The sequence below is a fragment of the Mesorhizobium sp. M1399 genome, assembly GCF_040317735.1.
Classification (GTDB): Bacteria; Pseudomonadota; Alphaproteobacteria; order Rhizobiales; family Rhizobiaceae; genus Mesorhizobium.
Genome location: NZ_JAMYKZ010000012.1, coordinates 1 through 55741, shown reverse-complemented (window position 1 = coordinate 55741; position 55741 = coordinate 1). Strand labels below are relative to the sequence as shown.

55 protein-coding genes, 3 tRNA genes and 1 pseudogene (1 of these 59 cut by a window edge) are annotated in these 55741 nt (G+C 62.3%); 26 read left to right on the top strand and 33 right to left on the bottom strand.

The genetic code is table 11. The annotated features are described in order from the left end of the window. Both gatB and NKH05_RS21550 read left to right on the top strand, forming a co-directional pair. On the top strand, positions 1 to 1231 hold the 3' portion of the coding sequence (gene gatB / locus NKH05_RS21555) for an Asp-tRNA(Asn)/Glu-tRNA(Gln) amidotransferase subunit GatB (protein ID WP_352496721.1). It extends 269 nt beyond the left edge of the window; 1231 of the gene's 1500 nt are visible here — the last part of the coding sequence; its start codon lies beyond the left edge, outside the window; the stop codon is at positions 1229 to 1231. Between the two features lies 1 nt (position 1232). Further along, entirely contained in the window at positions 1233 to 1721 is a 489-nt protein-coding gene (locus NKH05_RS21550) for a GNAT family N-acetyltransferase (protein WP_353026019.1), read from the top strand. Between the two features lie 16 nt (positions 1722 to 1737). Here NKH05_RS21550 and NKH05_RS21545 read toward each other — a convergent pair whose 3' ends face one another. From NKH05_RS21545 to NKH05_RS21525, 5 genes are all read right to left on the bottom strand, one after another. After that, positions 1738 to 2079 (bottom strand): hypothetical protein, encoded by a 342-nt coding sequence (locus NKH05_RS21545; protein WP_352496719.1) that lies wholly within the window; start codon positions 2077 to 2079, stop codon positions 1738 to 1740. Positions 2080 to 2230: 151 nt separating this feature from the next. After that, positions 2231 to 3442 (bottom strand): hypothetical protein, encoded by a 1212-nt coding sequence (locus tag NKH05_RS21540; protein WP_352515791.1) that lies wholly within the window; start codon positions 3440 to 3442, stop codon positions 2231 to 2233. 147 nt (positions 3443 to 3589) lie between these two features. Beyond that, complete coding sequence (locus NKH05_RS21535; protein ID WP_352515792.1) at positions 3590 to 3943, bottom strand: hypothetical protein; 354 nt, start codon at positions 3941 to 3943, stop codon at positions 3590 to 3592. 40 nt (positions 3944 to 3983) lie between these two features. Beyond that, complete coding sequence (locus NKH05_RS21530; RefSeq protein WP_353026018.1) at positions 3984 to 5384, bottom strand: ArnT family glycosyltransferase; 1401 nt, start codon at positions 5382 to 5384, stop codon at positions 3984 to 3986. A 207-nt stretch (positions 5385 to 5591) separates the two neighbouring features. Continuing rightward, on the bottom strand, positions 5592 to 6752 hold the full coding sequence (locus tag NKH05_RS21525) for a helix-turn-helix transcriptional regulator (RefSeq protein ID WP_352844924.1): 1161 nt from the start codon (positions 6750 to 6752) through the stop codon (positions 5592 to 5594). Positions 6753 to 6998: 246 nt separating this feature from the next. Here NKH05_RS21525 and NKH05_RS21520 point away from each other — a divergent pair, with 246 nt between their 5' ends. The 3 genes from NKH05_RS21520 (at position 6999) to NKH05_RS21510 (ending at position 8491) form a co-directional block, all read left to right on the top strand. Beyond that, positions 6999 to 7397 (top strand): NADH:ubiquinone oxidoreductase subunit NDUFA12, encoded by a 399-nt coding sequence (locus NKH05_RS21520; RefSeq protein ID WP_352484551.1) that lies wholly within the window; start codon positions 6999 to 7001, stop codon positions 7395 to 7397. Positions 7398 to 7553: 156 nt separating this feature from the next. After that, positions 7554 to 8036 (top strand): DUF2155 domain-containing protein, encoded by a 483-nt coding sequence (locus NKH05_RS21515; RefSeq protein WP_023717473.1) that lies wholly within the window; start codon positions 7554 to 7556, stop codon positions 8034 to 8036. Positions 8037 to 8122: 86 nt separating this feature from the next. Further along, positions 8123 to 8491 carry a hypothetical protein gene (locus NKH05_RS21510; protein ID WP_023717474.1) on the top strand — a complete coding sequence of 123 codons (369 nt, stop codon included), beginning with the start codon at positions 8123 to 8125 and terminating at the stop codon, positions 8489 to 8491. A 112-nt stretch (positions 8492 to 8603) separates the two neighbouring features. Here NKH05_RS21510 and aat read toward each other — a convergent pair whose 3' ends face one another. The 6 genes from aat to NKH05_RS21480 form a co-directional block, all read right to left on the bottom strand. After that, positions 8604 to 9221: a leucyl/phenylalanyl-tRNA--protein transferase gene (aat, locus tag NKH05_RS21505; protein ID WP_023717475.1), complete on the bottom strand. Its 618-nt coding sequence runs from the start codon at positions 9219 to 9221 to the stop codon at positions 8604 to 8606. A gap of 15 nt (positions 9222 to 9236) precedes the next feature. Continuing rightward, positions 9237 to 10580, bottom strand: a complete 1344-nt coding sequence (gene accC, locus NKH05_RS21500) for an acetyl-CoA carboxylase biotin carboxylase subunit (protein WP_352484553.1) — start codon at positions 10578 to 10580, stop codon at positions 9237 to 9239. Between the two features lie 19 nt (positions 10581 to 10599). Beyond that, complete coding sequence (gene accB, locus NKH05_RS21495; RefSeq protein ID WP_352894820.1) at positions 10600 to 11058, bottom strand: acetyl-CoA carboxylase biotin carboxyl carrier protein; 459 nt, start codon at positions 11056 to 11058, stop codon at positions 10600 to 10602. A gap of 26 nt (positions 11059 to 11084) precedes the next feature. Further along, positions 11085 to 11519 carry a type II 3-dehydroquinate dehydratase gene (aroQ, locus tag NKH05_RS21490; RefSeq protein WP_353026017.1) on the bottom strand — a complete coding sequence of 145 codons (435 nt, stop codon included), beginning with the start codon at positions 11517 to 11519 and terminating at the stop codon, positions 11085 to 11087. Positions 11520 to 11684: 165 nt separating this feature from the next. Then, complete coding sequence (locus NKH05_RS21485) at positions 11685 to 12488, bottom strand: DsbA family protein (protein ID WP_023717479.1); 804 nt, start codon at positions 12486 to 12488, stop codon at positions 11685 to 11687. Between the two features lie 70 nt (positions 12489 to 12558). Beyond that, positions 12559 to 13953, bottom strand: a complete 1395-nt coding sequence (locus NKH05_RS21480; RefSeq protein WP_352496196.1) for a M48 family metalloprotease — start codon at positions 13951 to 13953, stop codon at positions 12559 to 12561. Positions 13954 to 14099: 146 nt separating this feature from the next. On the opposite strand from NKH05_RS21480, the gene NKH05_RS21475 reads away from it, so the two are divergent. Then, the gene (locus tag NKH05_RS21475) at positions 14100 to 15248 is read left to right on the top strand and encodes a pyridoxal phosphate-dependent aminotransferase (RefSeq protein WP_352587620.1); all 1149 of its coding nucleotides are present in this window, start codon (positions 14100 to 14102) and stop codon (positions 15246 to 15248) included. Positions 15249 to 15259: 11 nt separating this feature from the next. Then, complete coding sequence (locus NKH05_RS21470) at positions 15260 to 16243, top strand: glutaminase (protein WP_352484558.1); 984 nt, start codon at positions 15260 to 15262, stop codon at positions 16241 to 16243. A gap of 97 nt (positions 16244 to 16340) precedes the next feature. Here NKH05_RS21470 and NKH05_RS21465 read toward each other — a convergent pair whose 3' ends face one another. Continuing rightward, positions 16341 to 19331 (bottom strand): Rne/Rng family ribonuclease, encoded by a 2991-nt coding sequence (locus NKH05_RS21465; protein ID WP_352496194.1) that lies wholly within the window; start codon positions 19329 to 19331, stop codon positions 16341 to 16343. Positions 19332 to 19998: 667 nt separating this feature from the next. Here NKH05_RS21465 and NKH05_RS21460 point away from each other — a divergent pair. The 6 genes from NKH05_RS21460 (at position 19999) to NKH05_RS21435 (ending at position 27465) form a co-directional block, all read left to right on the top strand. Then, positions 19999 to 21261, top strand: coding sequence for an N-acetylmuramoyl-L-alanine amidase (locus NKH05_RS21460; RefSeq protein ID WP_353026015.1), 1263 nt, complete (start codon positions 19999 to 20001; stop codon positions 21259 to 21261). A gap of 214 nt (positions 21262 to 21475) precedes the next feature. Further along, positions 21476 to 23932 carry a penicillin-binding protein 1A gene (locus NKH05_RS21455; RefSeq protein WP_023717485.1) on the top strand — a complete coding sequence of 819 codons (2457 nt, stop codon included), beginning with the start codon at positions 21476 to 21478 and terminating at the stop codon, positions 23930 to 23932. A 150-nt stretch (positions 23933 to 24082) separates the two neighbouring features. Then, positions 24083 to 25214, top strand: a protein-coding gene (gene prfB / locus NKH05_RS21450) for a peptide chain release factor 2 (protein ID WP_352496193.1) whose coding sequence is annotated in 2 segments (ribosomal slippage) — positions 24083 to 24148 and positions 24150 to 25214 — 1131 coding nt in all. Because the reading frame shifts where the segments join, the coding sequence is not laid out codon by codon here. Between the two features lie 473 nt (positions 25215 to 25687). After that, entirely contained in the window at positions 25688 to 26074 is a 387-nt protein-coding gene (locus tag NKH05_RS21445; protein WP_023717488.1) for a hypothetical protein, read from the top strand. Positions 26075 to 26274: 200 nt separating this feature from the next. Continuing rightward, positions 26275 to 26643, top strand: coding sequence for a GFA family protein (locus NKH05_RS21440; protein WP_352791694.1), 369 nt, complete (start codon positions 26275 to 26277; stop codon positions 26641 to 26643). A 174-nt stretch (positions 26644 to 26817) separates the two neighbouring features. Further along, positions 26818 to 27465, top strand: coding sequence for a YiaD family glycine zipper/OmpA-like lipoprotein (locus tag NKH05_RS21435; RefSeq protein WP_023717490.1), 648 nt, complete (start codon positions 26818 to 26820; stop codon positions 27463 to 27465). A gap of 90 nt (positions 27466 to 27555) precedes the next feature. On the opposite strand, the gene NKH05_RS21430 is transcribed toward NKH05_RS21435, so the two are convergent. Continuing rightward, positions 27556 to 27828 (bottom strand): DUF2798 domain-containing protein, encoded by a 273-nt coding sequence (locus NKH05_RS21430; protein WP_023717491.1) that lies wholly within the window; start codon positions 27826 to 27828, stop codon positions 27556 to 27558. A gap of 48 nt (positions 27829 to 27876) precedes the next feature. Continuing rightward, on the bottom strand, positions 27877 to 28761 hold the full coding sequence (locus tag NKH05_RS21425) for an NmrA family NAD(P)-binding protein (protein ID WP_353026014.1): 885 nt from the start codon (positions 28759 to 28761) through the stop codon (positions 27877 to 27879). 120 nt (positions 28762 to 28881) lie between these two features. On the opposite strand from NKH05_RS21425, the gene NKH05_RS21420 reads away from it, so the two are divergent. Further along, complete coding sequence (locus NKH05_RS21420; RefSeq protein ID WP_352717370.1) at positions 28882 to 29775, top strand: LysR family transcriptional regulator; 894 nt, start codon at positions 28882 to 28884, stop codon at positions 29773 to 29775. Between the two features lie 444 nt (positions 29776 to 30219). Next, positions 30220 to 32231 (top strand): annotated as a pseudogene (locus tag NKH05_RS21415) (BTAD domain-containing putative transcriptional regulator). Positions 32232 to 32311: 80 nt separating this feature from the next. On the opposite strand, the gene NKH05_RS21410 reads toward NKH05_RS21415, so the two are convergent. The 7 genes from NKH05_RS21410 to NKH05_RS21380 form a co-directional block, all read right to left on the bottom strand. Beyond that, positions 32312 to 33907 carry a DEAD/DEAH box helicase gene (locus NKH05_RS21410; RefSeq protein WP_031193535.1) on the bottom strand — a complete coding sequence of 532 codons (1596 nt, stop codon included), beginning with the start codon at positions 33905 to 33907 and terminating at the stop codon, positions 32312 to 32314. A gap of 190 nt (positions 33908 to 34097) precedes the next feature. Further along, a complete protein-coding gene (locus tag NKH05_RS21405) occupies positions 34098 to 34871 on the bottom strand; it encodes an NAD kinase (protein ID WP_352492517.1) in 774 nt (257 codons plus the stop codon). Positions 34872 to 35320: 449 nt separating this feature from the next. Beyond that, the gene (locus NKH05_RS21400) at positions 35321 to 36079 is read right to left on the bottom strand and encodes an MBL fold metallo-hydrolase (protein WP_352844912.1); all 759 of its coding nucleotides are present in this window, start codon (positions 36077 to 36079) and stop codon (positions 35321 to 35323) included. A 2-nt stretch (positions 36080 to 36081) separates the two neighbouring features. Next, positions 36082 to 37146, bottom strand: coding sequence for an ABC transporter ATP-binding protein (locus NKH05_RS21395; RefSeq protein ID WP_352496186.1), 1065 nt, complete (start codon positions 37144 to 37146; stop codon positions 36082 to 36084). Beyond that, positions 37143 to 37925, bottom strand: a complete 783-nt coding sequence (locus NKH05_RS21390; RefSeq protein WP_023717499.1) for an ABC transporter permease — start codon at positions 37923 to 37925, stop codon at positions 37143 to 37145. Before NKH05_RS21390 ends, NKH05_RS21395 begins: the two co-directional genes overlap by 4 nt. Before the next feature lie 2 nt (positions 37926 to 37927). Beyond that, positions 37928 to 38770, bottom strand: a complete 843-nt coding sequence (locus NKH05_RS21385; RefSeq protein WP_023717500.1) for an ABC transporter permease — start codon at positions 38768 to 38770, stop codon at positions 37928 to 37930. Positions 38771 to 38783: 13 nt separating this feature from the next. Then, positions 38784 to 39890 carry a polyamine ABC transporter substrate-binding protein gene (locus tag NKH05_RS21380; protein ID WP_353026013.1) on the bottom strand — a complete coding sequence of 369 codons (1107 nt, stop codon included), beginning with the start codon at positions 39888 to 39890 and terminating at the stop codon, positions 38784 to 38786. A 91-nt stretch (positions 39891 to 39981) separates the two neighbouring features. Here NKH05_RS21380 and NKH05_RS21375 point away from each other — a divergent pair, with 91 nt between their 5' ends. After that, entirely contained in the window at positions 39982 to 40596 is a 615-nt protein-coding gene (locus tag NKH05_RS21375; protein ID WP_352587612.1) for a TetR/AcrR family transcriptional regulator, read from the top strand. A 6-nt stretch (positions 40597 to 40602) separates the two neighbouring features. On the opposite strand, the gene NKH05_RS21370 is transcribed toward NKH05_RS21375, so the two are convergent. The 4 genes from NKH05_RS21370 to NKH05_RS21355 all read right to left on the bottom strand — a co-directional run bounded on the left by NKH05_RS21370 (position 40603) and on the right by NKH05_RS21355 (position 42289). Beyond that, the gene (locus tag NKH05_RS21370) at positions 40603 to 41241 is read right to left on the bottom strand and encodes a cupin domain-containing protein (RefSeq protein WP_353026012.1); all 639 of its coding nucleotides are present in this window, start codon (positions 41239 to 41241) and stop codon (positions 40603 to 40605) included. A 107-nt stretch (positions 41242 to 41348) separates the two neighbouring features. After that, entirely contained in the window at positions 41349 to 41546 is a 198-nt protein-coding gene (locus tag NKH05_RS21365; RefSeq protein ID WP_084641813.1) for a hypothetical protein, read from the bottom strand. A 275-nt stretch (positions 41547 to 41821) separates the two neighbouring features. After that, entirely contained in the window at positions 41822 to 42061 is a 240-nt protein-coding gene (locus NKH05_RS21360) for a hypothetical protein (RefSeq protein ID WP_031193539.1), read from the bottom strand. A gap of 152 nt (positions 42062 to 42213) precedes the next feature. Continuing rightward, a tRNA-Thr gene (locus NKH05_RS21355) sits at positions 42214 to 42289 on the bottom strand. Between the two features lie 156 nt (positions 42290 to 42445). On the opposite strand from NKH05_RS21355, the gene NKH05_RS21350 reads away from it, so the two are divergent. The 3 genes from NKH05_RS21350 (at position 42446) to NKH05_RS21340 (ending at position 43947) form a co-directional block, all read left to right on the top strand. Beyond that, complete coding sequence (locus tag NKH05_RS21350) at positions 42446 to 42613, top strand: hypothetical protein (protein WP_023717505.1); 168 nt, start codon at positions 42446 to 42448, stop codon at positions 42611 to 42613. A gap of 43 nt (positions 42614 to 42656) precedes the next feature. Continuing rightward, complete coding sequence (locus tag NKH05_RS21345; protein WP_353026011.1) at positions 42657 to 43094, top strand: BA14K family protein; 438 nt, start codon at positions 42657 to 42659, stop codon at positions 43092 to 43094. 496 nt (positions 43095 to 43590) lie between these two features. Further along, a complete protein-coding gene (locus NKH05_RS21340; RefSeq protein WP_352484569.1) occupies positions 43591 to 43947 on the top strand; it encodes a hypothetical protein in 357 nt (118 codons plus the stop codon). Positions 43948 to 43987: 40 nt separating this feature from the next. Here NKH05_RS21340 and bhcR read toward each other — a convergent pair whose 3' ends face one another. Next, positions 43988 to 44845 carry an HTH-type transcriptional regulator BhcR gene (gene bhcR / locus NKH05_RS21335; protein ID WP_352496179.1) on the bottom strand — a complete coding sequence of 286 codons (858 nt, stop codon included), beginning with the start codon at positions 44843 to 44845 and terminating at the stop codon, positions 43988 to 43990. A gap of 202 nt (positions 44846 to 45047) precedes the next feature. Here bhcR and gcl point away from each other — a divergent pair, with 202 nt between their 5' ends. The 3 genes from gcl (at position 45048) to NKH05_RS21320 (ending at position 48761) form a co-directional block, all read left to right on the top strand. Then, on the top strand, positions 45048 to 46829 hold the full coding sequence (gcl, locus tag NKH05_RS21330; RefSeq protein ID WP_352496178.1) for a glyoxylate carboligase: 1782 nt from the start codon (positions 45048 to 45050) through the stop codon (positions 46827 to 46829). 23 nt (positions 46830 to 46852) lie between these two features. Further along, positions 46853 to 47650 (top strand): hydroxypyruvate isomerase, encoded by a 798-nt coding sequence (hyi, locus tag NKH05_RS21325; protein ID WP_352496177.1) that lies wholly within the window; start codon positions 46853 to 46855, stop codon positions 47648 to 47650. A 226-nt stretch (positions 47651 to 47876) separates the two neighbouring features. Beyond that, entirely contained in the window at positions 47877 to 48761 is an 885-nt protein-coding gene (locus NKH05_RS21320) for a 2-hydroxy-3-oxopropionate reductase (RefSeq protein WP_353026009.1), read from the top strand. Here the strand turns inward: NKH05_RS21320 and NKH05_RS21315 are convergent. Beyond that, entirely contained in the window at positions 48758 to 49174 is a 417-nt protein-coding gene (locus NKH05_RS21315; RefSeq protein ID WP_352587600.1) for a DUF6508 domain-containing protein, read from the bottom strand. The genes NKH05_RS21320 and NKH05_RS21315 overlap by 4 nt on opposite strands. Positions 49175 to 49187: 13 nt before the next feature. Then, positions 49188 to 50042, bottom strand: a complete 855-nt coding sequence (locus tag NKH05_RS21310; protein WP_352587597.1) for a TrmH family RNA methyltransferase — start codon at positions 50040 to 50042, stop codon at positions 49188 to 49190. A 201-nt stretch (positions 50043 to 50243) separates the two neighbouring features. Between NKH05_RS21310 and NKH05_RS21305 the strand changes: the two genes are divergently transcribed. Further along, positions 50244 to 50328 (top strand) — tRNA-Tyr (locus NKH05_RS21305). 67 nt (positions 50329 to 50395) lie between these two features. Beyond that, positions 50396 to 50469 (top strand) — tRNA-Gly (locus tag NKH05_RS21300). Between the two features lie 178 nt (positions 50470 to 50647). Here the strand turns inward: NKH05_RS21300 and NKH05_RS21295 are convergent. After that, on the bottom strand, positions 50648 to 51115 hold the full coding sequence (locus tag NKH05_RS21295) for a YidB family protein (protein WP_023717512.1): 468 nt from the start codon (positions 51113 to 51115) through the stop codon (positions 50648 to 50650). 159 nt (positions 51116 to 51274) lie between these two features. Between NKH05_RS21295 and NKH05_RS21290 the strand changes: the two genes are divergently transcribed. After that, the gene (locus NKH05_RS21290; protein WP_023717513.1) at positions 51275 to 51532 is read left to right on the top strand and encodes a GlsB/YeaQ/YmgE family stress response membrane protein; all 258 of its coding nucleotides are present in this window, start codon (positions 51275 to 51277) and stop codon (positions 51530 to 51532) included. 45 nt (positions 51533 to 51577) lie between these two features. Here the strand turns inward: NKH05_RS21290 and NKH05_RS21285 are convergent, their stop codons facing one another. The 4 genes from NKH05_RS21285 to NKH05_RS21270 all read right to left on the bottom strand — a co-directional run bounded on the left by NKH05_RS21285 (position 51578) and on the right by NKH05_RS21270 (position 54996). Further along, on the bottom strand, positions 51578 to 52201 hold the full coding sequence (locus tag NKH05_RS21285) for a peptidoglycan recognition protein family protein (protein WP_023717514.1): 624 nt from the start codon (positions 52199 to 52201) through the stop codon (positions 51578 to 51580). 141 nt (positions 52202 to 52342) lie between these two features. Beyond that, positions 52343 to 52792, bottom strand: a complete 450-nt coding sequence (locus NKH05_RS21280; RefSeq protein ID WP_023717515.1) for a GFA family protein — start codon at positions 52790 to 52792, stop codon at positions 52343 to 52345. A gap of 19 nt (positions 52793 to 52811) precedes the next feature. Next, positions 52812 to 53699 carry a DMT family transporter gene (locus tag NKH05_RS21275; RefSeq protein WP_353026008.1) on the bottom strand — a complete coding sequence of 296 codons (888 nt, stop codon included), beginning with the start codon at positions 53697 to 53699 and terminating at the stop codon, positions 52812 to 52814. Positions 53700 to 53787: 88 nt separating this feature from the next. After that, complete coding sequence (locus tag NKH05_RS21270) at positions 53788 to 54996, bottom strand: glycosyltransferase family 87 protein (RefSeq protein WP_353026006.1); 1209 nt, start codon at positions 54994 to 54996, stop codon at positions 53788 to 53790. Positions 54997 to 55287: 291 nt separating this feature from the next. Here NKH05_RS21270 and NKH05_RS21265 point away from each other — a divergent pair. Further along, positions 55288 to 55741 (top strand): GTP-binding protein (locus tag NKH05_RS21265; protein ID WP_352710581.1); only part of this gene is annotated, 454 nt, incomplete at its 3' end.

Genomic DNA, 55741 nt, shown 5'->3' with positions numbered 1-55741 from the left:
CCACAAATCGGTCTTCGACAGGAAAAACTATTTCTATCCCGATCTGCCGCAGGGCTACCAGATCTCGCAGTTCAAGCAGCCGATCGTCGGCGAGGGCAAGGTGATCGTCTCGGTCGGCCCGGACCGGCAGGGCGAATTCGAGGACATCGAGATCGGCATCGAGCGCCTGCACCTGGAGCAGGATGCCGGCAAGTCGATGCACGACCAGCATGCGACAATGTCCTATGTCGATCTCAACCGCTCCGGCGTGGCGCTGATGGAGATCGTCTCCAAGCCGGATATGCGCTCCGCCGATGAAGCCAAGGCGTATGTCACCAAGCTGCGCACCATCGTGCGCTATCTCGGCACGTGCGACGGCAATATGGACGAAGGCTCGTTGCGGGCCGACGTCAACGTCTCGGTGCGCCGGCCCGGCGGCGAATTCGGCACGCGCTGCGAGATCAAGAACGTCAACTCGATCCGCTTCATCGGCCAGGCCATCGACTATGAGGCGCGCCGCCAGATTGCCATCCTCGAGGACGGCGGCAGGATCGAGCAGGAAACGCGGCTGTTCGACCCCAACAAGGGTGAGACGCGCTCGATGCGCTCCAAGGAAGAAGCGCATGACTACCGCTATTTCCCGGATCCCGATCTTCTGCCGCTGGAATTCGACCAGGCCTATGTCGACGAGTTGGCAAAGGACCTGCCGGAACTTCCCGACGCCAAGAAGGCTCGGCTGATCGCTTCGCTTGGCCTGTCGACCTACGATGCCTCGATCCTGGTATCGGAAAAGGCGGTCGCCGATTATTTCGAGAAGGTGGCGGCCGGGCGCGACGGCAAGCTCGCCGCCAACTGGGTCATCAACGACCTCCTGGGGGCCTTGAACAAGGCCGGCAAGGATATTGAAAACGCTCCTGTTTCGCCCGACCAGCTTGGTGCCGTCATCGACCTGATCAAGGAAGGCACCATCTCCGGCAAGATCGCCAAGGATCTGTTCGAAATCGTCTGGAACGAGGGCGGCGATCCGCGTCAGCTGGTCGAAAGCCGTGGCATGAAGCAGGTCACCGACACCGGCGCCATCGAAAGGGCGGTGGACGAGGTGATCGCGGCCAACCCGGACAAGGTCGAGCAGGCGCGTGCCAAGCCGACCATGGCCGGCTGGTTCGTCGGCCAGGTGATGAAGGCGACCGGCGGCAAGGCCAATCCGCAGGCGGTCAACGAGCTGGTCAAGGCCAAGCTCGGGATCGAGTAGGATGTTCGTCCGCACCGCCGGCGAGCGCGATCTGGCGGCGGTGCGCGCATTGCTGATCGAGACATGGCATGCCACCTATGACGCCATCTACGGCGCGGCGCGGGTTACCGAAATCACCGATGAATGGCATTCGATCGCCGCGCTCAAAGCACGGCTGACGCGGCCGAACTCGGAGTTCCTAGTCGCCGACGACGGCAAAAGCATCGGCGGCATGGCTTTCGCCGCCGCCACCACGGATGCCAGGATCGTCATGCTGAACCAGCTTTACGTGCATCCGGCCTGGCAGAGGCAAGGCATCGGCCAGGCGCTGCTGGACGAGATTGAGGCCAGCTTTCCGGAGGCCCGAACGCTACGCGTCGAGGTCGAGGAAGCAAATGCCCCGGCCATCGCCTTCTACCGCTCGAGAGGGTTCTTGCCCGCCAGCGACACGGCCGATTGCGGCGGCGCCACAGGGTTGCCGGCGCTGGTTTTGGAGAAGGCGATCGGCTAGCTCGTTCGCCTGACGCTCAGTTGCGTTTCACAGGCAGGTTGGAGCAGCCGGCGGCGAGAAACTCGCACGGCAGGCTGCCGCCGCCGCCCGACGTGTGCGGCGGCGTAGCGGCTTCGATTTTTTCGACCTCGTAATATTTCGAGGTGACGCCCCATTTTTTGACGCCCTGGCACGTCGAGCGCACGCCAACCTCCGTCGCCTTCGCCGCCGTCTTGTAGTAGGTGGTGATCCGGCAGGATTGGCTGACCGGCAGCGCGTTCGCCGGGCTCGTGACCGGCGGCAGGAAGTTCGGGAAAGCAAGCAGTGAGATTGCCGCAATGATCCGGGCGGCGGGCATGGTGTGGGGAAGGTGCAGCATCGTTTGTCTCCATCGATGGCGCCGCTCGCTCGTGGCGAAGCGGCGCGTTTGTTCCCGCAGGATCAGGCCATGAAGCCGGCGCTGCCGCATCTGCCGCGCGGGGGATGGGGGCAGCGGTCCGAACCGCAGCCGTCATCCGCGAGCGACCGCGTCAGGGCATTTTCGGCTTGATGAGCGTCTTTATCGGAACGGCGACTTTTGGTGGCCGGACCGCACTGGCTCCACCGTCGACGGCCAGCCCGCCGCTGTTGAGATAGCGCACCGTATAGTGCAGCTCGTAGCCCGGAACTCTGATCCATGTAGGCTTGTGATTGAACTGGTCCGGAGGCCTCGAATACCACTTCGGGATCTGCATGATCTTGGAACCGGCACCGAATCCCGCACTCTTGGCCGCTACCGCGAAGGCGCTGTCTCTGGGATCGTTCGGCGGCTGGTCGACATTGCCGATGACGACCAGCGAATCGTATTTTCGCGCGTCGAGCCTGAGTGCGGGAAGGTTCAGCGCAGCCACGTCGCCTTCGCGCATCGTCAGCGCCTTCTGAAGGCCGTCCTCATTGGCGTAGACATTGAGGTTAATGGCCTCGGATTCCGCATAGACCACATTGTTGTGGAAGTCGCGGGCCGCCAGACGCGTGAGGCTGTCGAAGGTCACTTCAACCGTCGGCTTGGCTATGGCGTCCGTCACAATCAGGTTGCGTCGCGGCACCGTCCAGAAGATGAGATCGTCGCCGGTGGCTTGCGTGCCGGCATCGGACCCGTCGATTGCCGAGCATTTCGAATTCGGAACCGGCGTCGTCACCGGCAGGGGTGCCGAAAACGAGCTGCGTACCTGGGCATCGATGTAGTTGCCGATGTTGAAAACATCTTCGAGGATGTTGCCGCCTTCGAAGCTCGCCGGGCCGGGTTGCGAGCGGATGATGACCTGGCTGGAATCGGTCTGCCAGCGGCTGCAGAAGACGTTGACGTCTATGGGAATGCCGATGTGACGGTCGGACGTCAGCGGGATCGAGACCTTGATGGTGAGGATATAGGGAACTTTGACAAACCAGCTGTTCGGCTGGTTCAGCATCTGCGTCGCAAAGCGCGACGGCCGCCATTGCTTCAGCGATTCGATCGATGCGCGCGATGATCGTCCCTGGGCGGCTAGCTGTGCGTTGGTGGCGTCGACCTTGGCCTGCGCCAGGTTGCGGACGGTGTTGGTGATCAGGAACACGCCGAGTTCGGCTTTGCAGGGCCTGTTCGATTGTGTGGGGTTGCATGGGGCAAGTGCCGCACTGGCAACCGGCGGCCCCGAAGGCGGCGGCTGGGCGGCCGCGGTGGCCGCCATCAGACCGAAGAACAGCATCGTGCAGGTTTTCAACATGGTATCCTCGCTCTGTCGTTGGAAACCACCCTCCGGCTAGACAGCAGCATTTGTCCGCTGGCGGTTCATCGCCCGCACGGGGGATGAACCGCGAAAACATCGGGCGGGCCTAGCGACGTCGGGCCGCCGTCCTTTCGGCTTGGATGGCTACTGCTTCACGACGCCTTTGGTCGTCGCCTTCGGCGCGACGACCTTGGGCTTGGGGGTTTTCGGACCTGGGTCGACTACCAACGCGGCCGTGCACGAGCATTTGCCCGAACCGCAATTCAGGTCGCCCTTGCACATTTTCGAATGCCGCATGTCGGTGCAGTCGGCGGTCCCGGAGCAGGAGCAACTGCCTTGCCCGATCGTACCGGACTGACATTTGAAGCTCCATGCCGGATCGGCAGCAACGCCGGCCACAGCGAGCGATAAGACAAAAAGCGTCGTCGAGATGAGCTTGCGCATGAATACCTCCCGGTTCAATCGAGCGATGGAACCACGGAGCAGCAACGCCTTCATCTCCCGTGCGGGAGATGAATTGGCAAACCGGTAACGATCGTCAATGCTGTCCCTTCAGCACGACGAGATAGCCGCGTTCGACGCGAAGCCGGAACGCGATTTGCCCTGCGGTGCCGGGATCCTTGGAAACCTTGTCGATGACATAGCCGCTGGGATGCGAGCCAAGCCATTCTTCCGGTTTGTCGGTGGTTTCGAATGGCTTTTGCAACCGGGCCAGGAAGCCGACTTCGCCTTGATAGTCGAAAGCCACGGCCCAGTCCGCATCCTTTCGCTCGTCGACGAAGTTGGCGAGCGGCGTCAGGTCATAGCGTTTGAACGCGGTTGCCGATGCCACCGCGTGGCCGATGCCGAAAATGACAAGCATGACGACGGCCGAGCTTTTCAGCCTGGCGAGCGGGATCTCCGCCATGAAATACCCGAATAGGATGGTCACGAACGGCAACATCGGCACGACATAGTGGGGCTGCTTGCCGGATATCGCGCTGAATGCCAGCAACACGGCAACGAACGAGAACGACAGCAGGCGCAAGGCGCGCAGATCGGGCGACTTCGTCTCGATCAGGCTGCGTATCCGCGTGCGCAGCTTCAATCGCCATACCTCAGGTATAAAAATCCACGGTATGAACATGACCGGCAGCAGCAGCAGATAGAAATAGAACGGCCGGCCGTGCGAATTGCGCAAATTGCCGGTGACGCGCCCCGCCGATTGGTTCCAGACCAGATCGTAGACGAAACTGCCCTTTGTCAGGATGGTCGCCGGCACCAGCCAGATCGCCACCGGAATTAGCGCGGCGAGCACTGCCAGGCCCACTCCAGCGAGGAAGTTCGGTGTCGCCAGTCCCGCTCGCCGGTCGCGCCAGAACGGGTAGAACAGGATGGGCGCGCCGATATGGATGAGCACCACCGGGCCTTTCGTCAGCACGCCCATGCCGATGAACAACCCGGCCAGAACGGCCTGCCAGCGGTCGCCGCTCCGGGCAAAGGCAATCAACGACAACAGCGCGGCGAGCACAAAGACTGTCAGCAACAGGTCGAACAGGATCAGCGTCGAATAGATGACGAACACGCTGCTTCCGACGACCAGCCAGGGGACGCGCCGTGCGATGTCGTCGCGGCCGGGAAACAGGGTCCTTGCCAAAGCCGTCGTCAACCAGATGACGAGCGAGGAGGCGGCGAAGATGACCAGCATCGCCGCCGGCCGGCTGGCGCCGAAAATGCTCCAGACAAGGTCGATAAGCCAAAACAGCAGCGGCGGCTTCTGCAGATAGGGCGCGAAATTCATCGTCGGGACGAAGATCTGTCCGCTCAGATACATTTCCCAGGTGACGCTGAGATATCGCGTTTCGTCGACGGGCAGCAGTGGCCGGAAAGCGACCGCGATGACGATCAGCCCAAGCAGGAAGAGGTAGGGGAGCAGCCGCTCGGTAGATGTCGGTATCAAAGATCGAGATCCGCGCCAGAAACCATTTTCTTTCCAGCCGAGCATAGTGCCGCGTTTCTGGACCGCGAACGACCGCACCATGATTTTGGCCGAATTGCAACGATGCCGGTTTCGTTTTGCAGATTTTGCGGACGATGTTCTCAAAGGCTTGGAAAACTTACCGGCCGAGCCTTTTGGACCACCGCCGGTCCGGGGGATCTACGCAAATCAACTGGAGCGCAACGGCGGCGACAATTCGCGCATCAAGAGTTCGAGCTCGCGCTGATCGCCGGTACCGGTCTTGTCGAAGATCGTCGCCAGCTGCGACTTGACGGTGCCATCCGAGACGCCGCCGGCCGCGGCGATTTCCTTTCGCGTCAGGCCGGCGGCAACGTGACCGGCGACGCGCCTTTCTGCCGCGGTCAGTCCGAACAGCGCCGCAATGGCGTCCAGCGCCGGGATTGGTGCCGAACCGGCCGCGGCGATGAAGATAGCCGCGGCGGCGCGCTGCGAGATACGCGCCGAGATTTCACGCCGCGCCAGCGGCATGACATGGGCCACCGCCGGAACGGCCGTCTTGGCCAGCGGAATGTTGATGCCGCAAGGTCCGAGCGCGAATTCGTCGCGCGTGCCGAGCTGGACGGCACGGCCGATCGCGGCATTGGCGTTGGCATAGGTGAAGGAAAGCTGTCCGCGCACGCAAGCGACCGAGATGTTTTCGGCGAGCAGCGCTTCGGCTGTCGGGTTGGCGAAGATGATGGTCATGTCTTCGGCGACGATCAGCACGGGATGGTCAAGGCTTTCGATGATGGAACGGAAGATTTCGGCCTTGCGCCGCTCCGCCTCGAACAGGTCGCCGATGGTCACCGCGCGCCGCACATGCGGCGCCAGCAGGCAGACAAGCTCGAGGTCCTCGCTGGAAATCTGGCGCCTGTCCTTGTCGGTAACCACCATCAGCGTGCCGATCCGGGTCGGCCGCTTCATCAACGCCACCCAGAAGAAATCGTCCAGCCGGTTGGGTTGCACCCATTCGCGCACGATGCGGCTTTCGAGCCATCTCTGTCGCGTATCCGGACCTTGCAGGGCGTAGATCGAATCGACAGTGAACGGCACGTCGATCTCCATCTTGGGAACCGCCGCATAGAACGGCACTTGCGAGCCGTAGTCATGCTTCAACGGCTCAAGAACTGCGGGATCGCCGCAAGACACCGAAAACCGCGCGGAACTGCTGATCGTGTCGATGACGGCGAGCATGGCAAGCTGGCCTTCCGCCAGGCTGCAGATGGCCTCGAGTGTCGCTTGCCAGCGGCCGACGTCGGCAATCGAATCGTAGATCGCCTCAACGACCTGCGGCAATGCGCGACCGGCCGTGCCCGCCAGCGATGACATGAGCCCCTCTCATTTGCCGCCCTTGAGGCGACGAAGCATCAATTCCTAGAATAACGCTGCGTAAGGTTGCCAACAACCCATTTCATCTGCTTCGCGCGGACGCGAGGATCGCATGAACGTATAGTTTGCCCGCCAGCCATTTGCTCGTCGGTTGCGGCAAGACCCTTGCCTTCGCAATGCCGTGACGCCATAAGCAGGAACAGGCGCCGCGAGGACTTGCTACAAGGACTTGCCACGAGGATTTGGATGAAAACTTTCCTTCTGCAGTTTTTCACCTGGTGGAACAGCCAGACGCTGGGAACGCGCTTCCACACCTGGCGGCACGGCAAGATGGTCGGGCAGGACGAGGTCGGCAACGTCTACTACGAGGGCGGCGTCGATTCGGAAGGCCGCACCCGCCGCTGGGTCATCTACCGCGACTATTCGGAAGCCTCGGCGATTCCGCCCGGCTGGCATGGCTGGATCCATCACCGTGTCGACGTTGCGCCGCCAACGGAAGACTACAAGCCCCGCGACTGGCAAAAGCCGCATGTGCCGAACCTCACCGGCAGCCCCGCAGCCTATCGCCCGAAGGGCTCGGTGCTGACCAACCAGCATCGTCCGCAGGTGACGGGCGACTACGACGCCTGGACGCCCGGTTCGTGATCGATCGCCGCGACACGCGCGCGGTTCCCACAGGCACCGTCCCCACGGGCGCGGTCCTTTGTCGCCACAATTGCTGTTTAGCTGTTTGCTGATCCGACAGCAGCAACTAGCCTTGGCGTTAAGAGAATCACCCGGGCGCAAACCACCGGACCTTGCATGAGCATGTTCAGCCGAATTTTGACGGGCGGATCAACCGCGGTCGTTCTCGCTTCTATGGTGGCGCTTGCTGCTGCGCAGGAGTTGGCGCCGCCTGCGCCGGACGCGTCGGTGGCACCCGCAGCACCCGCAGTATCCGAGCGCATCACCAATCCCGTCGCTGAATTCGCCGGCATCGACAAGATCACCGGCCGGATCATCACCTTCGACGTCTATATCGACGAGACGGTGCAATTCGGCGCTTTGCAGGTGACGCCGCGCATCTGCTATTCGCGGCCGGAAAACGAAGAGCCGAAGACGGATTCGTTCGTCGAGGTCGACGAGATCACGCTCGACCGGAAAATCCGCCGTATCTTCACCGGCTGGATGTTTGCCGAAAGCCCCGGGATCAACGCCGTCGAGCACGCCGTCTATGATATCTGGCTGAAGGGCTGCAAGCAGAAGTCCGACGTGCCGGCACCCGCTGCCCCCAAAACCAACTAGAACCTGTCAGCGCGGCGGATACGGCGTCTTGCGGAACCGCCTTGTTGTCCGAGCGTTGGGGCTTCTCTAGGGAGGAGGTTGCCATGATGATGGCCAACAAAAGCGAGCTTCTCGACATCGAAAAGGGATTCTGGACCGGCGACGCCGACTATTTCAAGGCCAACGCCGACACCGAATGCCTGGTGGCCTTCCCGCAGATGGCGCGGGTGATGAGCAACGCCGATCTGGCCAAAACCGCGACGGAGCCGAAGCGCTGGCGCGAGCTCGACATCGACCTCAAGGGCATCATCGAGCCCGGCAGCGACATCGTCATGCTGACCTACGAGGCGCGTGCGACCCGGCAAAATGGCGAAGCCTATGCAGCACTGGTCAGTACCGGCTATGTCCACCGCGTCAATGGCTGGAAGATGATGTTCCATGCACAGACACCGCTGGTGACGGCGACCAAGGGCTGACCGGCCGGTAGAGCAATTCCAGGAAAAGTGTGAACGGTTTTCCGTGCGGAATTGCGTCAAAACACAAAATAGACCGGTTCGGCGTTTCCGTGAAACGATGAACCGTTCTAGATCACGGAAAAAACACAGCCTCGCCCTTTAGCGCCTCGGCCAGCATCTTCTCGTACTTGCCACGTGGCACGTCGATTGCGCCGAAACGTTTGAGATGCTCGGTCGTGAACTGCGTATCGAGCAGCGCAAAGCCGCGCGCCTTCAGGCGCTCGACCAGATGAACCAGACAGGCCTTCGAGGCGTCGGTCTCCCTGGCAAACATGCTCTCGCCGAAGAACACCCGGCCGAGCGACACCCCGTAGAGCCCGCCGACCAGCCGGTCGTCGTGCCAGGCCTCGACCGAATGGCAATGGCCCATCCGATGCAGCTCGACATAGGCTTCGCGGATTGGTGCGTTGATCCAGGTCGACCGCCGTTCCTCGCGTCTTTCGGCGCAGGCGTCGATCGTCGCCTCGAAATCGAAATCGATGCGGAATTCGAACAGATCCTTGCGGATCGTCTTCCTCAGGCTCTTCGGGATGTGGAAACCGTCGAGCGGAATGATGCCGCGCGTCTCCGGCCGCACCCAGAACACCTCGGGGTCATTGGCATTTTCGGCCATCGGGAAGACGCCGGAGGCATAGGCTTTGAGCAACAGGTCGGTCGGGATGCGATAGCCGGGTGCGTAGGGGCGGGTCATCGCGTCGCCCCTGTGTCACTCGCCTTTGGCCAGATATTTTTCCAGCCAGTGGATGTCGTAGTCGCCATTGGCGATGTCGGCGTTGCCGACGAGGTCGCGAAACAGCGGCAGCGTGGTCTTGATGCCGTCGACCACGAATTCATCGAGCGCGCGTCGCAGCCGCATCATGCACTCGACGCGGTTGCGGCCGTGCACGATCAGCTTGCCGATCAGGCTGTCGTAGTAGGGCGGGATCTTGTAGCCGGAATAGACGCCGGAATCGACGCGGATGCCGAGGCCGCCTGGCGTGTGGAAGTGGGTGATGGTGCCCGGCGAGGGGGTGAAGGTGCGCGGATCCTCGGCATTGATGCGGCATTCGATAGCATGGCCGTGGAAGCGGATATCTTCCTGGCGCACCGAAAGCCCGCCGCCCGAGGCGACGCGGATCTGCTCGTGCACGAGGTCGATGCCGGTAATCGCCTCGGTCACCGGATGTTCGACCTGCAGGCGCGTGTTCATCTCGATGAAATAGAACTCGCCGTTCTCATAAAGGAATTCGATGGTGCCGGCGCCGGAATAGCCGAGATCGGCGATCGCCTTGGCGCAGACGCCGCCAATATGTGCGCGCTCCTCGGCATTGAGCGCCGGCGAGGGCGCTTCTTCCCAGACCTTCTGGTGGCGGCGCTGCAGCGAGCAGTCGCGCTCGCCGAAATGCACGCCGCGCCCGGCGCCGTCGCCGAACACCTGCACTTCGATATGGCGCGGCTTCTGCAGGTACTTCTCGATATAGACGGCGTCGTCGCCGAAGGCGGCGCCCGCCTCCGAGCGTGCCGTCTGCAGCGCCACCTCGAGGTCGGCCTCGCTATGCGCCACTTTCATGCCGCGCCCGCCGCCGCCGGCCGACGCCTTGATGATCACGGGGTAGCCGATCTCGGCGGCAATGCGCTTGGCCTCCTTTTCCTCGGTGACCGCGCCGTCGGAGCCGGGTACCACGGGAATGCCGAGGCGCTTTGCGGTGCGCTTGGCCTCGATCTTGTCACCCATGATGCGGATATGGTCGCCGGTCGGGCCGATGAAGGTGATGTTGTGCGCTGCGAGGATGTCGGCGAACTTGGCGTTCTCCGACAAAAAACCGTAGCCGGGATGCACCGCGTCGGCGCCGGTGATCTCGCAGGCGGCGACGATCTGGTGGATGTTGAGATAGCTGTCGCGCGACGGCGGCGGGCCGATGCAGACGCTCTCGTCGGCGAGACGCACATGCATGGCGTCGGCGTCGGCGGTCGAATGCACCACCACCGTCTGGATGCCGAGCTCCTTGCAGGCGCGCAGCACCCTGAGGGCAATTTCGCCGCGATTGGCGATAAGGATTTTCTGGAACATCTTTCGCCTGTTCCCGGCTCTACTCGATCACGACGAGCGGCATGCCGTATTCGACCGGCTGCGCATCTTCGAACAGGATCGCCGTCACCATGCCGGCGCGCGGCGAGGGGATCTGGTTCATCGTCTTCATCGCCTCGATGATCAGCAGCGTCTGGCCTTCCTTGACCTTCTGGCCGATTTCGATGAACGGCTTGGCGTCGGGCGACGGTGCCAGATAGGCGGTGCCGACCATTGGCGAGGCGACGGCGTTCTTCGACACGTCGGGCGTCGCCGGCGCGGCCGCTGCCGCAGGCTGCGTTGCTGCCGGGGCATAGGCCGGCGGCGCTGCGGCGATCGCATGGACGGCCGGCGCCTGCCGCGAGACGCGCACCTTCAGATCGCCCAGCTCGACCTCGATCTCAGTGAGGTTGGTGTCGTTCAGTATGCCCGCCAGGTCGCGGATCAGCTGCTGGTCAACACCGTTCTTCTTTATCGACATTTTCGAGCCTTCTGTTTGTTGGCCGGTCATAGGCGTTCAGCCAGCGCCTGCAGCGCCAGCGTGTAGCCGAGCGGCCCGAACCCGCAGATCATGCCGACAGCGACCGGCGCGACCATGGAGACGTGGCGGAATGGTTCCCGCGCGTGGATATTGGAGAGATGCACCTCAGCGACCGGCAGCGGCGCGACGGCGCGGATGGCATCGTGAATGGCGATCGAGGTGTGGCCGTAGGCGCCTGGATTGATGACGATTGCGGCGGCCTTCTCGGCGGCCTCGTGGATCCAGTCGACGAGGTCGCCCTCATGGTTCGACTGGCGGAAATCGATCTCCAGCCCAAGTGCGGCACCCGCCTGCTTGCAGTCGTCGGCGATCGCCGCAAGCGTCTTGCCGCCATAGATGCCCGGCTCGCGCTTGCCGAGCGCGTTGAGATTGGGGCCGTTCAGGACGAAAACCGTTTTCAAAAAATGCCGACCTTTTTCCCGGCGCGGCTAAGCCGGCGCGCCGGACCCTCTATAATGGGCATAGACGCTGGCGAAAAGAGCGCAAGTGCGTTCTTTCGCCGTCCACAACAGCCGGAAAACGGCCCGCGCCGGAAACCCGCAGCCTGATCGAAACCCGAACGCTAATCAGAGTGCGGCCTTCGCCGCCTCGATCTTTTCGGCCAGCACTTCCTGGCCGAGCGCGCCGAACACAACCTCGTTGCCGACGACATAGGACGGCGTTCCGGTGATGGCGAGCTTGGTGGCAAGATCATAGGTCTTGGAGAAGGCCTCAGTGATGCTCGGGTCCTTCATCTTTTCGCGCAGCGCCGCCTCGTCGGCGCCGAGCGACAGCGCCACCTTGATTGCCGCCGCCTCGGTGGCGCGCCCCTGGCCGCCGAGCAGCGCGTTGTGGAATTCGCCGTATTTCTCCGGCTTCATCAAGTGGAAGGCCATCGAGACGACGCTCGCCTTCTGCGAATCAGGGCCGAGGATCGGGAATTCCTTGAGCACGAAACGCAGGTCCGGATCGGCCTTGGTCAGCGCGCGCATGTCATCGATGGCGCGTTTGCAGTAACCGCAATTGTAATCGTAGAACTCGACGATGGTGACCTTGCCGTTCGGATTGCCGACAACGCCGTCGAAGGCGGAGTTGAAAATCTGGTCCTTAGCGTCTTTGATGACGCCGAGACTGGCGACGCGCTGTTCTTCCTTCTGCTTGGCCTCGAGCGCCTGCTGGGCTTCCAGAAGCACTTCCGGGTTCTTCAGCAGATAGTCGCGGACGATGCCTTCGACTTCGGTGCGGTCGAGCTTGGTTTCCGAGGACGCCGTCTGGACAAGCTGCGCCGTGCCGGCCTTCGCCGTCTGCGGACTTCCGGCGACGAAGCCGAACGCCAGCATGGCGAGGGCGGCTGCCACTCCGGTAGTGCCCAGCAGAATTGCCTTGGTCATGATCCTCGATCCTCTAGCCTGTGTTCGGGTCCGCTCGGTTCGGCTGTGTCGCAGCGTGCGTCCGAAAGGTTCACTTCTTCTTACCTGATGGTGCGTAGTTTATAATGTCCTGCGCGCGAAGCCAGCCCGGCTCGCCCCGCTTCATGCTCTGCTGCGCCCGCATGGCGAAGATCTTCGCATTCTTGTAGTCGCCGGAATAGAAATGCCCTTCGGCGGTCGCAAGCTCGGCCGCCGGGATGTTGCCGAGTTCGCCATAGGCCTGTGCCAGATAGCGGTATCCGGCGGCGTTTTCGCGATCCCGCCCGAGGCCCGTGTTGATCTGCGCCACCGCCTTCTTCAGCGAATCCGGCGTGCCGATAGCCATCAGCGCCTGGCCGTACGAGACCGGCAGCAGCCCGGATCGCGCCGGATCGAGGCTGACCGACCTGGCATAGGCGTCCGCCGCATCCTTCGGCCTGTTCGCCTTCATCAGGATGTCGCCGCGCAATTCCTGGAAATAGGGATTTTTCGGCTGTTCCTTGATCAGTGCGTTGGTCTTGGTGAGCGCCGAGGCCAGATTGCCGAAGAGATAGGTCATCTGCGCGTCGCCATAGCGCGAGGCGAGACTGCCGGGGTTCTTGCGTATCAATCGCGACGCCGCGGCCTGTCCTTGCATATAGGCGGCGATCTTGATGCGCATCATGTCGTGGCGCTGCTGCAGTGTCGGTGGGTCGACCTTGTCGAGGTAAGGGCTCTGCTTCACCAGCACTTCGAGATTGGCGATACGCTCCTGCGGCATCGGATGGCTGATCTTGTAGGGATCGACTTGGGCGCCCGAGAGCGACAATGCATTCTGGAAACGGCTGAACGTCTTCAGCATGCCCATGCCGGACTGGCCGGTAGCATTGAGATAAGCGATTGCCGAGCGGTCGGCGGTCATCTCTTCGGTGCGCTGATAGGCGAGGATACTGCGTTGCGCCATCTCGCCGCCGCCGGCCATCACGCCCATGCCGGCCCCAGCGAGGCCGCGGCTATTGCTGGTGGCGCCGGCCACCATGGCGCCGGCGCCAAGCAGCGTCGCCAGGATTGCCATCGTCTTGGCGCGCTCGAGCTGTTCGCGCAACTTTTGCTGGTGTCCGCCGGCGATATGGCCGGCCTCGTGGGCGATGACCCCGATGATCTCGTTGGGGGTTTCGGCTGTCATCAGCGCGCCGGTGTTGATGAACATGCGGCGGCCAGCAACAAAGGCGTTGAAGCTCTGGTCGTTGACCAGCACGATGTTGATGGCGTCGCCCGATAAGCCGGCCGCTTTGAAGATCGGCCGTGCGTAATCCCGCACCAGCGCCTCGATCTCGGCATCGCGCACCACCGGCACATTCTGCGCAAACGCGTTGACCGAGCCAGCCATGGCTAGCACCGCGGCAAGCGAAAGCGTCGCGAAGGCGCGCGCTGTCCTGGCGATCGTCGATCTGGGTCGGCTTAACATGGCAGGTCCACTGGTAGACGAGCGGGCGAAGGATGAAAAGTCGGCACCTTAAAACTTACCGAACTTGTGATCCCCACATCAATCGGGCATTTGTGCGGCGCGGCCTGCATGGCCGGCACGTGCGGACAAGTGTGGTGGATTGAAAAATGGTTGTTTCGCTTTCGCGCCGCGGCGCCGTCGAGCCGTTCCACGCCATGGACATCCTGGCCGAGGCGAATCGGCTGAAGGCCAAGGGCGTGCCGGTCGTTTCCATGGCAGTCGGCCAGCCGTCCGACCCGGCACCGGCCGGGGTTCGCGAAGCGGCGGCGAGCGCCTTGAAAGCAGGCCGCATCGGCTATACCGACGCGCTGGGCCTCGCCGGCCTGCGCAAGGCAATCGCGGCCCATTATGGCGAGCATTACGGGCTTGACGTGCCGCCCGAGCGGGTAGCCGTTACCACCGGATCGTCGGCTGCCTTCAACCTTGCCTTCCTGGCGATGTTCGATCCGGGCGACCGCGTCGCCATCGCCGCGCCGGGCTATCCGGCCTATCGCAACATCATGGCTGCGCTCGGCATCGACATCGCCGAGATCGAGCTCGGCGGCGCCGCCTATCTTCATGCCGAGCACCTGAAAGCCGCGCACCGCGAAAAACCGCTGAAAGGCGTGCTGTTCGCCAGCCCGGCCAATCCGACCGGCGCGGTCATTCCCGCCGGCGATCTCGAGGCGCTGGTCGAGACGGCGCGCGAGCTTGGCATCGCCGTGATCTCAGACGAGATCTACCACCGGCTGGCCTATGCGGCGCCCGACACGACTGCGCTGTCTTTCGGCGCGGACGTGACGGTGATCAATTCCTTCTCGAAATATTATTGCATGACCGGCTGGCGCATCGGCTGGATGGTGCTGCCGCAGGATTTGGTGCGGCCGATCGAGCGCATCGCCCAGAGCCTCTACATCTCGCCGCCCGAACTGTCCCAGATTGCCGCGATCGAAGCGTTCAAGGCGACAGAAGAGCTGGAGGCGGTGAAGGCGCGTTACGCCTGGAACCGCGAGCTCTTGATGCAACGCCTGCCGGACCTCGGCTTTGCGCTTGCTGCGCCCATGGACGGCGCCTTCTACGCCTTCTGCGACGTCACCCGGCACACCAACGACAGCATGGCGTTTGCGCGCAGGATGCTTGCCGAGGCGCATGTGGCGGCGACGCCCGGCCGCGATTTCGATCCGCTGCAGGGCCATCGCACGATGCGCTTTTCCTACGCCGGCAGCCACGACGACATGGTCGAGGCGATGGCGCGTATCGAACGCTGGCTGAAGTAGCGGGGACGACGATGCCGGAGCTTGAACAGGCGCCGCAACGCGGACAGGCGCCCCAACTTGGACAGGCGCCCCAGCTTGAACAGGCACTGCGCGAGGTTGCCGCCGAAATGGCGGAGCGTGCCGATCGCGGCGACGTTGCCAGCTATATTCCGCAGCTGAGCAAGATCGACCCGAAAAAATTCGGCATTGCCGCGGTGACCAATGACGGCCGCGTGCTGACCGCGGGCGACGCCGACGAGGCATTTTCGATCCAGAGCATCTCAAAGGTATTCACGCTGACGCTGGCGCTCGGCAATGTCGGCGACGCGCTATGGCAACGGGTCGGACGCGAACCGTCGGGCAATCCGTTCAACTCGATCGTCCAGCTCGAGCACGAGAACGGCATTCCGCGCAATCCGTTCATCAATGCCGGCGCCATCGTCGTTTCAGACATCCTGCTTGCCGGCCATCAGCCGCGCGAGGCGATCGGCGAGATCCTGCGCTTCATCCAGTTCCTGGCCGATGACGACACGATCATCATCGATCGCGAGGTCGCGGCGTCCGAACGTGCCACCGGCTTTCGCAATTTTGCGCTTGCCAATTACATGAAATCGTTCGGTAATCTCAATCACGCGCCGGAACTGGCGCTGGGCGTTTATTTCCACCATTGCGCGATCGCCATGAGCTGCCGGCAACTCGCCCTGGCCGGGCGCTTTCTCGCCAATGGCGGCAACAATCCGGCGACCGGGCATTCCGTCGTCTCGGCCGAGCGCGCCCGCCGCATCGGCGCGATGATGCTGACCTGCGGCCATTATGACGGCTCCGGCGACTTCGCTTTCCGTGTCGGTATTCCCGGCAAGAGCGGCGTTGGCGGCGGCATATTGGGGATCGTGCCGGGCGTCGCCTCGCTTGCGGTGTGGTCGCCTGGCCTCAATGCCAATGGCAATTCCAGGCTGGGCTCGATCGCGCTGGAGAAACTGGCGAAGATGATGAACTGGTCGATCTTCGCGCCATAGTGCCTGTCGCCTGGAATTGGCACGAAGAAATCCCGCGCAGCCAGTCAGCAGCGCGGGATTCTTTTAATCAGAAAGTCTGGCTAATACACGGAAAAGCTTAGAAAAAGCCCTTCCGCTGCCACCAGCCGGCACGCTTCGGCTTGTCCTCGGCCTTTGCTTCCTCGGTCTTTGCCTCGTCGGGGACGATCGAGGAGACGACCGGCACGACCGGAGCATCCACCGGTGCGGGTTTGCGCCGCGACGGCCGGGCTTTCGGCGTTTCCTTGCCAGCCGCCACTTCGGTCTCCTGCCGAACCGGCGCAGCGGTCTCGCCGGAAGCCACCGCCGCGGCTTCGGCGGCCGATGTCTCGGCGCCCGCAATCTCGGCAACTGCTTCCGCCGCGGCCTTCTTCGGCTTGGCGGCGCGGCGCGGCTTCTTCGGCTTTTCGGCGCTCGGCGTGTCGTCGTTCGCCGGAGCACGCACCGCAAGCTCTTCGGCCGGCGGCGCGCCTTCCGGCTCGGCGGTCACGGGCTCTGCTTCCAATACGGCACCTTCTGTCATGCCGGCCGGCTCGCCGGCGCTGGCTTCGACGCCGTCCTCACCGTCTTCACGGCGATTGCGCTTGCCGCCGCGCTTGCCGCGCCGGCGCTTCTTGCCGTGACCGTCGTCCGCCGCTTCCGCAGTTTCGGCAACACCGGCCGGCGCTTCACGTTCCGCTTCCGCGCCTTGCTCGGCGGCGGCTACGAGGGCATCGTCGGTCGGCGCCGAAACGGAAGCACCTTCCCCGGCAGCGGCCTGTTCACGATCCCCGTGTTCACGATCCCCGTGTTCGCGATCCCCGTGTTCGCGATCCTTGCCGCCGCGCCGTCTGCGGCGCTTGCGGCGCTTGCGATCGCGGCCTTCGCCGTCCTCGCCGGACCTTGGCTGCTGCGGCTGCTGGGCAGGGCGTGGCTGCTCAGCCTGCACCGGTGCCTCCTCTTCCTCCTCGATGACGATCTCGTCCTCGGGTTCTTCCGGCTCGACATAGGCCGGGAACGTGCGGGCCTCGACAAAGCCTTCCGGCTTTTCGGCCAGCGCGCCGCGGAAGATGGCATAGTGTTGTGCACCGACCGTGTCATCGGCTTCGATGGTGATGGTCACGCCGAAGCGGTGCTCGAATTCCACCAGCGTGCCGCGCTTGTGATTGAGCACATAGAGCGCGGTCGCTGCCGGCGTCCGCACCGTGATGTGGCTGCGCGAATCCTTGAGCAGGAATTCCTCGATTGCCCGCACCACCATCAGCGCAACCGACGAATCGGAGCGCACATGGCCGGTGCCGCCGCAATGCGGGCAAGGCTTCATCGTCGATTCCAGCACGCTGGCACGGATGCGCTGGCGCGACATCTCCATCAGCCCGAAATGCGAGATGCGGCCGACCTGAATGCGGGCGCGGTCGTTCTTGAGGTGATCCTTCAGCCGCTTCTCGACGGAGCGGTTGTTGCGGTTCTCCTCCATGTCGATGAAGTCGATGACGATGAGGCCGGCGAGATCGCGCAGCCTCAATTGCCGGGCGACTTCCTCGGCGGCTTCCAGATTGGTGTGAAGCGCGGTGTCCTCGATCGAGTGCTCCTTGGTGGAACGGCCCGAATTGACGTCGATGGCGACCAGCGCTTCCGTCTGGTTGATGATGATGTAGCCGCCGCTCTTCAGCGTCACCTGCGGCTGCAGCATGCGGTCGAGCTGCGCTTCGATGCCGTTGCGCACAAAGATCGGCGTCGTGTCGCGGAACGGCTGAACCACCTTGGCGTGGCTCGGCATCAGCATGCGCATGAAGTCCTTGGCCTCGCGGTAGCCTTCTTCGCCGGAAACCAGGATCTCGTCGATATCCTTGTTGTAGAGGTCGCGCACCGACCGCTTGATCAGGCTGCCTTCCTCATAAACCAGGGCAGGGGCCGTGGATTGAAGCGTCAGATTGCGGACATTTTCCCAAAGCCGCATCAAATATTCGTAGTCGCGCTTGATCTCTGCCTTGGTGCGGCTTTCGCCGGCCGTACGCAGGATGACGCCCATGCCTTGCGGCACTTCGAGATCGGCGACCACTTCCTTCAGCCGCTTGCGGTCTTGCGCATTGGTGATCTTGCGCGAAATGCCGCCGCCGCGCGCCGTGTTCGGCATCAGCACCGAATAGCGGCCGGCCAGCGACAGGTAGGTGGTCAGCGCCGCACCCTTGTTGCCGCGCTCTTCCTTGACGACCTGCACCAGCAGGATCTGCCGACGCTTGATCACTTCCTGGATCTTGTACTGGCGGCGCACCGGCTTGCGGCGGTTGCGCACTTCTTCCAGCGCGTCTTCGGCGCCGACCGATTCGACCTCGTGATCGTCCGAATGCGAGGATTGCACCTCCTCCAGCATGCCGCGATCATTGTCTTCGGACGTCGCTTCGCCGCTCGTCTCGGCCCCGCCTGTCTCGACCTCCCTTGTCTCTACTTGCGGGACGGCTTCCGAGATTACGTCGGCGTCGACGCTGGCAGCGATGGAACTGGATCCGCCTTCGGACGGCTCGGTCTCGCCGCTATCGGCGACTTCATCACTCTGTCCGGCGGCATCCTCGCTCTGTCCGACAGTATCGGACATGGTGTCGCCGCCGTCGGCAGCGGCATCCAGGTTCTCTGCGACGGCATCTTCGCCGCTCTCGCCATTCTCACCGTCGGACGCGCCTGCCTCGCGCCTGTGCTCGCCGCGGTCGCGGCTCTTGCCGCCACGCCGGCGTCCGCGCTTGCCGCGGTCGCGGCTCTGGCGGTCGTCGCCCTCGGCGGCTTCCTCGTCCTCTTCGTCCTGGGCTTCCTGTGCTTCCGCACGCAGCAGCGCCTGACGGTCGGCGACCGGAATCTGGTAATAGTCGGGGTGTATTTCACTGAAGGCGAGGAAACCGTGACGGTTGCCGCCATATTCGACGAAGGCTGCCTGGAGGGAAGGTTCGACGCGCGTTACGCGGGCGAGATAGATGTTTCCTTTGAGCTGCTTCTTGTCCTGGGATTCAAAGTCGAATTCTTCAATACGGTTACCGCGAACGACGACAACGCGTGTTTCCTCCGGGTGGGAGGCGTCTATCAGCATTTTGTTGGGCATTATTTCGTTTCCCCCCGGCAGCCGTCGGCCGCAGCTTGCGGGGCAATGCCCGCTGCCGTGGACCTGGAACATGGGTGCCGGACAATTGAACGTCCGCCGGCCGCTGCCTGAGCGCCATGGCGGTGCCGCCCGCAGCCGTAGTGGCGCGGTTTGTTGCGGACCTTTCCATGATTGCGCTTGAAGCCATCGTAACCAGCAGAACCTTTTGAACCAAAGCCCGGGAAAAACCGGACCAGCTTGTTTGCTCATACAGAGCCGGCGCGGGACAATCCCGGCCGTTTTGCTCACGCAGGCGATTCCCCCGCCACGGGAGCACGCCTGCGAAAATCGTCGCGATCACCGATGCCTTCTTCGCCTGAAGCGAAAGGAGCCGTCTTGCGTCTGACCTGTAGCAGGAAGCTGCGGAGGAGGACGGTTCCAGGATTGCAGTGATCCACCATCGCTTTTATGATTTGGCGGGTTGGAAGGCAACCCCGATTCCCGACGCCGGCAAAAAGCCGTTCCGCAACGGAAGCCCAGGTTCCAAGCCTTCCATGAAAAGGCTTGGTTAACCTTCTCTGGATACCAATCGTTAATCGAGTTCGCGGCCTGCCGGCACTTTGACAAGCAATAGGGCACTTTGACGAACGATCGGGCATGACGCCAAACAGGAGCGACTGGTAGAAAGATGGGACTGGCAGGCTTCGCAGACAAGGGCCGTCATCATGGAGGCTGGTTGTTCCGCACCGCCTGCCTGCTGCCGCTGATCCTGGCTTGCCTAGTCTTTCCGCCACTTTCGCGTGCTGCCGACGTACCGATCGGCGCCACAAGCTACAAGATGGCCGGCGATGCCACCAAGATGCGCATCGTCATCAATTTCGACCGCGATCCCGACATCAAATGGTTCCTGCTGCGCGGCCCCAATCGTCTGGTCATCGATCTGCCGGCCACGAGATTCGCCCTAAATGCCAAGGATGTGAAGCCGCGCGGCCTTGTCCGCGTCGTGCGTTACGGCGGACTCGGCGAGGGAAAATCGCGGCTGATTCTCACCGGCAAGGGACCGTTCGCCGTCGACAATCTCGACGTGCTGAAGAACGATGACGGCAGTGGCTACCGCATCGCCATCGACATGTCGGCGGCGTCGCAGCGGGAATTCGATGCAGCGCTCGCCAATCAGGCGCTGACCACCGGCTCGACAGTCTCTGCCGACAAGGCCGGCAGGGTCGGTACCGGGCCGGTCTCCAATCCGGGCCATCGTTTCACCGTCGTCGTCGATCCCGGCCACGGCGGCATCGACGGTGGTGCCGAGGGCCTGAACGGCACTGTCGAGAAGAACGTGACGCTCGCCTTTGCCATGGAACTGCGCGACAAGCTCACCGCCAGCGGCAAATATGACGTGTTCCTGACGCGCGAAACGGACGAGTTCCTGCGGCTCGACGATCGCGTGCGCATTGCTCGCCAGCATGAGGCCGACCTGCTCATCTCGATCCATGCCGACACGATCAGCCTCAAGGGCATTCGCGGCGCAACCGTCTACACCGTGTCCGACAAGGCTTCCGATCCCGAGGCACAGGCGCTTGCCGACCGTGAAAATCTTTCCGACCAGTTCGCCGGCATGGAGATCAAGGACGACAGCAAGGAAGTGACCGATATCCTGATCGACCTGATCCGCCGCGAGACGCATAATTTTTCGATGAGCTTCGCGCACACTCTTGTCGGCCAGCTTTCCACCAGCGTCGGCCTGATCAACAACCCGCAGCGTTCTGCCGGCTTCAAGGTGCTGAAGGCGCCGGACGTTCCGTCCGTGCTGGTCGAACTCGGCTATCTGTCGAACGCCAAGGACGAAGCGCAGTTGCTCAGCGCCGATTGGCGCAACAAGGCGACCCAAAGCATAACCAACGCCGTTGCACTGTTTGCTTCGGCCAAGAGCGGAACGGGGGCCGGAGGCTGAAATGCCCGCCGGCGCCCACAACCTGAGGCAGCGTTGCACGGCGACAACACCCTGTGCTTTTATTTCCGGCATTCGAAACCGAAATTCCACGCTGCCGTATTTTGCCCACATGGTCGCGACATGGCTTTTGCGATTACGGGTTGGGATCGTCCCGAAAGCTTGCGCGAAGGGCGGCTTCGTTTAGGAAATTCCCGAACCAAGGACTGGAGCGGGTATGATTCGTCTCATTGGCTATTTCTTCGGCATCGGCACGACGCTGGCCCTTTTGGTCGCGGCGGGCGTGGCGATCTATATCGGCCATTTGTCGAAGGACCTGCCCGATTACGAGGTGCTGGCCAAATACGAGCCGCCGGTGACGACCCGCATCCACGCGTCGGATGGCGCGCTGATGGCCGAATATGCGCGTGAGCGGCGGCTTTATCTGCCGATTCAGGCGATCCCGGATCGAGTCAAGGCGGCCTTCCTGTCGGCCGAGGACAAGAACTTTTACAATCATCCCGGCATCGACGTGACCGGCCTTGGCCGCGCCATTGTCGTCAACCTGCAGAATCTTGGCTCGGGAAAGCGCCAGGTCGGCGCCTCGACCATCACCCAGCAGGTGGCGAAGAACTTCCTGTTGTCTTCAGACCAGACCTACGAGCGCAAGATCAAGGAGATGATCCTCGCCTTCCGCATCGAGCAGGCCTATTCGAAGGATCGCATTCTCGAGCTCTATCTCAACGAGATTTTCTTCGGTTTCGGTGCCTATGGCGTCGCCGGTGCTGCGCTCACCTATTTCGACAAATCGGTGAACGAGCTCACCGTGGCCGAGGCTGCCTATCTTGCCTCTCTGCCGAAGGGGCCGAACAACTATCATCCCTTCAAGCATGCCGATCGCGCCTTGGAGCGCCGCAACTGGGTCATCGACCAGATGGTCGAGAACGGTTACGTCACCCATGAAGAAGGCGAGAAGGCCAAGGCCGAGCCGCTCGGCGTCACGCCGCGCCGCACCGGCAACTATCTCTTCGCCGGGGAATATTTCACCGAGGAAGTGCGTCGCCAGATCATCGCGCGCTACGGCGAGAATGCGCTCTACGAGGGCGGCCTTTCCGTCCGTACCACGCTCGATCCGAAGATGCAGTTGATTGCCCGCAAGGCCATGCAGAACGGTCTCATGAAGTTCGATACGCTGCGCGGCTACCGCGGGCCGGTCACGAGCATCGATGTTTCCGGCGACTGGGGCGTGCCGCTGGGCAACGTCAAGCGACTGGAGGACGTGCCGGAATGGTCGCTTGCCGTCGTGCTCGATAGCTCGGCCACCGGCCTGTCCATCGGCCTGCAGCCGACGCGCCAGATCTCCGGCGAAATCGTCAAGGACCGCCTCGAAGGCACCGTCAGCAAGGAAGACATGAGCTTCGCCATGCGCCACGTGGTCGACGGCAAAACCGTCAAGGCGAAGTCGCCGGCCGACGTGCTGAAGCCGGGCGACGTGATTTTCGTGCAGAGGAACGACGGCTCGGACAACAGCTACAGCTTGCGCCAGGTTCCCGAAGTGGAAGGCGGCCTGATCGCCATGGATCCGCATACCGGACGCGTCCTGGCCATGGTCGGCGGTTTCTCCTATGCGCAGTCGGAGTTCAACCGGGCGACGCAGGCCATGCGCCAGCCGGGGTCGTCGTTCAAGCCGATCGTTTATTCGGCCGCCCTCGACAATGGCTATACGCCCGCCTCTGTGATCATGGACGGGCCGATCACCATCCAGAGCGGCAACACGACCTGGACGCCCAAGAATTACGACGGAACGGTGGCCGGTCCGGCGACCTTGCGCTCCGGCATCGAGAAATCGCGCAATCTGATGACGGTGCGGCTTGCCAACGACATGGGCATGAAACTGGTCGTGGAGTATGCCGAGCGTTTCGGCGTCTACGACCATCTCGCGCCGTATCTGCCGATGGCGCTGGGTTCCGGCGAGACGACGGTGATGCGCATGGTATCGGCCTATTCGATCATGGCCAATGGCGGCAAGTCGATCAAGCCGTCGCTGATCGACCGCATCCAGGACCGCTACGGCAAGACCGTCTTTAGGCAGGACGAACGCGGCTGCTCAAACTGCAACGCCGCAGAATGGCAGAACCAGCCAGAGCCGGAGTTGGTCGACAATTCCGAGCAGGTGCTCGATCCGATGACCGCCTACCAGATCACATCGATGATGGAGGGCGTCGTTCAACGCGGTACCGGCGCCACCATCAACGAACTCGGCCGTCACATCGCCGGCAAGACCGGAACGACCAATGACGAAAAGGACGCCTGGTTCATCGGCTATACGCCGAACCTCGTTGTCGGCCTTTATATGGGCTACGATCAGCCGAAAGGTCTTGGCAAGGGCGCGACCGGCGGCGGCCTTGCTGCGCCGATCTTCAAGGATTTCATGCGCGTAGCGCTGGACGGCACGCCCAATGTCGACTTCAAGGTTCCCGAAGGCATGAAGCTGATTGCGATCAATCGCAAGACCGGCATGCGGGCCAACGAGGGTGACGCCGGAACCATCATCGAAGCCTTCAAGCCGGGTACCGGTCCCGCCGACAGCTATTGGGTGATCGGCATGGGTGCGGACGGCTCCAACGCCACCGGCGGGGCGCTGTCGCCGCAGGCCAACCAGGCTATCCAGTCGGGCGGCGGCGGGCTCTACTGACAATCGTTACATCCGGTCGGGCCGGCTTGACGATCATGGTCGAGCCGGCCCATCCCGCTTTACAGGGGCCGGTGCTTTACAGGGGACATTGCCGTCCCTATGTATCGCGCCACCAAACCGCCATTCAGCAACAGGACAGAACAGCCAGCCATGCGCGCGGAAACGCAAAATATTGTCGACGAGATCAGGCAGGCGATCACCCTGCTGAGGAGGCATCTTTGACTGGGACCAGGCCATAAAGCGGCTTGAGTACCTGAATGTCCGCGCCGAGGATCCGAGCCTCTGGAACGAGCCGTTGGAAGCGCAAAAGCTGATGCGCGAGCGTCAGGGCCTCGAGGAAGGCATTGCCGCGGTCAAAGGCCTCACCCAGGCTCTGGAAGACAATATCGGCCTGATCGAGCTTGGCGAGGAAGAGGGCGACGAGGGCGTCGTCGCGGAGGCCGAGGCGGCGATCCGCTCGATGCGCGGCGAGGCCAAGGCGCGCCAGATCGAAACGCTGCTGTCGGGCGAGGCGGACGCCAACGATAGCTATCTGGAAGTCCATGCCGGCGCCGGCGGCACCGAAAGCCAGGACTGGGCCTCGATGCTTCTGCGCATGTATACGCGCTGGGCCGAGCGCCGCCGCTTCAAGGTCGAGGTGCTGGAAGTGCATGACGGCGAAGAGGCCGGCATCAAGTCAGCCACGCTGCTGATCAAGGGCCACAACGCCTATGGCTGGCTGAAGACGGAATCCGGCGTGCATCGTCTCGTGCGTATTTCGCCCTATGACAGCAATGCGCGCCGCCACACCTCCTTCGCCAGCGTCTGGGTCTATCCCGTCATCGACGATACGATCGACATCGACGTTTCCGAATCTGACGTCCGTATCGACACGTATCGTTCTTCGGGATCGGGCGGCCAGCATGTCAACACCACCGATTCGGCGGTCCGCATCACCCATCTCGCCACCGGCATCGCGGTTGCCTGCCAGGCGGAGCGCTCCCAGCACAAGAACAAGGCTAAGGCCTGGGAAATGCTGCGCTCGCGGCTTTACGAGGAAGAGCTGAAGAAACGCGAAGCGGTGGCGAACGCCACCGAAGCGTCGAAGAGCGATATTGGCTGGGGCCACCAGATACGGTCCTACGTGCTGCAGCCCTATCAGCTGGTGAAAGATCTGCGCACCGGCGTCGAGAGCACCAGCCCGTCGAGCGTGCTCGACGGCGACCTCGACGATTTCATGGAGGCCTCGCTGTCGCAGCGCATCGAGGGTGGCGCCGGAGAAACGGTGGCCGACATCGACTGAAGGCGGGCACCAACCCGGCAATTTCAATCCATCACGCGAGAGTTACGGCCACGGCGCGAGAGTGACGAGTTCTCAGCTTGAACTTACCTGTCGTTCTACAACTTTGTTTTTCATCAGAATTTCCAAAATCGATTTCCGCTTTTGACGCGAATGCTTCGAGCCTGCCGGTGCCGAGCCCGGAACCACTGCGAGCCGAATTCCGTTATTGGCAACCCTCGCTGCCGGGGGTGATCGTACCAGTCTCGTCAACCCGGCCGGCAGGCTGGTTCCGGCCGCAGAGGTCGGCGTTCGGTTTGCGACAGCAATTCCTTGCGCCGACCAAGGAATCAGCCCAGCATCCAAGCGCTGGGGAGGAAAAAAGCATTTATGGCCGGGCGCGGCGTATCTGCGACCTGACGATCCGGCCACTGGGAAGACACGTTCCGGGAACGGGCAAGCGAGATGCTTGACAACCGTTGATAGGAACTGCGCCCATGCCTGCTCTTACAACCAGACCGGCCCATGCCGTTCACACGGCGCGCCGATTTCTGAATTCCCTTGTCGCGGCAGTGGTTTTGATAGCTGCCGCGATGCCATTCGCGGCGCCTGCTCTGGCGCATGATGCCAAGCCGACCGCGGCCATGCCGCAAGGCTGGAGCTATCCGTTCTCCTGCTGCTCGGGCTATGACTGCCGCGAGGTTGCGCCGATATCTATCGGCGAGCGCCCCGAAGGCTATGTCATCAAGGGGACAGGCGAAGTCGTGGCCTATAGCGACAAGCGCATCAAGAATTCGCCCGACGGCGCATATCACTGGTGCTCGGTCGCCGGCGCCAATGACGGAAAGACCATCTGTCTGTTCGTGCCGCCATCGTCCTATTGATGCATGTCGCCCCCAAAAGCTTGCCCTTGGGCTTGACCCGAGGGTGTGCAGGGTTTTTGGGATCGACACGCCCTCGATTGGGTTACAACACTTTTGAAACTGCGCATTGCAGACGACAGATCTGCTGACGGAGAGTTGTCAGGAGCGTTTCTTTATGGTGCCTTGCCGTAGGGGCGGCGGGCATTGTGAGGGACTAATCCATGACCATCAAGGCAAGCTGCCACTGCAAGGCGACGACGTTCGAGGTTTCGCAAGCGCCGCAGACGGTGACGCGATGCACCTGTTCCTTCTGTTCGAAACGCGGGTCGTTGTGGGCCTATTACCCGCCATCGCAATTCAGGCTTACCAGCCCGCCCGAGAATGTTTCGTTCTACCGATGGGGATCGAAAACCATAAAACACGGTTTTTGCGCCACCTGCGGCTGCGGCACCTTCACCGAAACGCCGGACTGGTCGACGGGCGAGCCGAATTTCGACAATCCGAAGATCAGCGTGAATTCGCGGCTGTTCGACTATTTCGATCTCGACAAGGTCGAAGTGGTGGTCATCGACGGCAAGAACCTCTGGTAGACGGTCGAATTGCGGTGGTCGCGCGAGCCGCTGGCAGCCGGGTGGAATGAGCCGGGGAAAGCGGCGGCAGCGGCTTTTGCTGGTCCGCTTTTCGCCGCATTTCATGTTACAAGTCGCTGGAAGGGCTGATGCGGTACGCCGTTGCGCGGCCGTGGAATGGAGAGGGACCACCATATGAAAAAGATTGTGCTCGCCGTCGTGGCGACGGCTGTGCTTGTGAGCGCATGCACCACCGATCCCTACACCGGCGAGCAGAAGGTTTCCAACACCGCTGCCGGCGCCGGTCTGGGAGCGCTGGCGGGTGCCGGGCTCGGTATGCTTGCCGGCGGCAACGACCGCCGCAACGCGCTGATCGGCGCCGGCATCGGTGCGCTTGCCGGCGGCGCCATCGGCGCCACCATGGACCAGAACGAGGCCGAACTGCGCCGGCAGCTTGAGGGCACCGGCGTCAGCGTCACCCGCACCGGCGACCAGATCATCCTCAACATGCCGTCCGACATCACCTTCAACGTCGACCAGGATGCGGTGAAGGCTGGTTTCTATCCGGTGCTGAATTCGGTTGCCCTTGTGCTGAAAAAGTTCCGGCAGACCACCGTCGACGTGTTCGGCCACACCGACTCGACCGGCGGCGACGAGCACAATTTCGACCTGTCGCAGCGCCGCGCCCTGGCGGTCGCCAACTATCTGTCCGGGCAGGGCGTCGATTCCCGCCGCTTCGCCGTCACCGGCTTCGGCAAGACGCGTCCGATCGCCTCCAACGCGACCGCTGCCGGCCGGGCTCAGAACCGCCGCGTCGAGATCCAGCTGTCGCCGCTCACCTGAGGCAAGCGCATGAACCGAGAGCGGCTCCGTACGGGGCCGCTCTAATGGTTATGCCGGACCGCCGGCCGCCGGCGCGCTGCGTTTGTGATATCAGGACCGGGCCGGCTGATCGACAATCGCGGCAACGATCCGGCGCACGATCGGAAGCACAATCAGCAGGCTGGGAAACGCAACAAGCCATGAAGCGCCCCATGCATAGCTCCAGGCCGCAATAAACCCGTCCGTCCAGCCTGCGCCGATTGCCGTCGAAACCGCCGAGACAATCGAGGACATCAGAATCGAAAGAACCAACGGCATCACCACCGCGCCGTAGGAGGGCGGCAGCTTTCTCAATTTGAAGGCTCGGTCCGGTGATGCTTGCATCGAAATCTCCTAATCAGAAAGTGTGCGTAAGCGTTATTGTGAGGACGATCAGGCGGCATGTGCCACCGGCAGCGCCAATTCCCGAATGAAGCTTCGCAGCGAACGCGGCTCGCGGCCAAGCGCGGCGCGCAACGCCAGGCTGTTCCCGCCGAGGCCGTATTTGGCGTAGTGGGTGTGTACTTTGGCCAGCATCTGCAACTGCCGGTCGGTATAGGGAAGGCGGGCTTTCGCCGCCCAGTCCTGAAATGTCGGCTCGCCTGCTGAAACCGGCCGGCCAAGCGCCTCGCTGATCATGGCAACGACCTCTTCGCGGCTGTGCATACCGTCGGCGCACAGCTCGAGGGTCGCATAGGACAAACGCGTTTCGGTCAGTGCGATCGCTGCCACTTCAGCCACGTCGCGATAGTCGACGCGGGCCAGCTTCGCCGTCTTTGGAAACGGCTCGGCGAAAACGCCATGCTCGACGACGGACGGCCAGGCCGCCGCGATATTTTGCATGAAATTGGCCGGGTGCAGAATGGTGTATTCCATGTTCGTCGAATAGAGGGCAGCTTCGACCGGTACCTTGCTTGCATGGTTTTCCAGCCTCGTATTGGTGGGCTGGATCACAGATGAGAAGACGAATTTCCGAACGCCTGCACGCGCCGCTGCCTCAACCATGGCAACCCCCATGGCGGCTTCGTCGGGAGCAAAGGCCGGTCCGATGTGGAAGACACCGTCGACACCTTCGACGGCCTGTTCAAGGCTTTGATGGTTGCGCAGATCCCCGATCGCGATCTCGGTTGCGCCGGCTTTCCGGGCTTTTTCGGCAGCCGCGGCGTCACGAACAAGCGCTCTAACCCTGGCATTGCGGCGGGCGAGTTCAGGCACCACCAAACCGGCAACGCGGCCTGCGGCGCCTACGACCAGGACGGTTGGACTGGGTGTTCGCATGACGATCTCCTTCCCTCGAGTCTGCCTTTCGGCCTGTGCAGGGAAGATAAAATCTAGCGAACTGCGTTACAATTGATCGATGTGGCGATAGTTTATCCCGATTTTCGGGAGAAATACGCGATGAGCCGGATAGATGATTTCGAAGCCTTCATTGCCATTGTCGAGCATGGCAGCCTGACGGCTGCCGCACGCCGGCTGAACCGCTCACTGCAGTCGGTCAGTCGGTCTTTGGCGACATTGGAGGAATCCATCGGGGTCGAGCTTCTGCACAGGACGACGCGCCGCTCGACGCCGAGCGAAGCCGGTGCGGCCTTTTTCCAACGCATCAAGCCCGCCATCGAGGAAATAAACGAAGCCAGGCTTCAGGCGGCCAACCGACGATCCGAGCCGTCCGGCATCCTGCGTGTGAGTGCCCCGGTTCTGTTCGGCCCGGATTTCCTGATGCCGGTCATCGCCGACTATATGCGGACATATCCCCAGGTTGAGGTTGACCTCCAGCTTTCCGATGAATTTGTCGATCTGGATGCCGTGGGTCTCGATCTGGCGGTCCGGATCGGCGATTTGCCGGATTCCAGTCTACGGGCGAAGCGGCTGGGGGCGTTGCGGCGCGTCGTGTTCGGCGCACCTGCCTACTTTCGGCAACGCGGCCGACCGGCCCATCCGCTTGAATTGCGTGAGCATGAATGCATCGTACGAACTGTTGACGGCCGCCCGGGCGAATGGATGTTTCAGATTGAAGGCAAGCCCCGGCCGGTGAAGGTCGCGGGCACCTTCCGGTCCAATTTGATGATATCGATCTATGCAGCCGCGGTTCACGGCTTAGGTCTGGGCTACTCCCCGCTTTGGCAGGTAAAACACCTGGTGGACGATGGCCGCCTGGAACTGGTTCTGACCGAATTCGAGCCGGTGCCGGTGCCGATACACGCCGTGTGGCCGGAAGGCAGGTCGTCCTCGGCCAAAGTACGCGCTTTTCTGGACCTGTTGGCATCTCGCCTGGAGCTCAGGAACCTTTAGGGCCCAAACCAAACTGAGCGCCGATCTTACCTCATCGATATCAAGTTCGTGATCAGAACTGCCTTGACGGCGTCGGGTGCTGGTTGATGGACCTCCAAATGACCGATGTCGTTCAGCTGATCGATCGTCAAATCTGCCAGTGCCCTGCGTCTTGCGGCGGTCCGCCGCCATCTCGTGAATGCAGCGATCATCATTGCTGCGCTTTTCAAGCCAGACCCAAGCAAGCGTTTGGACATGCCGCGGGCGGCGCGAGTTTCCGTGTGAGCCATTGTTTTGGTCTCCCATTTCGAGTTTGCGGATGGGAGCGTGCCACGCAGGTGTTTTCGGGCTGTTCGGCTGTGTGTGAACAATTGGGAGGAGTCCGACGATCCGCCGTTAAATCGGTGTTAAATCGATCCACCGAGATGCTATTCTGTCGCTGCGGTCGAAGTCTGGAGACGATTTGTGCGCATCCGGTTGCTTGGTGGCCTGGAGGTTACTTCCCCGGAGCGCCGGCCCGTCCGGTTCGCCACACGCAAGACTTCGCTTCTTTTTGCTGCTCTGGTTCTCGCAGGCCGCCGCGGCCATCGTCGCGAGCAGCTTTCCGAAGCCTTTTGGCCGGGGCGAAGCAATGGTCAGGCCCGCAATAGTTTGCGTCAGGCGCTGGTCGACATCCGGCGCACGTTCCCCGCCAGCTCGGATGCAACCGTCTACATCGATGGGGATCAGGAAACCGTCGCGCTTATTGCCGGTCCGGATGAGGCGGACATCTCGATCTTCGACCGGAAGCTGGAGGAGGGCCGGACCACTGATCTCGCCTTCGCCGCCGATCTGTACCGCGGTGAGCTGCTTGCCGGGCAAGCCATTCCTGACGAACTGGACGAGTGGTTCAGACCTTATCTGAGCAAGTATCAGCGCAAAGCGCTGCAGTTGGTCGATCGGCTGAGCCTGGCGCTGCCCGCACCCGGCTCAGCGGAAGAGACGGCCTGCGAAGGGCTCGCGGAGAGATTGCTCGCCCCGGATCCGACGGCGGAGGCGGCCCATCGGGCGCTGATCCGCATCCACGCTCATCGAGGTCACGAAAACGCCGCCTTACGCCAGTTCGAGCTGTGTCGGGCAGCTTTGAAAAAACATCTGGATGCAGAGCCTGAGGAGCAGACAAGCTCGCTGGCGGCTTCTCTGCAGTCCCGTGAACGACCTGAACGTCCGCGGCCGGAGCCAAGCTCCGGCGTCGCATCACTGGCGCAGGTTCTGGCGGCCCCGACGAGGCGCGACGACCACCCATCGGTAGCGGTGCTGCCGTTTCAGAATCTAAGCGGTGATATGGAGCAGGAATATTTTGCCGACGGTATGGTGGAAGACATTGTCACGGCCTTGGCTCACTTTCGTCACCTGTTCGTAGTCGCACGGAATTCGAGCTTCACCTACAGGGGACGGTCCGTAGACATAGAGCAGGTCGGGCGTGAGCTGGGCGTGCGCTATGTGGTCGAGGGAAGTGTTCGCCGGGCTGGCGACCGCCTGCGCATCGCCGGGCAGCTCATCACACCTCGACAGGGGCCTATCTCTGGGCCGACCGTTTTGACGGAGCGCTCGCCGAAGTCTTCGATCTGCAGGACCAGGTCGCCTCGAGCATTGTCGGCGCAATCACACCGAAAATGGAGGAGGCTGAGATCGAGCGTGCCAAACGCAAACCGACTGAAAGCCTCGACGCCTATGACTACTATCTCCGCGGGCTGGCGGCCTTTGACCGGACGATCACTAGTAGGTCGGCCATTGACGATGCCTTGCGCCTCTTCATGAAGGCGATCGACGGTGACCCGGAGTTTGCCGCAGCCTATGCGCGGGCGGCGCGGTGCTACGCTACCCGAAAAAGCAACGGCTGGATGGTCGACCGCGCGAAAGAGAATGCCGAGGCTACTCGACTGGCCAGGAGAGCGGTCGAACTCGGAAGGGACGATGCGATTGCGCTTTCCTTCGGTGGATACGTGCTCGGCTACGTAGGTGGCGACCTTGACGACAGTGCGGCTTGCATCGATCGCGCGCTCGTTCTCAACCCGAATCTAGCGGCCGCGTGGGGCCTAAGCAGCTGGGTCAGGGCTTGCTTTGGCGAGCCAGGCAAGGCCGTCGAGCACGCCGCGCTTGCCATGCGCCTAAGCCCATTGGATCCACGCCTGTTCGCTTGGCAATTCAACACCGGGCTCGCTCATTTTTGTGCCGGCCACTACGATGACGCCGCCACTTGGGCGGGAAAGTCGCTGCGGTACCAACCGAACTACGTGAGCGCGATGCGTGTAGTGGCGGCGAGTCATGCCCTTGCGGGGCGCCTGTCGGAAGCGCAGCAGATGATGGCCCGGGTCTGCGAGCTCGATCCCTCGCTGCGGCTTTCGAATCTTGCCGAGGTGCTGCCGCCGTTTTATCGACCGGACGATCGCAGCAGGTACATCGAAGGCCTTCGCAAGGCGGGCCTGCCGGACTAACGCCATCTCAGCGTGAGGCGAGGCCGTCTTATGCCGGCTTCGTGCTTCGCGCGTCGGCGGGACGCGCGAGCGCTGTGGTATCAGACCTTGGCGACGATCCGCATGAAGGCCGGCATGTCGTCGCCGAAGCCCACGGTCGCGTCATTGTCTTCCTGGCGCTGACGGGCAGGGCGCTCGCGCTGTGGCCTGGTATCGCCGCGTTCCGGCGCGCGCCGCTCGCTGCGATCGGGCGAAGCCTTCCGTTCAGGTGAAGCTTGGCGCTCGCTGTTTTCCGAGCGGATCGCCTCTTTGCGGGTACGCCGCTCGCCGATGTCGGCGACCGCGGCTTCGGCCACGACCGGCTGTTCCTCGCTCACCGCTTCCGGCGCCGTTTCCTCGCCACGTTTGGCGTGGCGTTCACGCGGCTTGCGCTCGCCCCTGTCCTTGGCGTCGTCCTTGCGCCCGGCGCGGCGTGGCGCACCACGGCCACGGCGGGGGGCCTCATCCTCGCCGCCTTCGCTGACGACGACCGTCGACAGGTCGCCGTCATGCCACTCGATCTTGGTGCCGATCAGCCGTTCGATGGCGTCGATGTATTTGGTGTCCGATTTGGTCGCGATGGTGAAGGATTTGCCGGAGCGTCCGGCGCGGCCGGTACGGCCGATGCGGTGGACATAATCCTCGGCGTGGATCGGCACGTCGTAGTTGAAGACATGGCTGACGTCGGGAATGTCGAGGCCGCGCGCCGCGACGTCCGAAGCAACGAGATAGCGCAGCTTGCCGTCACGGAAATTGGCCAGCATCTGCATGCGCGCGCGCTGGTCCATGTCGCCGTGCAGGGCGCCGGCGTCGAAATCATATTTCAGCAGCGAGCGGAACAGCTCCGACACCTCGACCTTGCGGTTGCAGAAGATGATGGCGTTCTTCAGCTCGGCATCCTCGGCCTTCATCAGATTGCGCAGCGTCTCGCGCTTGTCCCAAGGCTTTGGCCCGGATTTCACCAGCCGCTGGATGATGTTGGTGGCGGCCGATGCAGCCTTCGACACTTCGACGCGCACCGGCGCGTGCAGGAACTTCTCGGTGAGCTTGGTGATCTCCGGCGGCATCGTCGCTGAGAAGAACAGCGTCTGCCTGGTGAACGGGATCATCTCGCAGATGCGCTCGATGTCGGGGATGAAGCCCATGTCGAGCATGCGGTCGGCCTCGTCGATGACGAGGATCTCGACGCCATTGAGCAGGAGCTTGCCGCGCTCGCGATGGTCGAGCAGGCGGCCGGGAGTCGCGATCAGCACGTCGGCGCCGCGCTCGAGCTTCTTGTCCTGCTCGTCGAAGGACACGCCGCCGATCAGCAGCGCGATGTTGAGCTTGTGGTTCTTGCCGTATTTGACGAAGTTTTCCTCGACCTGTGCGGCAAGCTCGCGCGTCGGCTCGAGGATCAGCGTACGCGGCATGCGGGCGCGGGCGCGGCCCTTTTCCAGCCGGGTGAGCATCGGCAGGACGAAGGACGCCGTCTTGCCGGTGCCGGTCTGGGCAATGCCCAGCACGTCCTTGCCGAGCAAGGCGTGCGGGATAGCACCAGCCTGGATCGGCGTCGGCTCGGTGTAGCCGGCATCGGTAACTGCGGAAAGGACCTTCGGCGACAGGCCGAGGTCTGCGAAGGTCAACGCTTCTTGAGCGATCTGGGTGTCTGAGGACAAGTTTGGCTGTCTTTGGCTGGTTCGGGGGCGCAACATAAGCAGTCGCGGCAAGCGCCGCGCGCCTGCAAGATTGGTATTGCAGGTAGGCGCAAGCCTACGATTTGTCAACACAAACGGGCGGCATTGGCGCGATTGTGAAGTCGTAACCTTAATCGCGATGCTTAATTTGCGCAGTGGCTGCTGCGCCGGCTCAGTAGCGGAACTGTTCGGCGAGAATGCGCTCGTTCCACGAATGGTTGGGATCGAACAGCAGCGTCGCCGTCGCCGTCGGCGATTCCCTCACCGTGACCGTCGTCACCGCCTTGACCTCGGTGTGGTCGGCGGCGGCATTCACCGGCCGCTTTTCCGGCTCCAGAATGTCGAAACGCACGATCGCCTTGTTGGACAGCAGCGCGCCGCGCCAGCGGCGCGGACGAAACGGGCTGACCGGGGTCAGCGCCAGCAGCGGAGCGTCGAGCGGCAGGATCGGCCCGTGCGCCGACAGATTATACGCGGTCGAGCCGGCCGGCGTCGCAATCATAACGCCGTCGCAGTGCAATTCCTCCAGCCGCTCTTGCCCATCCACGGTGATGCGGATCTTGGCGGTCTGGTAGGACTGGCGCCAGAGCGCGACCTCGTTGATCGCCAGCGCCGAAATCGTCTCACCCTCCGCCGTCACCGCCTGCATCTCCAGCGGACGGATCGTTTCGGCGACCGCAGCTGCGATGCGCCCGGTCAAGCCGCTGGCGCGGTATTCGTTCATCAGGAAACCGATGGTGCCACGGTTCATGCCGTAGACCTTCTTTCCAGTGCTCATCGTCTCGCGCAGGGTCTGTAGCAGAAAGCCGTCGCCACCGAGCGCCACGACGATCCCGGCATCCTCGACGGATGCCTGGCCGTAGCGTGCCGAAAGGCTTTCCAGCGCTGCATTGGCGTCGGCTGTACCGGATGAGACGAAGGCGAAACGGCTGGCGGTTTTGCTCATGGCTCTCAACGACAACCGATTGGCAACGACCGATTGGTGGCGACCGGTTGCGGGGTCGCGCCAGCGCCGGGTTAGCATGGGCGGGCATTTCTGCAAAGGGAGGGAGGTGTCTTGAGATGGCGGCCAAACAGGGCGCACTCGCGCATCATGTCGGGGGACAAAATGATGTGATGGTTAAGACCTGCCTTAAACTCTCGTAAAGCCGGATCGATCATGTTAGCCGGCAGTGGATGGGCGGCGTGGGGCTAACCAGTCGAGGCCGATCTATTGCCGCTGGCACGCTTGATTATCGTCTTCCTGATGCTGGCAAGTTTTGCCCTGGCTTTCGCGGAACTGGTGCGCCAGTCGGAGGAAAAGAGTTTTAGACCCGAGCCCACGGCCTCACGCTGCGGCGACGCGGCGGGGACACCCTGCCCGCAAAGGGCGCTTTGACGCTACAACGCTAGTCCTTATCGGGCGAGCAGATGGCAGCCGGCCTGGCGCTTTTGCGCGAGATACTCGTCGACAAGCTGGCGATAGCGGACTTTGCCGAAGCTCGGGAAATGCCCGCCATGCACGACCGAGACATCGAGACCGCGCATACGAAGCAGCGTTTCGACATAGTCGTCGATATCGGAGTGATAAACGTCGTCGATCAGCGGGCCGTCATAGATGATGTCGCCGGAGAACAGGATGCCCGTCCTGTTTTCGTAGAGCGCAATGCCGCCGGGTGAATGGCCGGGCGTGTGGATGACCTCGAAGGCACGGTCGCCGAGATCGACGATGTCGCCTTGTTCGAGCAACCGGCCGGCTGGTGCGGGCAGGATCTGGTAGCGCTTCGTATCCCAGCCTTGCGGCATGCCGTCGAACATCTCCTCGGTGGCATAGCGGTCGGCAACCGTCCATTCGTTGCGCGGGTCGGCGAGGATCTCGGCCTCGGCCGGGTGCACGCAGCGGTCGGGAAATTCGTGATGGCAGCCGATATGGTCGAAATGCGTGTGGCTGGCCACGCAGGTGAGCTTGCGTTCCGTGACCAGCGGTACGTGGCGGCGCAGGCTGAAATGGCCGAGGCCGGTGTCGAACAGCAGGTCGCGGTCGCGGCCCCGCACATGCCAGATGTTGCAGCGGAAGAACGGCTTGATCCACGGCTCGTGGATCAGCGTCACGCCATCGCCCATGCGGATGCTCTCGTACCAGTTAGGAGCGTCGATAATTGGAAGCGTGTTCATGTTCAGTCCGCAAGCAGGATGATGTCGCCAGCATCGCACGATACGGCGACCACGTCGCCGGGCTGGACGGCCGATGCGGCGGGAACCTTGGCGATGAAGTGCAGCGCCGGGTCGGTCGTGGAGGTCCCCAGCACACGCTTGAAGCTACCCTGGAAGACGACGTCGCTGACCTTGATCATGCCAAGCGCTACAGCGCCGCCGATCGCACCGAGGACAAGATGCTCCGGCCGGATAGCCAGCGCAACCGTCGAGCCGGCCGGCAATGTGCCGGCCAGGGAGAGCGACCCAAGCTTCGTGGTGACGGTGATTTTGCCGCTCTTCGCCTCCGTCACCGTTCCCGATAACAGCGTGCTTTCGCCCATGAAGGTCGCGGAAAAGCGCGTCGCCGGCCGTGCATAGACGCGCTCCGGCGGTCCTTCATCCTCGATGCGCCCGTCATTCATCACCACGCAATGGTCGGCCAGCGCCATCGCCTCTTCCTGGTCGTGGGTGACGTGGATGAAGGCGGTGCCGACACGCTTCTGGATCGCCTTCAACTCGTCCTGCATCTGCCGGCGCAATTTGAGGTCGAGCGCACCGAGCGGCTCGTCGAGCAGGAGCACCGCCGGCTCGACCACCAGGGCGCGCGCCAGTGCCACGCGCTGCCGCTGCCCGCCGGAAAGCTGGTGCGGCTTCTTGTCGAAGGCGGTGGCCAGCCCAACCAGCGCCAGCGCCTCGCGCGCTCTCGCTGCCCGGGTTGCGCCATCGACGCCCTGCATGCGCAGACCGAAGCCGACATTGCTGCCGACGCTCATATGCGGGAACAGCGCATAATCCTGGAACACGGTCGTGGTCGGCCGCTTCGCCGGTGGCACGGCAGTGCAGTCCTCGCCGCGGATCAGCACCTTGCCTTCGCTCGGCGTGACGAAGCCGCCGAGGATGGACAAAAGCGTCGTCTTGCCGGAGCCGGACGGCCCAAGCAGGATCGTGTAGCTGCCCGGCTCGATCGTCAGCGAGACGTTCTTCAGCACCGTGTGCTGGCCGAAGCGATGCGAGACAGAGCTTATATCGACCAGTGGCGCGGTCATGCCGGCTTCCTCCGCAACAGCATCAGCTCGAACAATACCACCAGCACGATGGAGACGGCGAAGACCAGCGAGCCGACGGCGTTGGTCTTGGGATTGAGACCGGAGCGCAGCAGGTTCCAGATCTCGACCGGCAGCGTCGTGTCGAAGCGCGTCAACAGGAACGAGATGACGAATTCGTCCCAGGAGAAGGTCATCGACAGGAAGAAACCGGCGAAGATCGCCGGCGCCATCACAGGCACGGTGATCAGCAGCAGCACCTTCCATTCGGGCGCGCCGAGGTCGCGCGCGGCGCGCTCGATATTGATCTGGTGGTCGCCCATCTGACTGTAGACGATGGCAAAGCACAGCGGCAGGTTGATCACGACATGGCCGATGCCGGCGGCAAGAAGCGACTTCGGCACGCCGGCCCAGTTGAACAGCACCAGCAGCCCCATGCCGATGATGAGATAGCTGACGGTCAGTGGCAGCGTGATCAGTCCACGCATCAGGCCCGAGCCCGGCAAGGCGAAGCGTGCAAAACCCCAGGCCGAGAGAAAGCCGAGCGTGACGGCGACAGCCGAAGAGAGGACGGCAACCAGCAGCGAGTTGACCAGCGCCGAGGTGAGCCGCGTATCGGCGAGCACGGCCTCGTACCAGCGCAGCGACGGCCCGGTGAAGGGCGGGATCGGAAACGACGTCGCCTGCAGCGAAAACAGTATCAGCACAACCACCGGCAGGAAGATGAAGCCGTAGATGGCGATGGCGTAAAGGCCGGAGACGAGGCGGATGAGAGCGCGCATGGTCAAGCCCGCTCGATCTTCAGCCAGCGGGCGCAGGCGAGATAGGCGATGGTGACGACCGCCATCAGGATGATCGACAGCGCCGAGGCGAGCGGAAAGTCGCCGCGCCGGCCGATCTGCATCATGACGAGCTGCGGCATCAACAGCTCATTGTTGCCGCCGAGGATCTGCGGTGTGATGTAGTCGCCGATGCACAGCACAAAGGTGAGGAAGGCGCCGACCATGATGCCAGGCAGCGTCAGCGGCAGAACGACATGCAGGAATGTCCGGATCGGCCCGGCGCCGAGGTCGGCTGCGGCCTTGCGGTAGCTGGGGCTGAGCTGCTTCAGATTGGCGAAGATCGTCAGCGTCAACAGCATGACGAAGAAATGCACGAAGCCGGTGACGGTCGCTAGCCGCGTATTGGCAAGCTGCAGCGGTTCGCTGAACAGCCCGGAGCCGGTCAACGCGCGGTTGACGACGCCGTTCTGCGCCAGCACCAGCAGCCACGAATAGGAACGCACGACATAGGAGGTCCAGAACGGCAGCACCGCCAGCATCAGCGCCAGCCGCTGCCAGCGCTCCGGCACCTGCTCGGCCAGGATCCAGGCGAAGGGATAGGCAAGCAGCACCGAGATCACGGTGACGATGGCCGTGACCTGCAGCGAATTCACCATCGCCTGCCAGTAGGATGGATTGGCAAAAAACTGGCTGTAGTTGGATAGCGTGAAGCCGCCGCCTTCATGCGCCGTCAGGCTGGATACCGCCATGGCGACGAAGGGCAGCACGAAGAACAGCAGCGTCCAGCCGAGCGCCGGCGTGACCAGCGCCCAGGGTAGGGCACGCCCGCTGCTGGCGGAGTTCACGACCGGCAGCCGGTCATTGCGCCTGCAGCATTTCGGTCCAGACGTCCTGCATCTTCTTGTCGAGATCGGCATTCGGCGCCGGATAGGATTGCGCGCGGGCGAGGAATTCCTCCTGCTCGTCGAAGCGCAGGATCTTCTTCTGCTCGTCGCTCAGCGCCGCTTTGGTGTTGGCCGGCATGCCCCAATAGCAGGACGAGGTGGCGAGCCGCGCCTGGCCTTCGGGGCTCATAATGTACTGGATGAATTTAAGTGCCAGCTCCTTGTTCTTGGAATCCTTGAACATTGCAAGCGACTGCGACCACAGCACGGCGCCTTCTTTCGGGATAGAGAAGTCCAGCGCCGGGTTTTCCTTGGCCAGCCCCGCCGTCACCCATTCGCCGCCGCCGACCAGAATGTCGACCTCGCCGGTCGCCAGCGCCGTCTGGCTGGCGGTCACTTCGCCGACCAGCTTGGCGTTGGCCTTCATTTTGAGCAGCTCTTCCTTGATGGCGGGAAGGTCGGCTTCGGTCAGCTCGGCAGTCTTCTTGCCGATCGCCAGTGCGGCCATGCCGATGACCGGCAGGTAATAATCGTAGATGGCGATCTTGCCCTTGTATTTGTCGCCGGTCAGCGCCGCCATCGACTGCATGTCGGCCGGGTCGACTTTGGTCTTGTTGTAGCCGATCGTGTTGTAGCCGAACTTTTCGGTGATGCCGTAACGCTTGCCGTCGACGACGGTGGAGCTATCCATCTTCACCTGCGGAAACAGGTCGACCAGCGGCAGCTTGTCTTCCGGTAGCGGCTCGAACAGGCCTTTTTCGACGCCGCGCGGTACGTCGATGCTGTCGATCACCATCACGTCCCAGTCGCCGGGCTGTGATTGATCGACGATGGCCAGGCCGGCGCCGGTGCCTTCGAACTCCTTGACATTGACCTTGACGCCGTTGGCCTCCTCGAACGGCTGCAACAGCGCCGGATCGGCGTGATCGCACCAGATCAGCGCGTTCAGGTCCTGCGCCTGAGCGAGGCTGCCAGCCGCCAGCAGCAGTGCTGCCGCGGCGCACGCGCCTTGGAGATGGCTCTTCAGAACGGAAAGCGGGTTCCTGGTAATTGGATTGGGGGTCTTTGGATTGATGGACATCGAGTGTTCTCCCTTGCCTTTTTGGCTTGTGGCAAAAAATTGAACCAATTCTAAAATTGAGTCAATTCTGTTTTCGTGGCAAACAGCCGCTATGAGCGGATTGCGGGCAAGGCAGAAGGCGGATCGGCACCGCCGCATCATCGAGGCGGCAGCGGACCTATTCCGCGATGCCGGTTATGAAGGCGCCAAGATCGAGACCATCGCGGCGCAGGCCGAAGTCTCGGTCGGCACGATCTACAATTACTACCAGAACAAGGGCGACATCCTCGGCGCCATCGTCTCGCTGGAGGTCAACGAGGTGCTCAATGCCGGGCGCGGCGTCGTCGCCAACCCGCCGGCCAATGTCGGCGACGCGCTGGATACGCTGCTCGGCATCTATATCGAACATTCGCTGCATTATCTCAGCAAGGAGATGTGGCGGCAGGCGATGGCGATCTCGACGCAACTGCCGGACAGCCCGTTCGGCCAGGCCTATACCGCGCTCGACCGGGCACTGACCGAGCAGATCCGTGCGCTGATCGCCCGCCTGCAGGCGCTCGGCCTGGTGCGCCGCGACATCGACGGGCCGGCGCTCGGCGAACTCATCTTCAACAACATGAACATGATGTTCATCGAATTCGTGAAGCGCGAGGAGGCGAGAATTGCCGAACTGCGCACGGCGATACGCAGGCAGAACAGGATATTGGTGGCGGCGATTGGGGTTTGACTGCAGTCACCCAGCCGAAAGACCTGCCCGAGCGAGGGCTTCGGGCGCCGGCGTGACGTGCCCGTGCGGCTTGCAGTAGACGGGGTCGATCGCGTGATAGCCAAGCAGATGGCCGAGTGGCGCCAGGATCCCCAGCGCCACTCGCTGAATCGCAGGTGGCGGGTGCGTGAAGACGATCACGTCGGCAAATTCCCTGGCGATGACCGCCGCCTGAAGCGGCGAAGGCCTGCCTTTTTTGTCCACCTTGCCGGCATTGGCCAGGCCGAAGAGCATGCCAATCAGCAGCTCGAAACGGTTCGGGTCGATATCGTCCGCACCCGGCGCCCGGTCGACTTCGACCAGGGCATGCGCTTCTTCGGTTTTGCTGCTGTTCCACCAATCATGTGCGACGCCTGCTTCGATCGCGGCGGATTGGCCAGGCCCCAGAGACAAAGTCTTCCCGGCGATGCAAGCATCGAGCCGGCCGCCGAGGACGGTAAACCGTTCCGTCAGGTTCGGGTGGAAGTGCTCGCCCACCACTGCGGCTCCCGGCCGAGCGGTCAGATGGGCGATGCCTGGCCCATCTCCGCGGTCTTCCGTGCCACGCAGGATGACAGCATATTCGCCGGTCACCTTGTTCTCGTAGACATCTCCACAGCGTGACATGGATCAGCTCGTGGGTTCATAGCATCAGCGCCGCCAACTATACGGTTGAAGGCATGGTGCTTCAACGCCTACAGGCGCCGACGTTCTGTTAACACAGGCGCGACGCCCTACCGAACATGCTTTGGAGGCCGCGCTCGCGGAAACGGCACGACCGTCAGCGGCGCCTTGCGGAATTCCGCGATGGCTATTTCTTCAATCAGCGCGTCGAGGGCCTCGTTGACGCGCCGGCTCGTTTCATCCGCGCCGCAGAGGCGGTTTTGTGCGCACTCCAAAAGCTCGCGCGCCGCGGCGAAATCGCTTCGCATGACAACACCCTTTGGTTTTTGGCCCGCCGCACCGACATTGTCGGCGCGCTTAATTGAGCGAGTGCTAATATACACAGGAGCAATTTAATCGAATGGTACGAGATGGCCGAGGCCGGGAGAGCGGGCCGAAACGACGGCTCTGCAACGGCGAAGACACGCCCGGGCTCAGCGTTTCCAGATATGAGATGCTAGCTCGTTGTCTGGCGACAGATTTTGCCAGCAATTTCACGGAAGTTTCTGGTGACCCGACGAGGACGGTCCCGACACGTACGCCCCTAGTACGATCTTGGGCGGCTTAGATATTCTCTGGCGGCGGCAATCTGGCGTCGATGCTCGCGGAGGAAAGCCGCGCCGAAACAAATCGCAAAGGCCAGTACGGAAAGGCTTGTCGTTGCTCTTGATGCTGGATCGGGATCGGGACTTATCAGGAAACGGAAACCAAGCGCGAAGGCGAAGACGATAAGGCCGCCAAACATACCGTTGATGAAGGGGGCGGTCGTGCGTTTCTGCTCCAACGAAGACTCCTAGGTTTTCCGCTAGGGAACTATGGTTTCCGCTAGGGAATATATGCGTTGAAGCTGATGTGCTACCGATCTGACGGCCCCGGCCTGTGGATATCGGGGACGAGCAGATATCAAGCGCCCCGGAGGTCTCAAGAAGCCCGCACTGGTGCCCCCGGACGGAATCGAACCGCCGACCTTCGGTTTACAAAACCGCTGCTCTACCAGCTGAGCTACAAGGGCACGGCGCTCGGGTTAGCATATTTGCTGCGCCAGTAAAGACAAAACTCCGTTTTCGGCTGCCGCGACCGCGCCGGTTCTGCCGCCAGGGCGTCCTGAAAACGGCCAATTCGCTTCCTATATTGACCGAAGGTGCAATCGCATCAGCGAGGCTGTCGCATGATCAGGTTTGTCATCATTCTCCCGCTCGTCGTCGTGGCCTGGGTTCTCCTGGTGAAGCTCGTCAGGGATCTGAAGCGCGCCAATATCGACTGGACCGGCGTCACCACCATCATCGGCTTCATCGCGCTCGCCTTCTGGCTTCGCCATATCACCGGCATGGGCTGAGGTCTGCCGATTGTTCCGGTGAACTGTCGACCGGCGACTGTTCGTGGTCGCGGCCGACGCATCAGGCCGGGCGATTTCTCCCTTCGAGAAAAAATCCAAAAAGATCTTCGAACCTTTTTCCTTGTTGCGACGACTGACGGTCAAGAGGCGGTGGGTCGCCTCTCACAACAAGGAGATCGTCATGTTCAAACGCACCATCGTTTCCGGCCTCGTCGCCACCACCGTCGCCGCCGCCATGCTGGTTGGTACGGTTCAGCCTTCGGCCGCCCATCACAAGCACAAGCACCTCGGCATCGGCATTGCTGCAGGTGTCGGCGGCTTCCTGCTCGGCAGCGCGCTCGCCCAGCCGCGCACCGTCTATATCGAGGAAGACGGCGGCTCCTGGCATGTCCGGCGCTGCCTCAATCGCTACCAGAGCTACGACCCGTACTCGGACACCTATGTCGGGTACGACGGTTATCGCCATCGCTGCCACCTTTGAGAGCCACTACCGCCCGTTTTGAGAGGAGGTGACCGTTTCAGGCAACCGGAAGAAGGGGCATCCCACCGCCCCTTTTTCTGTATGTCTGAGTTCCTATTCGAATGGTCGACTGCCAATGTCGGCATAGCTCATCATTTTTGAATTGGGCGCCGTCGACGAAACTGCCAATCTCCCCCCTTGCGGGGGAGATGCCCGGCAGGGCAGAGGGGGTGCTGCCCCGCACTACTTGTCAATAGATGACAGTCAAGCCTACGCCAATTCCCAGTTGGAGTGGCTGAACATCGACGTCGGCGATCCTTCGCACCCCCGTCTGTCCTGCCGGACATCTCCCCCGCAAGGGGGGAGATTGGATTGCCGCACGGCTTTCGCCAATCGCCAACACTGAAAACTGCCTTATCCCGCCGTTCGGCTCTTGCCGATGTACAGGGGTTTCCCAGCAGCCTAATCTACAAGCCGAACAGCAATCTACTGCCGAGCCGAAACAGGGAGAGGGCGCTTGGGCGAACACGATCCGAACGAAGAGCCGATCGAGACGATTTTCCGCAACGGCACAATCACCACCGTCGGCATCCTGCTGGCGTTCTCGCTGGGCTTCATCACGCATTGGGCCGCCAACCCGATACCATGGGAAATCTATCACCTGGCCGCCGTCGTGCCGATTTTGATCGGCATTGCCCTGCAGATACGAGCGCTGCGGTTGCTGCTCGATATAACGTCTCTACAACGGCGCGTTTATGAACGCGCCAATCGTATCTTCATTGCCGGCCTCATCTTCACCGCCTGCGGAGTTGGGCTGGCGATGCTGCTTGATTTCTACGACCTGTCGACCAAGAGCGCGGTGCCCGGGGCCTAGCTCTGGCCATCCTGGCAGATGTCGCACCATTCGGCGCTGGTCAGCGCTGCCATGCGCTCGGTTCGCTGCCAAGGCCGGGAGGGGTCGGCAGCCCGCCGATCATCCTCGTCACCTCCGCCGCCGCATCGCGCACCAACGGGCCGATCTCGGCCAACCGTTCCGGCGTGACGCGCACCGTCGGCCCGGAGACCGAAACGCCGCCAATCGGCTCGCCGAATTCGTTGAAGATGGCGGCGGCAACGCAGCGCATACCCGGATGCCGCTCCTCGTCGTCGACCGACCAGCCGCGCAGCTTGATCGTCACCAGGTCGCGGGCGAGAGCCGAGATGTCGGACAGCGTGTTTTCAGTGAAGCGCTCCAGGCCGGCTCGGCGCAGGATGGTGGCGACGCGTTCCGGCTCGAGATGCGCCAGCACTGCCTTACCGATGCCCGAGGCATGGAAGGAACTGCGCGTGCCCGGCCGGAAGAAGGCGCGGATCGCCTGGTGTGTTTCGACCTGGCTGACGAAGACGACGCAATCGTCCTCGGCGACGCCGAGATTGGCGGTCTCGCCGGTCTTCTCCATCAATTCCTGCATGACGATGCGGGCGCGATCGACCAGCTTGCGGCGGCGCAGGAACGCCGCGCCCATGCGATAGGTTTCGACGCCGATCGACCACAGCTGGTCGGTGCCGTCGAACTCGACCATGCCATGGTTCTCCAGCGTCGTCAGCATGCGGTAGGCGGTGGATGCCGGCAGACCGGAATTGGCGGCGATCTCGCTCAGCGACAGGCCACTGCCATCGGCCACGATCGCCAGGATGCGCAACGCCCGGTCCAGCGACTGCACCGAGGCGGCCTCGGACGGCCCGTTGAAGGCGCGTGGCCGGCCGCGCTGCCGTTTTTCAGTGGTTTCCATGGATCCATTCTTCCCCTGTTCGCCCAAGCAAGCAATGAAAAAGTTTTTCATCGATTTGCGAAGCGAATTCATGGAAAACAGAAAGGCCAATCAATTCAATTCACAAGAGCCGCTCTCTAGAAATGAAAAAATATTCTGAAAAAATTGAAAAGTAGTCGGCGCACTGGCATCATCGGCCATCAACAATTCCGTGGAGGCTGACATGGCCAAGATGCGCGCAGTCGACGCAGCGGTTCTCGTCCTCGAAAAGGAAGGCATTTCCTGTGCCTTCGGCGTGCCGGGTGCTGCGATCAACCCGCTTTATTCGGCGCTGAAGGCGAGGGGCAGTATCCGCCACATCCTTGCGCGGCACGTCGAGGCGGCTTCGCATATGGCCGAAGGATTTACCCGCGCCAGATCGGGCAATATCGGTCTGTGCATCGGCACTTCGGGTCCCGCCGGCACCGACATGATCACCGGCCTCTATTCGGCCGCTGCCGATTCCATCCCGATCCTCTGCATCACCGGGCAGGCGCCGCGGGCTCGCCTCAACAAAGAGGATTTCCAGGCTGTCGACATCGCCGCCATCGCCGCGCCCGTCGCCAAATGGGCTGTTACCGTCATGGAACCCTATCTGGTGCCGATGGCGTTGCAGAAGGCGTTCCATCTGATGCGCTCGTCGCGGCCGGGGCCGGTTCTCGTTGATCTGCCGGTCGATGTGCAACTGGCTGAGATCGAGTTCGACATCGATGCTTATGAGCCGCTGGTGCCGTTCAAGCCGGCAATGTCGCGCGCTCAGGCGGAGAAGGCCCTGAAAATGCTCAATGCGGCCGACAAGCCGCTGATCGTCGCCGGTGGCGGCATCATCAACGCCGATGCGTCGGACCTGTTGATCGAATTCGCCGAAGTCACCGGCGTGCCTGTCATTCCGACGCTGATGGGCTGGGGCGCGATCCCCGACGACCACCGCCTGATGGCTGGCATGTGCGGGCTGCAGACCTCGCACCGCTACGGCAATGCGACGATGCTCGAAGCCGATTTCGTATTAGGCATCGGCAACCGCTGGGCCAACCGCCACACCGGTTCGGTCGACGTCTACACCAAGGGCAAGAAATTCATCCACGTCGATATCGAACCGACGCAGATCGGCCGCGTCTTCGCGCCGGACCTTGGCGTCGTCTCGGACGCCGGTGCGGCGCTTAAAATGCTGCTCGACGTCGCCACCGAATGGAGGACGGCCGGGAAATTGCGCGACTGGTCGGGCTGGGCCGGCGAATGCCGGCAGCGCAAGAAGACGATGAAGCGCAAGACGCATTTCGACCAGGTGCCGCTGAAGCCGCAGCGCATCTACGAGGAGATGAACAAGGCGTTCGGCCGCGACACCACCTACGTCACCACGATCGGCCTGTCGCAGATCGCCGGGGCGCAGTTCCTGCATGTCTATAAGCCGCGCAACTGGATCAATTGCGGCCAGGCCGGGCCGCTCGGCTGGACATTGCCGGCGGCGCTCGGCGTTCGCGCCGCCGATCCGGACCGTACCATTGTCGCACTTTCCGGCGATTATGATTTCCAGTTCATGATCGAGGAACTGGCAGCCGGCGCGCAGCACAGACTGCCCTACATCCATGTCGTCGTGAACAATGCCTATCTCGGCCTGATCCGCCAGGCGCAGCGCGGGTTTTCGATGGATTTCGAAGTCAGCCTGGCCTTCGAGAACGTCAATCGACAGGGCGATGCCGAAGCTGGCTACGGCGTCGACCACGTCGCTGTCGCCGAGGCGATGGGCTGCAAGGCCGTCAGGGTGCGCAAGCCGGAGGAATTCGCCGGTGCCTTCGAGGAGGCGCAGCGCCTGATGAACGAGCACCAGGTTCCGGTTGTGCTCGAATTCATCCTCGAGCGCGTCACCAACGTTTCGATGGGCACCGAAATCGACAAGATCACCGAGTTCGAGGAGCTTGCCGAGCATCACGAAGACGCGCCGACGGCGATCGTCATGCTCGACTAGCTGTTTTATGAGGAATTACTGCCATGCCACGGTTTTCAGCCAATCTTTCGATGCTCTTTGGCGAGCACGACTTCCTCGACCGCTTCGATGCCGCCGCCCGAGCGGGCTTTAGGGGTGTCGAGTATATCGGCCCCTATGACCATGCGCCGGATGTCGTTGTGGCAAGGTTGAAGCAGAACGGGTTGACGCAGGTCCTGTTCAACCTGCCTGCCGGTGACTGGGCCAAGGGCGAGCGCGGCATCGCGATCCTGCCGGACCGCATCCCGGAGTTCCGGCAAGGCATTGCCAAGGTCGTCACCTACGCGCACGCGCTGGGTTGCGAGCAGGTCAATTGCCTCGCCGGCATCGCGCCGCAGGGCGTCGATCGCTCCGTGCTGGAAGACGTCTTCGCCGAAAATCTGGCTTTCGCGGCGGAAAAGCTGGAGCAGGCCGGCATCCGGCTGCTGATCGAGCCGATCAACACCCGCGATATCCCGGGCTTCTTCCTGAATTACTCGGACCAGGCGCTGGCGCTGATCGACCGCGTCGGCTCGAAGAACCTGTTCCTGCAATACGACATCTATCACATGCAGATGATGGAGGGGGATCTCGCCCGTACCATCGAGGCAAACCTCAACCGCATCGCGCATATCCAGCTTGCGGACAATCCTGGCCGTCATGAGCCGGGGACGGGCGAGATCAATTTTCCTTTTTTATACAAGCACATCGACAGGATCGGGTACCCCGGCTGGGTCGGGGCGGAGTACAAGCCGAAGGGCGGAACGGAAGCCGGGCTCGGGTGGTTTCGGGACGGGGCCGGGCAGGGGAGTGCGGCGGCATAGACGCTACGTATCGCACGTCGCGTTCCTGCGCGCCCCCTCTGGCCTGCCGGCCATCTCCCCCACAAGGAGGGAGATTGGATGTCACCGCCGCTTTCGCCAATTTTCGAGGTCGGGAAAGTTTAACGGCCGGAGCGCGAACTGCCGATCTCCCCACTCGTGGGGAGATGGCCGGCAGGCCAGAGGGGGGCGCGCAGGAACGCCGCCTTAACAAGAAACGGAGAAAGACATGGAAACCATCGGCTTCATCGGACTCGGCATTATGGGCGCGCCGATGGCGGGGCATCTGCTCAATGCTGGCTATCACCTCGTCGCCAGCGACCACCGCTCGAAACCGCCGGCGGATCTGGTCACCAGGGGATTAAAGACCATCACCGGCCATGACGCTGTCGCCCGTGCCGCCGACATCGTCATCACCATGGTTCCGGACACGCCGCAGGTGGCCGATGTGCTGTTCGGCGAGAATGGCGTCGCGTCCGGCTTGACCAAAGGCAAGCTGGTCATCGACATGAGCTCGATCTCGCCGATCGAGACCAGGGCATTTGCAAAAAAAATCAATGATCTCGGCTGCGACTATCTCGATGCGCCGGTGTCGGGCGGCGAGGTCGGCGCCAAGGCGGCTTCGCTGACGATCATGGTTGGCGGTGAGGAAAAAGCCTTCGAACGCGCCAGGCCCATCTTCGAGAAGCTTGGCAAGAACATCACTCTGGTCGGACCCAACGGCGTCGGCCAGACCACCAAGGTCGCCAACCAGATCGTCGTTGCGCTGACCATCGAGGCCGTCGCCGAAGCGCTTGTTTTTGCATCGAAAGCCGGCGCCGACCCGGCCAAGGTCAGGCAGGCGCTGATGGGCGGGCTCGCAAACTCGCGCATCCTGGAAGTGCATGGCGAGCGCATGATCAAGCGCACTTTCGCGCCCGGCTTCCGCATCGAACTCCACCAGAAGGACCTGAATCTCGCCCTTGAAGGCGCGAAAGCGCTCGGCGTCGCCCTGCCCAACACTTCAACGACGCAGCAATTGTTCAACTCGTGCGCGGCGAATGGCGGGTCAAAGGAGGATCATTCGGCGCTGGTCAGGGCTTTGGAAAGAATGGCGAACTTCCAGATTGGCTAGAGAGTTTGCTGGCTGCTGCCAGTCAATTTGAACTTACCGACATTGGCAGCTATCCGCTCAAGGGCTGGGACAAGCGTGCCGTTCTCGAACGCTTCGCTAAGAGCTCCGTCAACCCACCTTTCATCGGCCAAGTTGCTGGCGACCCGATAATGGATCTCTGTGACGTCCATGGAGGCCAGGGCTTCGGCGTTCTCCGGCAACCAACTCTCCCGGCCGGCGTTGACGTCGAGAAATTTTCCAAAATCGGCTGGATTCTCAAGGCCGTGGACAAGCTGGAATATGTCATCCATCACGGCGTGGTAGCGGTCGTTCGCCTCGTCATAAAACTCCGGCGGAGTGAGTGTTCTTAATGTGCCGATCGTACTCGCGAGAAGCGCGAGCCATTCTCCCTGGTTTGAAAACGCCTTTAACATACCAATCGCTCGATCAATCCGCCGAAAGAAACTTCCTCGCCGCATAAAGCGCCACCGCCGCCGCATTCGACACGTTGAGCGAGCGGATGGCGCCGGGCATGTCGAGCCGGGCCAGCGTCGTCACCGTCTCGCGCGTCTTCTGGCGCAGGCCCTTGCCTTCGGCGCCGAGCACCAGCGCTATTCTGTCGCCGGAAAAACTCTTTTCAAGCTCCGCCGGTCCATCCGAATCGAGACCGATGGTCTGGAATCCGGCATCGTGCAGCTGGCCGAGCGCATCGGCGAGGTTCTTTACCTCGATTTGGTCGATATGCTCGAGCGCGCCGGAGGCCGACTTCGCCAGCACGCCGGATTCCTGCGGGCTGTGGCGCGCCGTGGTGATCAGTGCGCCGGCACCGAAGGCCACCGCCGAGCGCAGGATCGCGCCGACATTGTGCGGATCGGTGATCTGGTCGAGCACCAGCACCAACCTGGTGTCGCCGAGCGCATCGAGGCGTTTCGGTTTCAGCGGCTCGGCCTCGATCAGCACGCCCTGGTGCACGGCATCCGAGCCGGTGACCTTGTCGATGTCCCTGGGTTCGACCAACTCCGCCTTGAAGGGCAAAGCGCCGAGATCGGCGATTGCCAGCCGCTCGGCAGCGTTGCGCGTCACCAGCATTTTCTTGATCTTGCGGCGCGGATTGTCGAGTGCGGCCCGCACCGTGTGCAGCCCGTAAAGCCGCACCAGCCCGTCCGCCGCGTTCTCCCCGGGCGGCACCGGCTGGCGTGGCCTGAACGCCGGCGCGCCGCCGCTCTTCTCGTCGCGATGCGCGCGGCGCAGCTTGGCGTAGTGGGTATCTTTCGGGGTCTTCGATTTGTTATCGTTGCTCATGGCGGCCTCTATAGCCGTGTCGTCCGGCGATGGATACAGCTGCACAAGGTGCTTGTCAGGCGAGGTGCGAAATTCAGCGCTTTTTGCCGGGCTGTTGTGGTTGACAGTTTTGGGCGCTGCCGCCATAAGGCGCTTCGCGGAAGGGCTGCTTTGGCGGCCGCGACGCGTCGATGCCTCGTTGCATGGCTCCGGCGGCAGACTGGAGAGGTGCCCGAGTGGTTAAAGGGGACGGACTGTAAATCCGTTGGCTATGCCTACGTTGGTTCAAATCCAACCCTCTCCACCACTGCCGGCCCGGAAGCCCTGAAACGCAGAGCGAGCGTCGGAGCGTATCCGATGCTTGACTGAAAGGCGCGGGTATAGCTCAGTGGTAGAGCAGCAGCCTTCCAAGCTGAATATGCGGGTTCGATTCCCGCTACCCGCTCCAGATTTCCCGCAGCCGCGGCGTCCCTCGCGCACGATCCCGAAGCAGGCACTGCCAAGTGAAGCGCTTTGCCGATAATTCAAAGTGTTGGTTGCGCGTCCAGACGGACGCGCAACGACCTTAATCCGTTGTTTTATGCATGTCGTTGTACCAAACCGCAGGCGGTGTTGGGCGACATGCCTTAACTCGCGAATTTGCTGAATATGGACGCGAGCTGGTTCTGCTGCGGCACTTGCCCGTTCGGCGTCAGCTGGTCGACAAGCCCTGGCAAGGCTGCGGACAGTTGCTTGAGCAGGTCCTGCTGGTTCAGCCCCGTCCTTTGCGCGATCTCCTGAATGATTTGTGGCCCGAGAGCGCTGCCCAGATCGCTGGGGTTGATCGGCTGGTTCTGACCGGTACCGACCCACGAATTGGCGACGTTGCCGTGGCCGGCGTCCTTCAGTTTGTCGAGCAGGCCGCCCAGACCGCCGAGCAGGCCGCCATCGGCGGATGCTGTTGTATCAGGCGGGACGGGGGCAGGGCTTTGCGTTGCCTCCGGCTGGGCGGAACTTCCACCGCTCAGCATTTTTCCCACCAAAAGTGCGCCGAGCGCGATCATCAGCGGCTTGGCGACGTTGCCGCCGGGAACGGCATTGTCAAACAGTCCCATTGTGGATCTCCATGTCAAATTGCCCGTCCGTCTCCGACAATGACGCATCCATGGCGAATTTCAAGCCGGTTTGAGCTTTCCGTAATCATGATTTTCAAGTTGGCTTGAGCTTTGCTTAATAATGTGGAAGTAATCGAGCGCGGGGAACGGAGAGGAAAAATGTCAATATTAAGCTGGATTATTCTCGGCGTCATCGCCGGCTTCATAGGCAGCAAGATCGTCAATAAAAGCGGGCAAGGCCTTGTGCTCGACATCGTGCTCGGGATTGTCGGGGCCATCGTCGGAGGGCTCATCTTCAGCGCGTTTGGCGCGTCGGGCGTTACCGGGCTCAACATCTATAGCCTGATCGTAGCCGTGGTCGGTGCCGTGGTTGTCCTCTGGGCCTATCATCAGTTCAGCGGCAAGAGGGCTCTATAGAAGCCGTCCGGCAGTTGCGTCGGCATTCGGGTGAATGCCGACCGCCTATCTGATCCTTCTGAGGATTTCGCGGATCAGCGTGTTGAGGCCGGCTTCCAGCCCTCTCACCATGATCGGCCATAGTTCCTCCAGCAATCGCTGCCATACGGCATCCCGCCCAATCCTCACCGGCAGATTTGGCATCGAGCTCATTGCCGCCGTCACGTCGCGGCGCAGCCGCTCGCCGCAGCCGCTTGCGCCGCTGATCGTCGGATCGAAAGGCAGCCGGGTGAAATCCCATTTTCCGCGTTGCTCGATGCCGAGATTGCTTTCGACCTCGGCGTGCGAGAGCACCGTTTTGGGCGTGACCTTGATGCGGTAATATTTGCAGAGTTCGGCGACAACCGCGGTCATCGCGTCCCACTGCGCCCTGGTCATCGGATAGCGGCCGGCATCGAACGGCCTTTCCTCCGCCCCGGCCATGCAACAGAGCGAAACCCCGATCGAGCCGCCGTTGCAGTTGAGCGTGTGCGCGGCATATCCCGGTTTTACCCGGCCGGAATTGAGCGCGATCGAAGGCCGGCCCCTGACCAGACGGCCATTCCCCTCGACCAGTATGTGATATGCATCCTTCTCGGTATCGCCGGCCGAATGCGAGCCCGCCGTCCAATGGCAAATGACGCGCCTCATCGCAACATTGGGCAACCACTCGGGCGGTAATGCCACAGAAATCCCCGCGACATAGGTTCGGTGACGGAGCACAGTATAGTTTCTTTGGCGACGGACGCGAAAACGAAACGATAATTTGGTTGAGCGTTTTCTAACGGTCAGCTATTCGTCGGCATCTCCAGCGACCACGTGTTCTTCATATTGCGGCAGGTCGTCGGTGATCGTGAACCACTTCGCCTTGGAGCCGACAAAGATGTGCTGCGTCGGGCGGATGGTCGGCTCGTCGACCAGGGTTCCCATGGCGACATGCACGAAGGCACCGCCGCGGACCACCGAATAGAGCAACGAGCCGCAAGTCTTGCAGTGCGCGTTATGGCCGGTTTCGTCGCCGAAGATCATGAGATTGTCCTCGCCCCTGGTCAGGCTCAGCCTGTCGCGTTCGATGCCGGCGAATGGCTTGAACGCCGAACCGGTGGTGCGCCGGCAGTTCGAGCAGTGGCAGTTCGCGGCATAGATGAACGCGTCCGCCACCGCATACTGAACGGCGCCGCACAGGCACTTTCCGGTGAGCGTGCGGTTGCTTGCATTCTGGTTGCTTTCCGGGCTTGCCATGCGCTTCTCCACTTCCGCTCTAGGCGACGACAGTCAACCGGCGCTTGCGCTCGTCGAGCGAGACGATTGTCAACCCGCTGGCCACCACCAGCAGGATACCGCAGATGGCCAGCGCATTCGGGAGTTGCCGGAATACCACCAGGCCCGAAATCACCGCCCAGACGGTGAAGCAATAGTAGAACGGCGCCACCACGCTGGTCGGCCCGACCCGATAGGCCATGAAGATGAAGAAGTGGCCGAAGATCAGGAACAGTCCGGCCCCCGCCATCAGCAGCAGGTGATGGGTTTCAGGCACGACCCACTGCTCGGAAAGCAGATGCGCGACGCCGGCGCCGGCGAGCACCACGACCACCGCGGAAATGGCAACAACCATCCCCGGCACCTCGGCGGCGACCTTGCGTCCCGCCAGATCGCGTGCCGCGGACAGAGCGGCATTGCCCAGCGCCAGCAGGGCGTAGACCGAAATCCCCTGCATCGTCGGTTGTGCCACCATCACCGCGCCGATAAAGCCAAGGCCGATCAGCGCCAGCCGCACCCCGCCGATCCGTTCGCCAAACAGGATCGAGGAGCCGACCAGCATCAGCAAGGGTGTGATCTGCCCAAGCGCGGTCGAATCGGCGATCTGCATGTTGGCGAGCGCCACCACGTAGCAAAGGATAGCACCCAGTTCGAGCAGGTTCCTGCGCAACACCTTCGCGTCGAGGATCAGCGGGATCTGCTTGCCATGGCCCAGCATGAACAGCAGCGGAATGCCCCACAATGTTGCCGCAGCGCCGCGCAGGAACAGCACCTCATAGGGCGGCAGTCCCGCGGTTGCGAGCTTCATCATCGTGTCGTTCACGATGTAGGACCCGGTCGAAACGACCATGAACAGCGGGCCTCGGATGGCAGTCGGGATGAAATGCATGGGCCGACGAAATCAGACCGGCGCAGCAGCGGCAATGGGCCAGCGGCAAGCGAACGGATTTCCAGCGGCAAGCGAACGGATTATGGCTTCAATTCACGTTGAGCGCTCCAGCCCGCGAAGCCAAGCGTGTCGGAAAAGCCTGCCATGCGCGGCCGACCACCAGGCCTGACACAAGCAGCGCCGAGAGAAAGGCGGTGGCCAGGTGGTCCGAGGGGCCCGAGACGAGCAGAATTCCGGCAGCGATCACGACAGCGCTTTCTTTCGCCGAAAATCCTGATTTTCCTAGAAACGCCAGCGGGATGGCAAGAGCCACGAAATCATAGATGAACGCGTAAGGCGAAGCGAGAATCGTCACGGTTGCGAGCGCTGCTGCCTTGACGTCGAACGCCACTTTTTGACGCCATATCCAGACAATGCCGGCGCTCAGAACTGCGATGAGCAGGCCCTGCGCGGTCCATGCGAGCGTCCAATTCCACCCAAGCGCGCGGACAAAACCGTAGAGGCTTTGAAGCTTGGAGAAGTCAGCCCTACCATCGACGAGAATGGTGCCGTTGACCTTGGCGGCGGCATCGAAGAAATCGGACCAAATCTCGGCGCCGAAGAGGCCGATGGAAAGCATGATCATGACGGTGGTGGAAACAGCGGCCCAACCGATCACTCGCCAAAAGCCTCCGGCGATGAGCGCAAGCGGGATCATCAGACCGAATTGCGGCTTATAGGTGAGCAGGCCGAAGCAGAGGCCGGCCAGCGCGGGGCGTTTTTCGATCGAGGCGATGGCTGCGCCAAGCAACGCAGCGGTAATGAAGCCGTTTTGGCCGACCACGGTATTCCAAAGCACGGGGGGCCAGGCCATGGCTGCCAGAATCGCAACGCGTGTGTTCCCGATCAGCCGTATGGCGGCGGCGTAGAGCGTTATCCCGGTCGCCATCCATGCAACCAATGCAGCCGGATAGGATAGCAACGCCGGTGCGGCGGTCACGATCAGGAAAGTCGGAGGATACTGCCATGAAAAATAGCCGTCGAAGGTAGCACCGCTTTCAGCGGTCGCGATGCTCTTGTGCAGGTCCCAATTATAGGCATCGGCGGCATGGCCTTGCAGGACAAGCTTGCCAGCCCCCCAGAATGCGATGAAGTCGGTCGCCAGCGGCCGCCCGTTTTCGTCGAACAGCCAGCTGCCGATCAATATCGAAATGCCAAGCACGCCGATGTAAGTGCAGATCAAGCCGCATATGGCCAGATAGATCAGACGTTGCAGGTTCTGCCCTGTCGCGATGGTGGCAATCCGCATGATGCTCATTTACCCGCAAGTGCCCAGGCGCCATTCTGCTCCAGTGTCATTAAGCCAGTCTCATTAAGGGAGTGTCATTAAGGGTTTGTGGCGCCTCCGGCCTTGGGTCGTGCCCATCTTACATTTCCGTCTTGCCATTCCCATATCGGCCACATCCCCTAAATCGGATCATGGGTTCGAACCGAGTGAGCCGCGCTCAGCCACAAGGCACTTGTGTTTTTCGGCCTTAGTCGCTAATCGCCCCGCATTCGACTGAACTGAAGGTCCAGGCCGTCCTTAGGCCGTCCAAGGAAAGAGACTATGGCAAAAGGTAAATTCGAGCGCACTAAGCCTCATGTGAACATTGGCACGATTGGTCACGTCGACCACGGCAAGACGTCGCTGACGGCGGCGATCACCAAGTATTTTGGCGAATACAAGCGCTACGACCAGATCGATGCGGCGCCGGAAGAGAAGGCGCGCGGCATCACCATTTCGACGGCACACGTCGAATACGAGACGGCTGCCCGCCACTATGCCCATGTCGACTGCCCCGGCCACGCCGATTATGTGAAGAACATGATCACCGGTGCCGCGCAGATGGACGGCGCGATCCTGGTCGTGTCGGCCGCCGACGGCCCGATGCCGCAGACCCGCGAGCACATCCTGCTTGCCCGCCAGGTCGGCGTGCCGTCGATCGTGGTGTTCTTGAACAAGGTCGACCAGGTCGACGACGCCGAGCTGCTCGAGCTGGTCGAGCTCGAGGTGCGTGAGC

Bases quoted from the DNA above. Each gene is read 5' to 3' on its own strand.
- hyi (WP_352496177.1), top strand. From the start codon at position 46,853: ATGCCACGGTTTTCAGCCAATCTTTCGATGCTCTTTGGCGAGCACGAC.
- NKH05_RS21455 (WP_023717485.1), top strand. From the start codon at position 21,476: ATGATTCGTCTCATTGGCTATTTCTTCGGCATCGGCACGACGCTGGCC.
- gcl (WP_352496178.1), top strand. From the start codon at position 45,048: ATGGCCAAGATGCGCGCAGTCGACGCAGCGGTTCTCGTCCTCGAAAAG.
- NKH05_RS21485 (WP_023717479.1), bottom strand. From the start codon at position 12,488: ATGACCAAGGCAATTCTGCTGGGCACTACCGGAGTGGCAGCCGCCCTC.
- NKH05_RS21350 (WP_023717505.1), top strand. From the start codon at position 42,446: ATGATCAGGTTTGTCATCATTCTCCCGCTCGTCGTCGTGGCCTGGGTT.
- NKH05_RS21395 (WP_352496186.1), bottom strand. From the start codon at position 37,146: ATGACCGCGCCACTGGTCGATATAAGCTCTGTCTCGCATCGCTTCGGC.
- NKH05_RS21380 (WP_353026013.1), bottom strand. From the start codon at position 39,890: ATGTCCATCAATCCAAAGACCCCCAATCCAATTACCAGGAACCCGCTT.
- NKH05_RS21440 (WP_352791694.1), top strand. From the start codon at position 26,275: ATGACCATCAAGGCAAGCTGCCACTGCAAGGCGACGACGTTCGAGGTT.
- NKH05_RS21310 (WP_352587597.1), bottom strand. From the start codon at position 50,042: ATGAGCAACGATAACAAATCGAAGACCCCGAAAGATACCCACTACGCC.
- NKH05_RS21550 (WP_353026019.1), top strand. From the start codon at position 1,233: ATGTTCGTCCGCACCGCCGGCGAGCGCGATCTGGCGGCGGTGCGCGCA.
- NKH05_RS21370 (WP_353026012.1), bottom strand. From the start codon at position 41,241: ATGTCACGCTGTGGAGATGTCTACGAGAACAAGGTGACCGGCGAATAT.
- NKH05_RS21435 (WP_023717490.1), top strand. From the start codon at position 26,818: ATGAAAAAGATTGTGCTCGCCGTCGTGGCGACGGCTGTGCTTGTGAGC.
- NKH05_RS21465 (WP_352496194.1), bottom strand. From the start codon at position 19,331: ATGCCCAACAAAATGCTGATAGACGCCTCCCACCCGGAGGAAACACGC.
- NKH05_RS21470 (WP_352484558.1), top strand. From the start codon at position 15,260: ATGCCGGAGCTTGAACAGGCGCCGCAACGCGGACAGGCGCCCCAACTT.
- NKH05_RS21545 (WP_352496719.1), bottom strand. From the start codon at position 2,079: ATGCTGCACCTTCCCCACACCATGCCCGCCGCCCGGATCATTGCGGCA.
- bhcR (WP_352496179.1), bottom strand. From the start codon at position 44,845: ATGGAAACCACTGAAAAACGGCAGCGCGGCCGGCCACGCGCCTTCAAC.
- NKH05_RS21480 (WP_352496196.1), bottom strand. From the start codon at position 13,953: ATGTTAAGCCGACCCAGATCGACGATCGCCAGGACAGCGCGCGCCTTC.
- NKH05_RS21405 (WP_352492517.1), bottom strand. From the start codon at position 34,871: ATGAGCAAAACCGCCAGCCGTTTCGCCTTCGTCTCATCCGGTACAGCC.
- NKH05_RS21540 (WP_352515791.1), bottom strand. From the start codon at position 3,442: ATGTTGAAAACCTGCACGATGCTGTTCTTCGGTCTGATGGCGGCCACC.
- NKH05_RS21520 (WP_352484551.1), top strand. From the start codon at position 6,999: ATGAAAACTTTCCTTCTGCAGTTTTTCACCTGGTGGAACAGCCAGACG.
- NKH05_RS21420 (WP_352717370.1), top strand. From the start codon at position 28,882: ATGAGCCGGATAGATGATTTCGAAGCCTTCATTGCCATTGTCGAGCAT.
- NKH05_RS21390 (WP_023717499.1), bottom strand. From the start codon at position 37,925: ATGCGCGCTCTCATCCGCCTCGTCTCCGGCCTTTACGCCATCGCCATC.
- NKH05_RS21515 (WP_023717473.1), top strand. From the start codon at position 7,554: ATGAGCATGTTCAGCCGAATTTTGACGGGCGGATCAACCGCGGTCGTT.
- accB (WP_352894820.1), bottom strand. From the start codon at position 11,058: ATGTCGATAAAGAAGAACGGTGTTGACCAGCAGCTGATCCGCGACCTG.
- NKH05_RS21280 (WP_023717515.1), bottom strand. From the start codon at position 52,792: ATGGCAAGCCCGGAAAGCAACCAGAATGCAAGCAACCGCACGCTCACC.
- NKH05_RS21475 (WP_352587620.1), top strand. From the start codon at position 14,100: ATGGTTGTTTCGCTTTCGCGCCGCGGCGCCGTCGAGCCGTTCCACGCC.
- NKH05_RS21375 (WP_352587612.1), top strand. From the start codon at position 39,982: ATGAGCGGATTGCGGGCAAGGCAGAAGGCGGATCGGCACCGCCGCATC.
- NKH05_RS21445 (WP_023717488.1), top strand. From the start codon at position 25,688: ATGCCTGCTCTTACAACCAGACCGGCCCATGCCGTTCACACGGCGCGC.
- aat (WP_023717475.1), bottom strand. From the start codon at position 9,221: ATGACCCGCCCCTACGCACCCGGCTATCGCATCCCGACCGACCTGTTG.
- NKH05_RS21295 (WP_023717512.1), bottom strand. From the start codon at position 51,115: ATGGGACTGTTTGACAATGCCGTTCCCGGCGGCAACGTCGCCAAGCCG.
- NKH05_RS21285 (WP_023717514.1), bottom strand. From the start codon at position 52,201: ATGAGGCGCGTCATTTGCCATTGGACGGCGGGCTCGCATTCGGCCGGC.
- NKH05_RS21320 (WP_353026009.1), top strand. From the start codon at position 47,877: ATGGAAACCATCGGCTTCATCGGACTCGGCATTATGGGCGCGCCGATG.
- NKH05_RS21425 (WP_353026014.1), bottom strand. From the start codon at position 28,761: ATGCGAACACCCAGTCCAACCGTCCTGGTCGTAGGCGCCGCAGGCCGC.
- NKH05_RS21400 (WP_352844912.1), bottom strand. From the start codon at position 36,079: ATGAACACGCTTCCAATTATCGACGCTCCTAACTGGTACGAGAGCATC.
- NKH05_RS21430 (WP_023717491.1), bottom strand. From the start codon at position 27,828: ATGCAAGCATCACCGGACCGAGCCTTCAAATTGAGAAAGCTGCCGCCC.
- NKH05_RS21275 (WP_353026008.1), bottom strand. From the start codon at position 53,699: ATGCATTTCATCCCGACTGCCATCCGAGGCCCGCTGTTCATGGTCGTT.
- NKH05_RS21535 (WP_352515792.1), bottom strand. From the start codon at position 3,943: ATGAAGGCGTTGCTGCTCCGTGGTTCCATCGCTCGATTGAACCGGGAG.
- NKH05_RS21270 (WP_353026006.1), bottom strand. From the start codon at position 54,996: ATGAGCATCATGCGGATTGCCACCATCGCGACAGGGCAGAACCTGCAA.
- NKH05_RS21315 (WP_352587600.1), bottom strand. From the start codon at position 49,174: ATGTTAAAGGCGTTTTCAAACCAGGGAGAATGGCTCGCGCTTCTCGCG.
- NKH05_RS21510 (WP_023717474.1), top strand. From the start codon at position 8,123: ATGATGGCCAACAAAAGCGAGCTTCTCGACATCGAAAAGGGATTCTGG.
- NKH05_RS21460 (WP_353026015.1), top strand. From the start codon at position 19,999: ATGGGACTGGCAGGCTTCGCAGACAAGGGCCGTCATCATGGAGGCTGG.
- NKH05_RS21290 (WP_023717513.1), top strand. From the start codon at position 51,275: ATGTCAATATTAAGCTGGATTATTCTCGGCGTCATCGCCGGCTTCATA.
- NKH05_RS21365 (WP_084641813.1), bottom strand. From the start codon at position 41,546: ATGCGAAGCGATTTCGCCGCGGCGCGCGAGCTTTTGGAGTGCGCACAA.
- NKH05_RS21525 (WP_352844924.1), bottom strand. From the start codon at position 6,752: ATGTCATCGCTGGCGGGCACGGCCGGTCGCGCATTGCCGCAGGTCGTT.
- accC (WP_352484553.1), bottom strand. From the start codon at position 10,580: ATGTTCCAGAAAATCCTTATCGCCAATCGCGGCGAAATTGCCCTCAGG.